This is a genomic window from Peribacillus sp. YIM B13472 (assembly GCF_042788005.1).
Lineage (GTDB): Bacteria > Bacillota > Bacilli > Bacillales > DSM-1321 > Peribacillus > Peribacillus simplex_E.
Genome location: NZ_JBHZPG010000004.1, coordinates 115,343 through 173,013 on the forward strand (window position 1 = coordinate 115,343; position 57,671 = coordinate 173,013).

At 40.2% G+C, this 57,671-nt stretch carries 51 protein-coding genes, 4 pseudogenes and 3 riboswitches (2 of these 58 running past the window's edge); of the genes and pseudogenes, 16 read left to right on the forward strand and 39 right to left on the reverse strand.

What is annotated here, in order from left to right; all coding sequences use genetic code 11:
- The 10 genes in view from ACFX4I_RS04980 to ACFX4I_RS05025 are tightly spaced (at most 18 nt apart) and all read right to left on the reverse strand, a layout consistent with a single transcriptional unit that may run on beyond the window.
- A protein-coding gene (locus ACFX4I_RS04980; protein WP_230303212.1) for a cobalt-precorrin 5A hydrolase crosses the window boundary here: on the reverse strand, positions 1-534 show its start. 591 nt of this gene lie to the left of the window's left edge; the window shows 534 of its 1,125 coding nt (coding positions 1-534); its start codon is at positions 532-534; the stop codon falls past the left edge of the window.
- Positions 531-1,307, reverse strand: a complete 777-nt coding sequence (gene cobM, locus ACFX4I_RS04985) for a precorrin-4 C(11)-methyltransferase (RefSeq protein ID WP_230303213.1) — start codon at positions 1,305-1,307, stop codon at positions 531-533. The genes ACFX4I_RS04980 and cobM overlap by 4 nt, the downstream gene beginning before the upstream one ends.
- Entirely contained in the window at positions 1,304-2,011 is a 708-nt protein-coding gene (gene cobI, locus ACFX4I_RS04990; protein ID WP_098371853.1) for a precorrin-2 C(20)-methyltransferase, read from the reverse strand. The genes cobM and cobI overlap by 4 nt, the downstream gene beginning before the upstream one ends.
- Complete coding sequence (gene cbiE, locus ACFX4I_RS04995) at positions 2,004-3,218, reverse strand: precorrin-6y C5,15-methyltransferase (decarboxylating) subunit CbiE (RefSeq protein ID WP_230303214.1); 1,215 nt, start codon at positions 3,216-3,218, stop codon at positions 2,004-2,006. Before cbiE ends, cobI begins: the two co-directional genes overlap by 8 nt.
- Positions 3,202-4,314, reverse strand: a complete 1,113-nt coding sequence (locus ACFX4I_RS05000; protein ID WP_230303215.1) for a cobalt-precorrin-5B (C(1))-methyltransferase — start codon at positions 4,312-4,314, stop codon at positions 3,202-3,204. The genes cbiE and ACFX4I_RS05000 overlap by 17 nt, the downstream gene beginning before the upstream one ends.
- 5 nt (positions 4,315-4,319) lie before the next feature.
- Positions 4,320-4,967, reverse strand: a complete 648-nt coding sequence (locus ACFX4I_RS05005; protein WP_034312499.1) for a precorrin-8X methylmutase — start codon at positions 4,965-4,967, stop codon at positions 4,320-4,322.
- A 12-nt stretch (positions 4,968-4,979) separates the two neighbouring features.
- Entirely contained in the window at positions 4,980-5,750 is a 771-nt protein-coding gene (cobK, locus tag ACFX4I_RS05010) for a precorrin-6A reductase (RefSeq protein ID WP_230303216.1), read from the reverse strand.
- Entirely contained in the window at positions 5,747-6,679 is a 933-nt protein-coding gene (locus ACFX4I_RS05015) for a sirohydrochlorin chelatase (protein ID WP_377419456.1), read from the reverse strand. The genes cobK and ACFX4I_RS05015 overlap by 4 nt, the downstream gene beginning before the upstream one ends.
- An 18-nt stretch (positions 6,680-6,697) precedes the next feature.
- Positions 6,698-8,353, reverse strand: a complete 1,656-nt coding sequence (gene cobJ, locus ACFX4I_RS05020) for a precorrin-3B C(17)-methyltransferase (protein ID WP_377419458.1) — start codon at positions 8,351-8,353, stop codon at positions 6,698-6,700.
- A 14-nt stretch (positions 8,354-8,367) separates the two neighbouring features.
- Positions 8,368-8,736, reverse strand: a complete 369-nt coding sequence (locus tag ACFX4I_RS05025) for a (2Fe-2S) ferredoxin domain-containing protein (RefSeq protein ID WP_096338589.1) — start codon at positions 8,734-8,736, stop codon at positions 8,368-8,370.
- A gap of 150 nt (positions 8,737-8,886) precedes the next feature.
- A riboswitch (cobalamin riboswitch) is annotated at positions 8,887-9,077 on the reverse strand.
- Positions 9,078-9,282: 205 nt separating this feature from the next.
- A riboswitch (cobalamin riboswitch) is annotated at positions 9,283-9,477 on the forward strand.
- On the opposite strand from ACFX4I_RS05025, the gene ACFX4I_RS05030 reads away from it, so the two are divergent.
- From ACFX4I_RS05030 to ACFX4I_RS05050, 5 genes are all read left to right on the forward strand, one after another.
- Positions 9,461-9,619 carry a hypothetical protein gene (locus ACFX4I_RS05030; protein WP_230303219.1) on the forward strand — a complete coding sequence of 53 codons (159 nt, stop codon included), beginning with the start codon at positions 9,461-9,463 and terminating at the stop codon, positions 9,617-9,619. Its footprint overlaps the riboswitch before it by 17 nt.
- A 33-nt stretch (positions 9,620-9,652) precedes the next feature.
- Positions 9,653-10,396, forward strand: a complete 744-nt coding sequence (locus ACFX4I_RS05035) for an energy-coupling factor ABC transporter permease (protein ID WP_230303220.1) — start codon at positions 9,653-9,655, stop codon at positions 10,394-10,396.
- A 1-nt stretch (position 10,397) separates the two neighbouring features.
- Positions 10,398-10,709 carry an energy-coupling factor ABC transporter substrate-binding protein gene (locus tag ACFX4I_RS05040; RefSeq protein WP_076371496.1) on the forward strand — a complete coding sequence of 104 codons (312 nt, stop codon included), beginning with the start codon at positions 10,398-10,400 and terminating at the stop codon, positions 10,707-10,709.
- Positions 10,696-11,472 carry a cobalt ECF transporter T component CbiQ gene (gene cbiQ / locus ACFX4I_RS05045; RefSeq protein ID WP_377419461.1) on the forward strand — a complete coding sequence of 259 codons (777 nt, stop codon included), beginning with the start codon at positions 10,696-10,698 and terminating at the stop codon, positions 11,470-11,472. Before ACFX4I_RS05040 ends, cbiQ begins: the two co-directional genes overlap by 14 nt.
- Positions 11,473-11,490: 18 nt before the next feature.
- Complete coding sequence (locus tag ACFX4I_RS05050; RefSeq protein WP_230303221.1) at positions 11,491-12,336, forward strand: energy-coupling factor ABC transporter ATP-binding protein; 846 nt, start codon at positions 11,491-11,493, stop codon at positions 12,334-12,336.
- Between the two features lie 109 nt (positions 12,337-12,445).
- Here the strand turns inward: ACFX4I_RS05050 and ACFX4I_RS05055 are convergent, their stop codons facing one another.
- The 9 genes from ACFX4I_RS05055 to ACFX4I_RS05095 all read right to left on the reverse strand — a co-directional run bounded on the left by ACFX4I_RS05055 (position 12,446) and on the right by ACFX4I_RS05095 (position 21,890).
- Entirely contained in the window at positions 12,446-12,670 is a 225-nt protein-coding gene (locus tag ACFX4I_RS05055) for a YozQ family protein (RefSeq protein WP_283932945.1), read from the reverse strand.
- Between the two features lie 182 nt (positions 12,671-12,852).
- Complete coding sequence (locus tag ACFX4I_RS05060; protein ID WP_230303223.1) at positions 12,853-14,280, reverse strand: alanine/glycine:cation symporter family protein; 1,428 nt, start codon at positions 14,278-14,280, stop codon at positions 12,853-12,855.
- A gap of 449 nt (positions 14,281-14,729) precedes the next feature.
- Positions 14,730-16,304 (reverse strand): class I adenylate-forming enzyme family protein, encoded by a 1,575-nt coding sequence (locus ACFX4I_RS05065; protein ID WP_283932943.1) that lies wholly within the window; start codon positions 16,302-16,304, stop codon positions 14,730-14,732.
- 27 nt (positions 16,305-16,331) lie between these two features.
- Positions 16,332-17,504 (reverse strand): acyl-CoA dehydrogenase family protein, encoded by a 1,173-nt coding sequence (locus tag ACFX4I_RS05070; protein WP_283932942.1) that lies wholly within the window; start codon positions 17,502-17,504, stop codon positions 16,332-16,334.
- A 169-nt stretch (positions 17,505-17,673) separates the two neighbouring features.
- Positions 17,674-18,579 carry a LysR family transcriptional regulator gene (locus tag ACFX4I_RS05075; RefSeq protein ID WP_230302495.1) on the reverse strand — a complete coding sequence of 302 codons (906 nt, stop codon included), beginning with the start codon at positions 18,577-18,579 and terminating at the stop codon, positions 17,674-17,676.
- Positions 18,580-18,697: 118 nt separating this feature from the next.
- Positions 18,698-19,936: an MFS transporter gene (locus ACFX4I_RS05080; protein ID WP_230302494.1), complete on the reverse strand. Its 1,239-nt coding sequence runs from the start codon at positions 19,934-19,936 to the stop codon at positions 18,698-18,700.
- A gap of 286 nt (positions 19,937-20,222) precedes the next feature.
- Entirely contained in the window at positions 20,223-20,489 is a 267-nt protein-coding gene (locus tag ACFX4I_RS05085) for an alkyl sulfatase C-terminal domain-containing protein (RefSeq protein ID WP_377419465.1), read from the reverse strand.
- Positions 20,486-20,620 carry a hypothetical protein gene (locus ACFX4I_RS05090; protein WP_377419467.1) on the reverse strand — a complete coding sequence of 45 codons (135 nt, stop codon included), beginning with the start codon at positions 20,618-20,620 and terminating at the stop codon, positions 20,486-20,488. Before ACFX4I_RS05090 ends, ACFX4I_RS05085 begins: the two co-directional genes overlap by 4 nt.
- 391 nt (positions 20,621-21,011) lie before the next feature.
- Positions 21,012-21,890 carry a LysR family transcriptional regulator gene (locus ACFX4I_RS05095; RefSeq protein ID WP_377419469.1) on the reverse strand — a complete coding sequence of 293 codons (879 nt, stop codon included), beginning with the start codon at positions 21,888-21,890 and terminating at the stop codon, positions 21,012-21,014.
- 255 nt (positions 21,891-22,145) lie between these two features.
- On the opposite strand from ACFX4I_RS05095, the gene ACFX4I_RS05100 reads away from it, so the two are divergent.
- Both ACFX4I_RS05100 and ACFX4I_RS05105 read left to right on the forward strand, forming a co-directional pair.
- The gene (locus ACFX4I_RS05100) at positions 22,146-22,775 is read left to right on the forward strand and encodes a chromate transporter (protein WP_230302490.1); all 630 of its coding nucleotides are present in this window, start codon (positions 22,146-22,148) and stop codon (positions 22,773-22,775) included.
- A 48-nt stretch (positions 22,776-22,823) separates the two neighbouring features.
- The gene (locus ACFX4I_RS05105) at positions 22,824-23,369 is read left to right on the forward strand and encodes a chromate transporter (RefSeq protein WP_377419471.1); all 546 of its coding nucleotides are present in this window, start codon (positions 22,824-22,826) and stop codon (positions 23,367-23,369) included.
- A gap of 267 nt (positions 23,370-23,636) precedes the next feature.
- On the opposite strand, the gene ACFX4I_RS05110 is transcribed toward ACFX4I_RS05105, so the two are convergent.
- From ACFX4I_RS05110 to hutG, 4 genes are all read right to left on the reverse strand, one after another.
- A complete protein-coding gene (locus ACFX4I_RS05110) occupies positions 23,637-24,953 on the reverse strand; it encodes a Na+/H+ antiporter NhaC family protein (protein WP_230302488.1) in 1,317 nt (438 codons plus the stop codon).
- 190 nt (positions 24,954-25,143) lie between these two features.
- Positions 25,144-25,251: riboswitch (SAM riboswitch) on the reverse strand.
- A gap of 263 nt (positions 25,252-25,514) precedes the next feature.
- Positions 25,515-26,186 (reverse strand): SOS response-associated peptidase, encoded by a 672-nt coding sequence (locus ACFX4I_RS05115; protein ID WP_377419473.1) that lies wholly within the window; start codon positions 26,184-26,186, stop codon positions 25,515-25,517.
- 60 nt (positions 26,187-26,246) lie between these two features.
- Positions 26,247-26,402, reverse strand: coding sequence for a hypothetical protein (locus ACFX4I_RS05120; protein WP_153246094.1), 156 nt, complete (start codon positions 26,400-26,402; stop codon positions 26,247-26,249).
- 357 nt (positions 26,403-26,759) lie between these two features.
- Positions 26,760-27,716, reverse strand: a complete 957-nt coding sequence (gene hutG / locus ACFX4I_RS05125; protein WP_377419475.1) for a formimidoylglutamase — start codon at positions 27,714-27,716, stop codon at positions 26,760-26,762.
- 123 nt (positions 27,717-27,839) lie between these two features.
- On the opposite strand from hutG, the gene ACFX4I_RS05130 reads away from it, so the two are divergent.
- Positions 27,840-28,742 carry a LysR family transcriptional regulator gene (locus tag ACFX4I_RS05130; protein ID WP_377419477.1) on the forward strand — a complete coding sequence of 301 codons (903 nt, stop codon included), beginning with the start codon at positions 27,840-27,842 and terminating at the stop codon, positions 28,740-28,742.
- A 147-nt stretch (positions 28,743-28,889) separates the two neighbouring features.
- On the opposite strand, the gene ggt is transcribed toward ACFX4I_RS05130, so the two are convergent.
- From ggt to ACFX4I_RS05150, 4 genes are all read right to left on the reverse strand, one after another.
- The gene (gene ggt / locus ACFX4I_RS05135; RefSeq protein ID WP_230302484.1) at positions 28,890-30,965 is read right to left on the reverse strand and encodes a gamma-glutamyltransferase; all 2,076 of its coding nucleotides are present in this window, start codon (positions 30,963-30,965) and stop codon (positions 28,890-28,892) included.
- 194 nt (positions 30,966-31,159) lie between these two features.
- Positions 31,160-33,163 (reverse strand): TRAP transporter permease, encoded by a 2,004-nt coding sequence (locus tag ACFX4I_RS05140; RefSeq protein ID WP_230302483.1) that lies wholly within the window; start codon positions 33,161-33,163, stop codon positions 31,160-31,162.
- Positions 33,156-33,662, reverse strand: coding sequence for a DUF1850 domain-containing protein (locus tag ACFX4I_RS05145; RefSeq protein WP_377419479.1), 507 nt, complete (start codon positions 33,660-33,662; stop codon positions 33,156-33,158). Before ACFX4I_RS05145 ends, ACFX4I_RS05140 begins: the two co-directional genes overlap by 8 nt.
- A gap of 85 nt (positions 33,663-33,747) precedes the next feature.
- Complete coding sequence (locus ACFX4I_RS05150; protein WP_283932940.1) at positions 33,748-34,722, reverse strand: TAXI family TRAP transporter solute-binding subunit; 975 nt, start codon at positions 34,720-34,722, stop codon at positions 33,748-33,750.
- 452 nt (positions 34,723-35,174) lie between these two features.
- Between ACFX4I_RS05150 and ACFX4I_RS05155 the strand changes: the two genes are divergently transcribed.
- Positions 35,175-36,086, forward strand: coding sequence for a LysR family transcriptional regulator (locus ACFX4I_RS05155; protein WP_230302480.1), 912 nt, complete (start codon positions 35,175-35,177; stop codon positions 36,084-36,086).
- Between the two features lie 233 nt (positions 36,087-36,319).
- On the opposite strand, the gene ACFX4I_RS05160 is transcribed toward ACFX4I_RS05155, so the two are convergent.
- On the reverse strand, positions 36,320-38,362 hold the full coding sequence (locus ACFX4I_RS05160; protein WP_377419481.1) for a sigma-54 interaction domain-containing protein: 2,043 nt from the start codon (positions 38,360-38,362) through the stop codon (positions 36,320-36,322).
- Between the two features lie 200 nt (positions 38,363-38,562).
- Between ACFX4I_RS05160 and ACFX4I_RS05165 the strand changes: the two genes are divergently transcribed.
- Together ACFX4I_RS05165 and iadA are read left to right on the forward strand one after the other, a co-directional pair.
- Entirely contained in the window at positions 38,563-39,987 is a 1,425-nt protein-coding gene (locus tag ACFX4I_RS05165) for a YfcC family protein (RefSeq protein ID WP_377419483.1), read from the forward strand.
- Positions 39,988-40,026: 39 nt separating this feature from the next.
- Positions 40,027-41,199: a beta-aspartyl-peptidase gene (gene iadA / locus ACFX4I_RS05170; RefSeq protein ID WP_230302477.1), complete on the forward strand. Its 1,173-nt coding sequence runs from the start codon at positions 40,027-40,029 to the stop codon at positions 41,197-41,199.
- 376 nt (positions 41,200-41,575) lie between these two features.
- Here iadA and ACFX4I_RS05175 read toward each other — a convergent pair whose 3' ends face one another.
- The 5 genes from ACFX4I_RS05175 to ACFX4I_RS05195 form a co-directional block, all read right to left on the reverse strand.
- Complete coding sequence (locus tag ACFX4I_RS05175) at positions 41,576-42,568, reverse strand: NAD(P)/FAD-dependent oxidoreductase (protein ID WP_377419485.1); 993 nt, start codon at positions 42,566-42,568, stop codon at positions 41,576-41,578.
- 243 nt (positions 42,569-42,811) lie between these two features.
- Positions 42,812-43,060, reverse strand: a complete 249-nt coding sequence (locus ACFX4I_RS05180; protein ID WP_230302475.1) for a ferredoxin — start codon at positions 43,058-43,060, stop codon at positions 42,812-42,814.
- Between the two features lie 74 nt (positions 43,061-43,134).
- Entirely contained in the window at positions 43,135-43,929 is a 795-nt protein-coding gene (locus ACFX4I_RS05185; RefSeq protein ID WP_377419487.1) for an alpha/beta fold hydrolase, read from the reverse strand.
- A gap of 245 nt (positions 43,930-44,174) precedes the next feature.
- Positions 44,175-44,963: an SDR family NAD(P)-dependent oxidoreductase gene (locus tag ACFX4I_RS05190; RefSeq protein ID WP_377419489.1), complete on the reverse strand. Its 789-nt coding sequence runs from the start codon at positions 44,961-44,963 to the stop codon at positions 44,175-44,177.
- A 362-nt stretch (positions 44,964-45,325) separates the two neighbouring features.
- Positions 45,326-46,606, reverse strand: a complete 1,281-nt coding sequence (locus ACFX4I_RS05195) for an MFS transporter (protein ID WP_230302472.1) — start codon at positions 46,604-46,606, stop codon at positions 45,326-45,328.
- Between the two features lie 705 nt (positions 46,607-47,311).
- Between ACFX4I_RS05195 and ACFX4I_RS05200 the strand changes: the two genes are divergently transcribed.
- Positions 47,312-48,334, forward strand: a complete 1,023-nt coding sequence (locus tag ACFX4I_RS05200; protein WP_230302471.1) for an NAD(P)H-dependent amine dehydrogenase family protein — start codon at positions 47,312-47,314, stop codon at positions 48,332-48,334.
- Between the two features lie 118 nt (positions 48,335-48,452).
- Here ACFX4I_RS05200 and ltrA read toward each other — a convergent pair.
- Positions 48,453-49,713: pseudogene (gene ltrA, locus ACFX4I_RS05205) on the reverse strand (group II intron reverse transcriptase/maturase); the annotation flags it as partial.
- 638 nt (positions 49,714-50,351) lie between these two features.
- Positions 50,352-50,606, reverse strand: a complete 255-nt coding sequence (locus tag ACFX4I_RS05210; protein WP_377419491.1) for a hypothetical protein — start codon at positions 50,604-50,606, stop codon at positions 50,352-50,354.
- A gap of 319 nt (positions 50,607-50,925) precedes the next feature.
- On the opposite strand from ACFX4I_RS05210, the gene ACFX4I_RS05215 reads away from it, so the two are divergent.
- Positions 50,926-51,120, forward strand: a complete 195-nt coding sequence (locus ACFX4I_RS05215) for an IDEAL domain-containing protein (protein WP_230302468.1) — start codon at positions 50,926-50,928, stop codon at positions 51,118-51,120.
- Positions 51,121-51,282: 162 nt separating this feature from the next.
- On the opposite strand, the gene ACFX4I_RS05220 is transcribed toward ACFX4I_RS05215, so the two are convergent.
- Both ACFX4I_RS05220 and ACFX4I_RS05225 read right to left on the reverse strand, forming a co-directional pair.
- Positions 51,283-51,702 (reverse strand): hypothetical protein, encoded by a 420-nt coding sequence (locus ACFX4I_RS05220; protein ID WP_377419493.1) that lies wholly within the window; start codon positions 51,700-51,702, stop codon positions 51,283-51,285.
- Entirely contained in the window at positions 51,689-53,191 is a 1,503-nt protein-coding gene (locus ACFX4I_RS05225; protein WP_377419495.1) for an FTR1 family iron permease, read from the reverse strand. Before ACFX4I_RS05225 ends, ACFX4I_RS05220 begins: the two co-directional genes overlap by 14 nt.
- A gap of 390 nt (positions 53,192-53,581) precedes the next feature.
- Here ACFX4I_RS05225 and brnQ point away from each other — a divergent pair.
- The 3 genes and pseudogenes from brnQ to ACFX4I_RS05240 form a co-directional block, all read left to right on the forward strand.
- Positions 53,582-54,730: pseudogene (gene brnQ, locus ACFX4I_RS05230) on the forward strand (branched-chain amino acid transport system II carrier protein); the annotation flags it as partial.
- 112 nt (positions 54,731-54,842) lie between these two features.
- Positions 54,843-55,100, forward strand: coding sequence for a hypothetical protein (locus ACFX4I_RS05235; protein WP_377419497.1), 258 nt, complete (start codon positions 54,843-54,845; stop codon positions 55,098-55,100).
- A gap of 194 nt (positions 55,101-55,294) precedes the next feature.
- A pseudogene (locus tag ACFX4I_RS05240) lies at positions 55,295-55,749 on the forward strand (transposase); the annotation flags it as partial.
- A 691-nt stretch (positions 55,750-56,440) separates the two neighbouring features.
- Here the strand turns inward: ACFX4I_RS05240 and ACFX4I_RS26390 are convergent.
- Both ACFX4I_RS26390 and ACFX4I_RS05245 read right to left on the reverse strand, forming a co-directional pair.
- A pseudogene (locus ACFX4I_RS26390) lies at positions 56,441-56,574 on the reverse strand (DUF4279 domain-containing protein); the annotation flags it as partial.
- Positions 56,575-57,148: 574 nt separating this feature from the next.
- Positions 57,149-57,671 carry the 3' portion of an IclR family transcriptional regulator gene (locus ACFX4I_RS05245; RefSeq protein WP_377419499.1) on the reverse strand. 260 nt of this gene lie beyond the right edge of the window, so the window shows 523 of its 783 coding nt (coding positions 261-783); its start codon lies beyond the right edge, outside the window; the stop codon is at positions 57,149-57,151.

Here is a 57,671-nt window from a genome sequence, read left to right on the forward strand (position 1 = left end):
ACTTACTGGCGTCAATTTTTCTGCAGAATCCCAAATCCAGCCGAAGCGCTGGCCGAATAAGTCGACAGGAATCGTTTTTTGTACATCTGAAGCGGTGGTGATTATAGCTCTTGCGTCAAGGGCTGCAGCAACTTCCTTAGTCAGTTCATTCGCTCCTCCCAGATGCCCGGACAGTACACTGATAACATTTTCCCCTTTGTCATCAATGACAACGACACCCGGATCCGTTTTCTTATCCTTCAAAATGGGAGCAATCATCCGGACGACTGCCCCGAGTGAAATAATTAATATGATTCCTTTATATTCCTTGAATAAAGCTGGTAAAAGCATACGGACGCTTCCCGAAAAAAGCTGGATCTGTTTATGCTCTTCGTCCCCTTTTTCAAACTTGCTCATGTAATATAGATCGGAATTCGAAAAAACGGTATGTAATTTTCGTGCCAGCTCGACACCATGCTTTGTAATCGCCACGATCGCATAAGCATGAGACCGTTTAATGGGAGCAAGTTCCGCTTCCTTCAATTCAATGATCATGGCTTAACACCTTTTCTGAAACCGTGGGTAAAACTCGCATCATATAGTTTGGAACGGTATTCATCTTTATCATGGATAGTAGGGTCTAACGCCCATCCAGCCAAAATCATTGCATGCTTGCGGATACCATTTTTACGCATATCATCATCTAAATTAACTAACGTGGTACGAACGATTTTTTGGTCCGGCCATGTTGCCCTTTGAATGACTGCTACCGGAGTATCATCCTTCCAACCGGCCTCCTGGAGTTCTTTAACGATTTTTTTGGTCAAGGTCGCACTCAAGAAGAGGGCAATCGTACAGTGGTGACTTGCTAAATCACGTAACTTCTCAAATTCCGGAACAGGCGTACGTCCTTCAGCCCTCGTCAATATGAGTGTCTGAGTTAAATCAGGGATAGTCAGCTCTGCTCCTATTGCCGCTGCTGAGGCGAATACCGAACTTACGCCAGGAATCACCTCATAACCAATACCCTCTTTCTTCAAAAGGACAATTTGTTCCATGATTGCACCATACATGGCAGGATCCCCTGTGTGGATTCTAGCAACCATCTTTCCTTCTTTAACACGCTCAACCATGATTCCAACAATTTCCTCCAAATGCATTCCAGCCGTTTTTAGCACCTCGGCATCGGGTTTTGCCTTAGCAATCAATTCTTCATTCACTAATGAATCCGTATATAAAATAACATCAGCCGTTTGGAGAATGTTCAATCCTTTTACTGTAATCAAATCCGGGTCACCTGGGCCAGCACCTACAATATATATCTTCATTTTCTCACCACCATCAATGTTAAGTATTCTAGTTCAAGTCCTTCCAATTCACTCACTTTCCAAATCACTTCTTCATCGGAAGTGACTTTGGTTACGACCGAGGCCTTTTCAAGTAAGTCCAAATCTTTTAAAACGGTAATCATTAAATCGATGACCTTTGCCACTTTGATGAACACAACGGCATCATGATCTTCGATCGCCTTCTTCATCGCTTCATAGTCATCCCTTGCAGGAACTATCGCAACATGATCATCACCATCAGCCAAAGCGATGCCCAGCCTTGACGCTGACCCATTAAATGAAGAAATGCCCGGAACTGTCTTGATTTCGACTTCGGGATGCAACTCCTGCATCAATTTCATCATATGTATGAACGTACTATATAAAAGCGGATCGCCTTCCGTAACGAAAGCAACATCTTTACCTTCATTTAATTTTTGCCAAACTTTTTCTACCGTTCCGTTCCATTCCCGATCCAAAATCGCTTGATCTTTCGTCATCGGAAAAACTAGTCCCAGCATATCCTTCTCTTCAGGACGAATGTAAACTTCAACAATGCGATGGGCGTAGCTTTTACTCCCTTTTCTTTTTTTTGGATACGCAATGACCGGAGATTCCTGAATCACGCGAAATGCCTTTACTGTAATAAGCTCTGGATCGCCAGGGCCCACGCCAAGGCCATATAATGTACCAAGATTACTCATTCATGTCTTCCTTTCGTTGTGCAGTAATGATATACACCGGATTAAGCGGAACAAATCTGTTCATTCCCAATATCGGCTTACTTCTGGAGATTTGGGCATGCATGATGGAAGTGTGAAAACCAGCTTCAGCAAATGCCTCATTAGCCCGGTAAAGATTCTCAATCGTCGCAGCATTTAGAACGATCCTGCCGCCTTCTTTTAGCCGTTTGCAGCATGTATTGATTAGATCTGCCATTTCGCCGCCAGTCCCGCCAATGAAGATTGCATCAGGATCCGGAAAAGTTTCCAGTCCCTGCGGAGCTTTTCCATGAATAGCAGTTATATCAGTACGGAATTTACGCTGGTTTTGATAACAGTTATCTAAATCAGGCTCATTTTTTTCAATTGCGAAAATTTGGCCTTCGGATGCAAGCTTGGCCGCTTCAATTGCCATTGATCCCGTACACGTCCCAACATCCCAAACGGTGCTGTTTTTCCTGAGTTTCAACGCATGCAGGCTTAATACCCGAATTTCCTTTTTGGTTATGAGGCCTTTGTCGGGTTTACGCTGCGAAAATTCTTCATCTTCTATCCCCAGGGACCAGCTTGGACCTTCTGATTTTCTTTTCAATATGACGACATTCAGCGGGGAGAATTCCCGCTCCATCATTTCTTCAAGTTCATACCAGCCAGAGTCTTCGGTTTCTCCTTGAAGATTTTCAGCCACAAATGCCTGGTATTCAGTCATTCCGAATGAAAGGAGATATTTAGCAAGTTGATTGGGACTATTTTCGATGTCAGTAAGCAAAGCTACTTTCGCTTTCCCATCAATCCTTTGGGCCAGCCCTTTCATACTGCGGCCATGAACACTAACTAAGAAGGCATCTTGCCAGCTTTCACCCATTTTTGCAAAAGCAAGCTGAATTGAACTGAAATATGGGTAAACCTCTATATTGATTTTGCTTGAGAGATAGCCTCCCATTCCATAGAACAATGGGTCACCGGAAGCTAAGACAACCGTTGGACGAGTTTCATCCTGCAGTTGTTCCACCACCTTTTTCAACCCGCCCTTTATGACAATCTTCTTGCCAGAATAGTTCGGGAAAAACGATAAGACCCGTTCACCTCCGACCAGCACTTCACTTTCTTCTATCCATTGGGCATATTGGGGCAGCAAGCTTTCCTGACCGTTATCCCCTATCCCGATTAATTTAATCGATTGACTCAATTCCAACAGCCCTTCCCAGTAATTGTCCTTTCAACGAATAAATCGCCGTTTCCATTTCAATTCCGCCCTTCACTTGCTTTATGGCAGAGTGACAGCAGGATTCACATAGTTTATTAAAAAAATCAAAATTATTTATCGCTGACATCATGTCCCCGACTTGTGACGCTGTGTTTGCATTCTTGATTTCAAGAACAAGATCATCTTCAGCTCCGACGCTTTGGGCTATTTCCGATAGAAAACCGAAGTCGACCGGGGCACTTTTTGAATGCACCATCATCACACCTTGGGCCACTTTGGAGAATTTCCCCATCATGCCGACCAATGATACCTTTTTAATTCCCTGCCTCTTACATTGCTTAAGTGAGAAGCCCACAAAGTCACCCATTTCAATAAATGCTTCCTCAGGTAAATCCTGGAGAAGGCCCATCGCATACTTTTCACTGCGCCCGCCAGTAGTTAAGACAAGATGCTCGCACCCACTCGCTTTGGCGACACTGATAGCCTGGACGATGCTTGCCATATAGGCTGAACTGGAAAAAGGGACGACAGTGCCCCTTGTTCCTAAAATGGAAATGCCCCCCACAATCCCCAAGCGGCCATTTAATGTTTTTTTCGCTATTTCTTCACCTGCAGGCACGGAGATGACGACTTTCACTCCTCTATTGATCTTAAATTCCTCCAATGTTTGTTGCACAGTGGTTAAAATCATTTTGCGCGGTACAGGATTAATGGCCGCTTCTCCTACAGGAACAGGAAGCCCGGGTTTGGTCACACGACCCACACCTATCCCTCCATCCAGGATAATCCCAGGTGCATCAGACCAGCTGACAGTAGAGATAATATGTGCCAGATGGGTGGCATCGGGATCATCTCCGGCATCTTTGATCGTTTCAGCACTAACCGCATTTTCCGATATATCATATTTCTCAATAGTGAAAGTGGCATCTCGCCCGATGGGCAAAGAAATCGTCGCTTCCTCAAGTGCATCCCCCGTGATCAATGCAGTCAATGCCGCTTTAGTCACGGCAGTCGAACATGCTCCTGTCGTATACCCATGACGCATTTGTGAGGGGTCTTTTTTTACTTTCTTTTCCATGATTTTTAACTATCAGCTAAAAGGGAAATCGCGTTCAATGCTGCAACAGTGACAGTACTTCCACCTTTTCGGCCAATATTCGTAATGAATGGAACTTCCGTAATCTTAGCGAGTTCCTCTTTAGATTCTGCTGCAGAAACAAACCCAACAGGCATTCCAATGATTAAGTCCGGTTTTGCAATTCCTTCTTTAATAAGGCGAATGAGCTCAAGTAAAGCTGTAGGTGCATTGCCAATGGCATAAATGCCCCCTTCATTTTCCTTTACGGCTTTTTGCATCGAAATGATCGCCCTTGTCGTATTCAAACGTTTTGCCTCGACCATCACATCCGGATCTGAAATATAGCAATGAACGTCCCCGCCGTGTTTTTGAAATCTTTTTTTGCCTGTACCGCTCTCGATCATTTGCACATCCGCAATGACATGTCTACCTTTGCGAATGGCTTCCACACCAGCTTGAATGGCATTTGGATGGATGATGACACTTCTTCCCAATTCAAAATCCGCTGAAGCATGAATGACCCGGCGGACGATCTTCCATTCATCTTCAGAAAAATCATGATTGCCCATTTCTTCAGCTATGATAGAGAAGCTATAATCATATATTTTGTCTGGGTCTACCGTTAGTGGTTTAAAATCCGTTTTAAAATCCATCTTGCATTCCTCCTATTTTTCATTTAGCTGTTTATTCAACTCGGCGATGACATGATCAAAACTGGAATGAACATTTTGATAGTCAACATCCGGTCGCGATATCATGATCGTCTCTATTCCACATTCCAACGCGGCTTCCAATTTCTCATCAACCGCACCGACCTTGCCACTTTCTTTCGTTATCATCAATGTGACGCCATACTGTTCATATAGAGCTTTATTTAATTCTTTGGAAAATGGACCTTGAATCGCAACGATATTTTTTTGTTCAATGCCCAGCTGCGCACATTTCTCCATATTGTCCATGCGTGGCAGCATTCTCGCTATGACTCTGGTATTCTCGAGCCCTACCAATTCTTTTGCGAACACGGCTAGGGTTTTACTTCCGGTCGTGAGCATGATGACTCCCCGTTTCGCAGCGGCAAGCTTGGCAGCTTCCTCATAATCACGGACAACTATCAATTTATCATTCTGAAACCGTTGACTTTCACGCTCATAACGAATATAAGGGACATTTGCTGCCTTTGCTCCGTTAAGGGCGTTTTTGGATGCTTCTTCGGCAAATGGGTGACTTGCATCAACTACAGCCTGAAAACCTTTTTCAGAGATTAAAGATGTCATATCCTCTGCAGTTAATCGGCCAATCCGGGTGGATATTCCTGCATCTTGCAAACTTTTAGCCGCCGACCCGGTTACAACAGTTGCCAAAACCTTGAATCCCACCTGCTGCATCTCAATCGCTAATTCCCTTGCATCACTTGTACCCGCCAAAAACAAAATCATTTTGACGTCCCCACCACTTGTCCATCGTGATCGTGGTGATGGTCGTGGTCGTGATGGTGATCATGATCGTGATCGTGGTCGTGGTCGTGGTCGTGATCATGATGGTGATGATGGTGGGCATGTCCATGTTCCTCGACATGTTTACGATAGTTTTCCAAATCACGTGCCCCGCTTGATCTGCCTTCACTAGCTTCAATGACACGTTCTTGCAGAATGTTCTGTAATGTTGGATGATATCCAAAATACTTCGCCAAAATGAATTCTTGATCTTGATATAGCTCTTGATAGCCTTTCAGCATATCCTCCATTCTTTCCATCAACACCCCTGTGAAGAGGAAATATGGCAGCATCACTACTTTTTTTGCCCCTAAGCGGATGCATCGTTCAATACCTTCGTCAACGTGCGGGTCCGTTACACCCATGAAAGCTGTTTCGACCCATTTTACGTTTAATTTTTCCCATAATAATCGTGAAATTTTATATATATCACTATTTGCATCAGCATCACTGCCACCTCGGCCAATTAGCAATATGGCTGTCTCAGCCTGTTCAGAGGTTGTATCGAATCCCGCTTCCTCAAGACGGTCTGTCAGGATTGTCAATACATCATGGTGGACACCGATCGTTTGGCCATATGTGAATTTCACTTCTGGATACTTGGTTTTCCCATCCTCTATTTCAGCTGGGATATGTAATTTCGAATGTCCTGCATGCAACAAAATGATCGGTATGACGATAACTTCAGTAGCCCCTCGTTTTACACAATTATCAATGCCTTTGGATATATTCGGTGCCGCAAATTCCAAGAAGCACGTTTCTACAAGGAAGCGCTCATCCAATGCCGGAATCATATTTTCAATAAAATGAAGGACTTCTTCGTTTCCCGAAGCCAAGCGGCTTCCGTGTCCTACGAACAAAACTGCTTTCATTTACTTTCCCCCTCTTGATTAGTCTTCACAAGGCGCAGGCTCTATGTTTATTTTTGGAGCGATGTCCTGATAAGAAAAATTCTGTATCTTTTTCGAACGTTTGAAGTATTTAAAAAGCCGCTCATTCGGATGGGCATTTTGCTTATACTCCGCGACAATGTCCGTAATCAGTTCAACAAGCTGTTCCGGTTCAATGCCTTCCGCAACAGGCTGGCCTGGATGGGCTGTTCTTCCAACCGGTTTAGCTCCAAGAAATAAGTCGAACTTCCCTTTTCGGAAGACAATCCCGATATCATCCATCACAGCACTATAACAAGCCATCCCACACCCATTAAAACCGATGTTAAGTTCCTTGGGCATTTTCATTCCGCCAAGCACCCGATGTATTTCATCCGCATAAGGAATGGATTCCGTTTTTTCACCATCACAGAAATCACAGGCTTTTAATGTCAGTACATCTCCAATCGGCGATAATAGAAAGTTTGCTGATTGCAATTTCCCCGTAATGACTTCCGGATCCGTTGTCGGAATCTTTAATACGATTTTATGATTTGGCGTGTATTCCATCGTGCCCTTTTCCCCGACAACTTCCGCAAGTGTCATCATTTGTTTGGGAGTGAATTGTTTATTCGCCACACCTGGACTAACGGCAAGTTCGAATACCGACTCCAATTTTTGCTGAACAATTGGCTCAATGGATTGCTGAACGGATTGACCCTTGACTCTTGACAGTGCTTCCATTGCCATTTCAAAGGAAGCTGGCTTCTTTTCTGGTGCTTTTGTAAGTAATCCAACTCCTCCAGCGGATTCGGTAAAGGCTTCATGCACGGAATCGGCTTCTTGATCTAATGCCCACGGTTCCGCTTCTTTTTGCAGACGCTGATGCGGCTTCAATGGTTGCTTTTCCGAATTCAAAGTATATTTCCTCTGATAGCCTCTTGGTGTGATGATTTTGTCATCATATAAAAAGGTGGATGAATTACCAATAATGACGGTGGTCAACATTCCAATATCGTGATTCAACATTTCTTTCAAATTGGTTATGACAATATCCTGCCTATCGCGATATGCACTTTTCACCAACCCGACAGGCGTATCTGGCGAACGGTAGCGAAGGAGAATTTTCTGTGTTTCAACAATTTGCCTGGTCCGCCTGCCGCTGCGCGGATTATACAGGGCAATGACAAAGTCTGCCATTGCAGCTGCTTCAACCCTTTTAGCGATCAGTTCCCAAGGAGTTAAATGATCACTGAGACTGATCGTACACGAATCGTGCATGACTGGTGCCCCAAGTAAAGATGCACAAGAGTTGATTGCAGAAATGCCAGGAATGACTTCAATGCCCACTCCAGTTTCTTCTTTCCAGCCTTTTTCAATCAATACTTCATAAACCAACCCAGCCATCCCGTAAACTCCGGCATCCCCGCTGGAAATAACCGCAACTTTCTTACCCAGCTCAGCTTGTTTCACTGCTTCCTGTGCACGTGATACCTCTTCAGTCATCCCCGTACTAATAATCGTTTGATCTGTAAGCAGTCCCTGAATGAGTTCAACATAAGTTTTATAACCAATGATGTAGTCACTTTCTTGAAGGGCTTCGACAGCACGTTTGGTAATGTGTTCAAAATTCCCTGGCCCAAAGCCCACGACGAATAATTTACCGTTTGTACTCATTAAGACATCTCCTTTTACGCTTTGTTCTTTGAAATACCCGTATGAGCAGGAAAATCTGGATTAGGTGTCATTTTTCCATCATTGAATTGGTAGATCATTTGTGGCACAAACTCCCCATCATCGATATGGCTGACAATCTGGCGACCGAAATCAGGCGTTTCCACTCGATACCAGTTTCCTTGAGGATAGGCAATCACAACGCAGGCATCCTTACATCTTCCGTTACACCGTGTCCTGGTTGTATGGATTTTCAAGTCCAGTCCTTTGGAAGTAATTTCATCGCGAATCGCTTGGGTTACTTCTTCCCCGCCCTTTTTCATACAGCTGCTCCCATTACAAATCAACAGATGTGTATTTGTACCCATTAAGTTCCAAGTAGTCATCTTCTTCCTCCTGCGTTCAAGGAAAAGGCAAAATAAAAAACCTTAACATAAGAGTCAAGGTTTAAAAAAACTATATGAATGAGGAGCCCCAGGCAAGAATGCCCAATCTCCCAAAATCGTCATAGTCCTTCTACCTTTCCCTCCGAAAAGTATCATGCAATTTTAAAAGCAGGTTTCCTGGCTTACGCTTCATTTTACTTTGTCCCTTCCCGGCAACAATGCCAGTGGCTATAGACAATTTCATCAGCGTTTACAGTAGCGGGGGCTGCATCGGACTTTCACCGATTTCCCTATTATCCCTTGATTATTTACACAAGAGCACTTTTAAAATGAAATATTTGGTTTTATTATACATTTCTAACTAACTTTATCTATCATATAACAACTTTATCAAAATTCAATAGTTTATTCCGACTGTTTAGAAAAGTTTAATAGTGTATATCCTGCCCACAAGCCTTTCCTTACAACAAACTTAGTCAAAAAAAAAAAAAAGATTGTGTAGCTGGAATTATTTCTTTATGGTACACTATACGAGAATTTTCTAAATAATTACATAAGTTTTATGGTGTTGAATTTTCGGAATTCAGCTTAAAAGGGAAGCCGGTGAAAATCCGGAGCGGTCCCGCCACTGTAAAGGGAAGTCCTATTACTTTAACTATAATCCACTGTCAAATGAGATGGGAAGGATGTAATGGGATGATGAACCAAAGCCAGGAGACCTGCCATGAAGCGTGAAACTGTTTCAACCTACGAGGATGGGTGTGCGGATCAGGCAGAAAGGCCCATGGTTGGTTTATGCTGCAAAATTCCTGTTCATTACGCACTTCTTTCCTTTGAGAGAAGTGCTTTTTATGTTGGGCGCGCCTTTCTTCTCAGAGATTGATCAGAAAAATTAAAAGTGTTGAAAGGAGAAAGAATGAAAAGAACCAATTGGAAAACCATTTATTTTGTCATTTTACTGCTTTTTGTCCCAAAACGGGCAATGGCCATGCATATCATGGAGGGCTTTTTACCCATTGAATGGGCTATATTCTGGTGGGCCGTGACGCTTCCATTTTTAATCTTGGGTTACCGGTCCATTAGATCCAAAGTAAGGGAAAACCCAGAAACAAAAATGATGCTTGGCCTATCGGGTGCATTTGTATTCATTTTATCGGCCCTAAAGATTCCTTCCGTTACGGGAAGTTCTTCACACCCTACCGGAGTTGGTTTGGGTTCCATATTATTCGGACCATTGGCCATGAGTGTGGTTGGCTCCATCGTTCTGTTATTTCAAGCTGTTTTACTGGCTCACGGAGGATTGACGACATTAGGAGCCAATGCATTTTCCATGGCCGTTTGCGGACCGTTCATTGCTTACTTCGTCTTCAAGGGCGCAACTAAATTGGGGTGGTCTTTTTCACTTGCCGTATTCTTGGCAGCTGCTTTTGGAGATTTGGGAACCTATGTGGTAACTTCCGTTCAACTTGCTCTTGCTTTTCCATCCGAGGTAGGAGGATTCATGGCCTCTTTCAGTAAATTTGCAGGAATTTTTGCCCTGACCCAAATTCCCTTGGCAATCAGTGAGGGGTTATTGACAGTCGTCGTGATGAATTTCTTGAAAAAATACAATCTAGGCGAATTGAAATTGCTGCGAGTTTTATCTAAGGAGGCCCGTTAACATGAAAAAAAGTTTACTGCTGCTTTTCCTGGTCGTCATTCTAGCTACCATCCCGTTAATCACACAACAAGGAACGGAATTTGGCGGTGCAGATGGGGAGGCTGAAGAAGCCATCACTAAAATCCAGCCGGAATACAAGCCATGGTTCAACAGTATTTGGGAGCCGCCAGGTGCAGAAACCGAAAGCTTATTATTTGCGCTGCAAGCTGCAATCGGAGCTGGTTTCATTGGTTATTTCATAGGTGTAACGAGACAAAGGAATAAGCAAACCAAACAAGAAATTCCCGAAAAATCGAAGCATGTTACTCATTGATAAATATGCCTATTTCAATGGGCTAAAGGATGTACATCCGTTGGAAAAGATGGTTTTTGCACTCTCCCTTTTGCTATTTTCGTTAACGGTAAGGGATATGACCGTTTCGCTCATCACTTTTACGGTGATGAGCGCTTTAATCATTTTTGCGGCAAAAATCCCGTTTTCTTATTATCTTAAATTACTTCTATTACCAGGATTTTTTATACTATCAGGAACAATTACCATCCTTTTTTCTTTTACAAGTAAATTAACTTCGATTTCGAATATATGGTGGTCCTGGAATGTCGGGAACTGGCAAATATTCATCAGCGATGACAGCGTAGGTACAGTGATCAATTTGATCACTGTCGTATTCGGCAGCATCAGCTGTTTATATTTCCTTACCTTGACTACACCCATTACCGTCATCCTATCGGTGATGCGAAAACTTAAAGTGCCTTCCTTATTGGTCGATTTAATAGAGCTGACCTATCGCTTCATCTTTATTTTTTTAGATACAGCTTTGGCCATTCACCAATCACAAGGTTCACGGTTGGGGTATGGTTCGTTAAGGAAAGGCATTCGATCTCTCGGATTACTAATCTCATCATTATTTTTAGGAGTATTGCAGCGCTCTGGACATTTGACGATGGCCATGAACGCAAGAGGCTATCAGGAGAACCTTTCCTATATCGAGGATACTTACACCTATTCCTCACGCAATTGGCTGATCACGATTGTAATACTAGGAAGCTTAATCTTTATTAATGGATTTTTGTAAATTGGAGGCAAACCAAGAATGGACGAGCATATTTTTCATATAGAAGGCCTCACCCATCAATTCGCAGATGGAACGTTCGCTTTAAACAATCTTTCGCTAACGATCCAACATGGTAAAAAGGTAGCATTATTAGGCAATAATGGTGCCGGCAAATCGACTTTATTCCTGCATTTAAATGGTCTTTTACAACCTACAGCAGGAAAGATCAGATTTAAGGGCAAGAAAATGAAATATGACCGTAAAGCATTATTATCATTACGAAAGCAAGTCGGGATCGTTTTTCAAGATCCCGACTTGCAGCTCTTTTCCGCTAATGTACAACAGGATATATCTTTTGGACCGATGAATTTAGGATGGGATAGAAATACAGTCCAGGAGAAAGTAAATTGGGCAATGGCTGAAACGGAAGTAACCGAACTGAAAGACAAACCCACTCATTTTTTGAGCCTAGGGCAAAAAAAACGTGTCGCCATTGCAGGGGTACTCGCCATGGAACCCGATGTCTGGCTCTTGGATGAGCCTACCGCTGGATTGGATCCTTATTTCTCAAGACAGATCATGGCTCTGCTGGACAGTATCCATCACCCTGACAAAACGATAATCCTATCAACTCATGATGTTAATTTAGCTTATCAATGGGCTGATGAAGTCGTGGTCATGAACGATGGTAAGGTGATATACCAAGGGGACCCTGTTTCCGTTTTCCATGATGAAGACGTTTTGCTGCAGGCACATCTGGAGAAGCCATGGGTTTTTGAAATGTTTCAAGCCCTTCTTCAATCAAGGAAACCTGCAGAAAGGGACCTTTTCCCAAGAACGAAGGAAGAATTGATTCAAATGTTGGAGACTGAAAGGATTTATTAATTAAGCATCCCCTAGCTCTTGTTCCATCTTTCCAAAAGCTAGGGGATCATACCGACAAATCTTTAAAATATCAGGCGATAATTTTTGTTCCTAAAAAGCAAAAATCCTATTATTTATTACTTTTCTTTCTCAGTTCTTTCTTTTGCAACTCAATATCTCTTCCGTTTACATCATCAACGACTGCTTTTATTTCGCCTTCCGCATAAGTATCCGAGACTTGTTCATGGGTTGTAGCCAGTCCAGAAGATAAAGAATCTTCCCGTTTATAATCACTGACATCATATATTCTTCCAGCGATTTCTGAAGATTCATTTTTTGATTGCTTGCTATCCATTTTTTTCACTCCTAGTTTTTAAATTGTCCAATCATCGATTGACAGCAGTATTAAGACAAAGGTATTTTGTGTAAAAAATGAAGCAATATACAATAATGATAAAAAAAGGAGGGAAAAGGCAAAAAAAAATCTTACAAGTAAAGTCCCCTTTCAAGGACTTTACTTGTAAGTTTAATGAGAGCTTAGCCCTCCTTCTTCACATCCACATAATCGGATGGGTCACCCCAACATTCCACATTCTTCAAACCTTTAATATTGTTCACATGGAAGACAGGATTTTTCCCACTTTTCTTTTGCATTTGATAATCCGCCAGTGCAGCAAATGCAATCTTCCCTAGTAATGCTATGGCGATCAGGTTGATAATGGCCATAAGGGCCATCAGTAAGTCAGCCAGTCCCCAAACAAAATCCAATGAGGCAAGAGAACCGAATATCACCATCCCTACGACTGCGATACGATAGATGTTTAACCAAACCTTATTTTCATTTATGAAGCCAATGTTCGACTCTCCATAATAATAGTTGCCCACAATGGAGCTAAAGGCGAATAACAGTACAATAATGGCAAGGAAAATACCCGCCCAAGATCCCAATGCCGTTCCAAGGGCATTTTGGGTAAGGACGATTCCATCCGTTTCCTTCGAGGTATAAAGACCTGAAAACAAAATGATGAAGGCAGTCGAACTGCAAATGATGAGCGTATCGACAAAAACACCTAGTGACTGAATGAGCCCTTGTTTAACGGGATGACTGACATCTGCCGTCGCGCCTGCATTAGGTGCACTACCCATCCCGGCTTCATTTGAAAATAGGCCGCGCTTGATTCCCTGCATCATGGCTGCTCCCAGTACCCCGCCAGCCACTTCTTTTATTCCATTAAATGCACTTTCAAAGATCAGAACGAAAACACCCGGTAACTCGGTAATATTCATGATGATGATAATCAACGCCACTATCACATAGGCTCCTGCCATGATCGGAACGATGACTTCAGAGACTTTTGCAACCAATTTGATCCCGCCAAAAATGATGACAGCCGTGACTATAGCCAAGATGATTGCCGTAACCCACTTTTCAATCCCAAACGATTCGTTGAATGCGCTTGTAATCGTATTAGCTTGTACCGAGTTGAATGCTAGTCCAAATGTAAGCGAAATCAACACAGCGAAAGTGATGCCCATCCAGCGGGCATTCAATGCTTTTTCCATATAATAGGCAGGACCGCCGCGGAATGCATCCCCATCCTTGACCTTATAGATTTGAGCAAGTGTACTTTCAATGAAAGCCGAAGCAGATCCGATCAGTGCTATTAACCACATCCAGAAAACGGCTCCAGGTCCGCCCATAGTGATCGCTATGGCAACACCTGCAAGGTTACCCGTTCCTACCCGGGAAGCCGTACTAATACAAAATGCCTGAAAGGATGTCACACCTTTTTTATCCGCTGTGGCCCCTTCGCCCAATAGCCGGAACATTTCCCCTACCATTCTGAATTGAACAAACTTCGTGCGTACGGAAAAATAAAGTCCCAACCCAATCAACATGATGATTAAAACGGATGACCACAACACATCATTTGTCTCACTAATAAAATTTTCTAATATCTCCATTAAAACAAACCCCTCTACTTCACTCTAATTATTATTATAAAAACATATACAACTATAATTTATTTCCCGATTCATTAGGAAGATAAACTAAACAAATGAACCCCACAAAAAAAGGAAATTCCAGAATGAATCTCCATTACAATAATATATTATATCCTAACACACAATTTTTTTCATTCATGAATTGGTGTAATCAATCGAAAAATATAATATTTCAGTATCATTTCCTTTAGATAATAATCTTTCTTCCTCACTTCATTTAACATTCACTGTAACGTTAATAAAATTCCTAATCAAAACAACCTAGATATAGAAAAGCCTCACACGTCCTGATTCCAGATTAACGTGCGAGGCTTATTTTGCATTCATCTGCACTATCTTATATTCTGGATTGCTGTAGGTCTCAAGGTTGAAATTAGCTCTTTAATGATATCCTTGTTCTGCCTCTCCTAGATGGTTAGAATACCTTGTGCAAACATCTTTCTTAATTCTTTCTTATCAATTTTACCAATCGGAGTTAATGGAAACTTATCTAGAAAATAGACAACTTTAGGAACCATATACTTTGAGGTTCTTTGTTTGCAGAAATCAATTAATTCCTCACTAGTACAGTTCAACCCTTCTTGCATTGATGCAACGACACACACTACTTCTCCCCAATCTGGATGGGGAACACCTATGCAAGCACTTAATGCAACAGAAGGGTGCAGGTTCACCACCCGCTCAACTTCTGAAGAATATACGTTCATCCCGCCTGAAATGATCATATCTTTTTTTCGATCTACGATATAAAGGTAACCGCTTTCATCCCATTTACCAATATCACCAGTGTAGAACCAGCCATCACGGATGTATTCCTGGGTAAGATCAGGTCGTTGATAATAGCCTGCCATCATCGCTGGCGATTTTACGATAATTTCGCCAAGCTCTAATGGTTTTACATCATTTCCTTCATCATCAATCAGTCGAACTTCGGTAAGAATGCACGGTTTTCCACAGCTTTTCAAAATTTCCGATTTGTTATGATAAGCCCATACATGAGCGCTTTTCGATAGTCTTGTAATGACAATATTACATTCTGTCATTCCGTATTGCTGGCGCATAATGGGCCCGAATACTTCAAAAGCTTCTTTAAGGCGCTTTTGTGAAATTGGTGACGCGCCGTAGAAAATATTGCGCATAGAGCTCATATCATATTCCATCTTCTTTGTCTGATCAAGTAGTCTGTATAACATGGTCGGTACCATGAAAGTCGTCGTAATTTCATGTTCCTTTATCGCCCGTATGAATTCTGCAGCGTCGAATGATCCCATCACATAGACATGTACGCCCGAAACAAGGGATCTCCAAAGTAATGAACCGGCTGAATGCACAATAGGCGTACTTAGCAATACTCGGTCTCGGTCGTCAAGCGGGTCTTCGATAGCGGCAGAAAGTATGGCGGCGCCGAGTCCTTTCTGGGAATGCATGACGCCTTTCGGTGTACCCGTTGTCCCGCCTGTATATGAAAGAAGGGCAATGTCTTCTACTTCAGCTAATGGCAAGTCTAAATTATTTATTTCACTGGGCCATTGAAACCGTTCAAACTCCTCTGGATAATTAATATTAAAGCCAGGAAGCCCAATGACATGGACATCTTCCTTCTTCATTTCTTCCAAATACTCAAAGAAGGTGTCAAAGTGTGTCTTTGTAGCTATTATGACCACTTCTGGTTTTGCTTCCTTTAGGATGAATTGTATTTCTCGTTTCCCCAGTTTTTCACTTAATGGCACTAAGGTAGCTCCACATTGCTGGATGGCCAAACCAAACATCACACTTTCCAAACTGTTTGGAATGATGGTCGCTATGCGGACACCCCTTCCTGCACCTAAGCGAAGTAAATAAGAAGAAATAAGTTCTGTTTTCTTCCATAACTCGTCGTAGGTTATCGTTTCCCCGCTTGGCAACAAGGTAATTGCTGGCAGTTCGCCGAATCGTTTCATTCCTTTATTCAACAGTGACTGAAATGTCAACTTATGCAGCATGTATTTTTTCCTCCCTCGAAAAAGGTTTTACCCTTTTAATAATGCTTTAGCAATTGTATTTTTTTGAATTTCCGAGGTTCCGCTCAGAATCCGATACATCCGTGCACTCCTGTACATTTTTTCTACAGGATGACCTTTTACCAAGCCTTTGGAGCCAAAGATTTGGATGGCCTTGTCAGCCACACGGCTATTTACTTCTGAAGCAAACAGCTTAGCCATGGACGTGCCTGCACGATCCTCTTTTCCTTGATCAATTTTTTCAACCACATCATAGACCATGCACTTTGCTGCATAGATTTCCGTCGCCATATCTGCGAGCATATGCTGAATTGCCTGGAAGTCACCGATGGGCCGGCCATACTGGACTCGCGTTTTGGCATGTTCAATAGATAAATCGAGAAGGTGTTGAGCCATTCCGATAAAGCCGGCGGCATGGGAAGCGCGATTTGTGTTTATTCTTTTCAATCCGAGCAGCAACCCTTTTCCTGGTTCTCCGATTATATTGGCGGCAGGCACTCGACATTGATTGAAATTCAATTCGGCATGTATGCGTTCTCCTGATAGGGGAACTTGAATGTCTCCTAGTTCAAACCCTGGATGTTGTGGTGTTTTTTTATCAACTAGGAAAGCAGTGATCCTTTCTTTTTCTCCTTTCCGGGATTCTTTCGCTATGACAATGGCGAAATCAGCATAGGGGGCCGCACTGATAAAATGTTTCTTTCCGCTTAATATATAATCATTTCCGTCTTTAACGGCTGTTGTTTCGATAGCGAATGCATCCGAACCGGCATTTGGTTCTGTAAGGGCAAAGCAGCAACTCACTTCTCCCGTCACAACGGGCATCACATATTTTTCTATTTGCTCCGGTGTAAAACTTTCCAACATCTGACCAATTCTTAGCGGCCCGCCAATCTCCCCTATAACCTGCCCCCATAAAACCGCTCCGGAACGTGCCAATTCTTCCTTGAACATGCATAATCCTTTTAAGCTTACTTCTTGTCCGCCATATTTTTCAGGGAGGTTAATTCCGTAAAAGCCCAATTCCCTGGATCTTTTCCTTGCCCATTTTATGGCTTCCATCGGAATATCCTCTTCAGCGTTCAAGCCATGCTCCTGTTCATATGGAAGCAATTCATTTTGGATGAAATCCTGCAACTTTGTTTGAAGTACCTCTAATTTCTCTTCCTGCGTCGTTACCATAAGTTTCCCCTTTCACATTTTTGATTTATTCGTTGAACTATTTAAATATTTAAAATGTTATAAAATTAATTTTAAATGTAAATAATATTTAAGTAAAATAAGGATATATGATGTAAATATAAAAAATATTGATGTAAAAAAAATATTAGTTCCCCTTCAGCATGGGAAACTAATATTTAAGAGAAGTGTAGAATTCGAGACATTTAATAAACTCCCTGGCAGCTTTTGAAAAATTCTGCTTCTTAGAGCGAACGTAACCGAATTCCATTGTATTATTTTCTAGCTCCACCAAAGGAATGGCCACAAGTTCCCCGCTTAGGAAATAGGGGTCGCTGTTAACTCCAATATCATAGGAAAAGGCAATGGCTAACCCCTCAGCGACGGTTTTTTTGATGATTTCTGTATTATTTGTGAAAAACAAAATATTCATCTCACCGTAATGATCAAAAAAAACTTTGATGAACGCCTTCATTCTTGGTCCATTGTAAACGACCAAATTTTGGTCCATTAGCTCTTGTGGGGTTATGCTTTTACGGTTGGCTAAAGGGGAATTCTTACTGACCGACACAATCACTTTTGCTTCCATTATAGGTTGAAATTCCAACTCATTTTCTTTTGGTTTAACCTTTGGAATATTCAAGAGCCCGATGTCTATCTTATCATTCAGTACTTCTTCGGTTATCTCTTGTCCCCCTTTTTCTTCAATCACGATTTTCACCTCGGGATACTTCTTCTTAAATAATGCCAAGGATTTAGGCAAAACCGTAAGAAATAAACCTTGTGTAGAGGATAGGCGTAACTCTTTTTCCATCGTATCTGAATGTATTTGCGCACTGTCTCTTATTTCTTCCAATTTGCTTAATACTTCAAGAGCTTTCTGGATGATTTCCTTTCCGTCTTCTGTAGGTATCGTTCCTAACCGTGACCGCTTGAAGATTTTTATACCTAATTCCTTCTCCAGACTGGTAATGGCCATGCTGATTCCAGATTGAGAGATATGGAGGCTCTCTGAAGCCGTGGAAATCGAGTTTACCTCGGCCACCTTTATGATATATTCCAATTGTTCAATATTCATGGTTCATTCTCCTTCTAGCCTATTACCAATATCATACCTCGAACATAAAGCCCTTTCAATTTTAGAGAAGAAGAATCAGGACATCTCGAACTCCCTCCTCAAAAACAGAGTGCCAGTTTTATACAATGGTAGTTGTTTTTTCGTATTCTTTAGCGGGTTGTGCCCGATTATTTTTAATAGAAACGGCAACAACCGTTCCCAATAACGCTATTATTACCAAAAACAAGAAAGCTGCATTATAGGAGTCATTGAACCAACTGATAATCAAACCGAGGGCTAAAGGAGAAACCGCACCTGCAATTTGACCAGCAAAAGTTACGAGTCCGGAGGCAGAACCGGTAAGTTCCTTTGGTGAGTATTTTATGATAATCGTATATAGAACGGTTCCAAAGAAAGACAGCGCTACGGAGTTGAGAGTGAGATAAGTGATGATAAGTGCTATGGACGTGGCGTTAGACATTAAAAAGAGAAAAATTGCCGATAATATTGCGCCAGCAGCGGCAAGATACTTCTCCCGGTTAGCCATATGCTTATCCAGAAGCCATCCGCTTACATTAAACATCAAGAAACCAAAAACATAAGGGATTGCCAATAACCCCCCGGCGGCTATTAAATCAACCCCTTTTTCCTTAACCAAATATATAGGCATCCAAGTGATCAGACCATAGTTGATAATATTTGAGATAAACTTGAAAGTTATGAGTTTCCAAATGTTTTCGATTTTAAATAATAGTTTCAGGGCTACCTTTTTTTGTTTCGGATTGTCTTTTCTAACCTCTTGAGTTCCTTGAGGCTTTAGAATGAACCAAATACCGAAAGAAATTAATATCCCTATAATTCCGGCAATGGTAAACATGCCCCGCCAACCGAAAGCTACAACCATCGAAGCGGCAAGTGCAGTACCTAATATCCCGCCAATATTCTGGGCGGACAGGAAAAACGAATTTGCCCGGCCCCGTTCTTCTTCCGGGAAGTTATTTCTTATAGTGGACATACTGGCAGGATAGAAAGGCCCTTCACCTAACCCGAACAGAAAACGAATGAATAATAAAGACATAAATGACCAAGCAAACCCAGACATTACAGTGAATAAAGACCAACTAAACAAAGAAACTGTAACCATGACCCTTGCTCCATATTTATCGGTCATCCATCCGCCAAGCGGTTGCATGAGTGAGTAACTAACAAAAAATATACTAATTAAAAAACCTGTTTGAGAAGTATTGAGATGAAACTCATCTGCAATTGGAATTATCCCGACATTTATGGCAACGCGATCAAAAAAGCTTAAAATCATTCCAACAAATAAAAGGCCGCTAATCACTAATTTTCGTTTCTTACTTGCATACAGCTGCATTCCTCATCACTCCATTTTTTAGATTTTCACAAAACTTTTGAATATATAAGGGAAGCGCTTACAATTCCTTTTAAAATGCCCAAGACTGAAAATTCACTTTTCACTTTTTGATTTTTGTTCTGTGACTATTAGGAGCGTTTTCTTTAAAAGACAATAATGATTTAAAAAAACGAAACTGGGATGCCTACAAGATTATTTGATACATTCAAACCCACGAGACTAATAAGTAGACTCGCGGGTAGAAACATCGGTCACTTGATCCATCATGCTATAAAGTAATTGATTATCATGGAGTAACGATATTGACCTTTGGTTGAAATTGATCAAGCAAAGACAGGAAATCTTCAAACTGTTCTTTATCACCGGAAATGGAAACTTTACCGGCCGCTTCCATTTTGGATAAATCTTCACGTCCTAGAGCAATTTGATAAAAGGTCATTCTATCTAATGTTAATGTTGCATCAGGGTTGGACGCCATTTTCCCTTTCTTGAAATTCAATACAGAATTATCTAGATCAATCATGTAATTGGTTTTCGAATCTGTAAATGTCATATTGCTGAAATAGTTGCCTTTGTTGCCGGCATTGGCTCATCTGACGCAGCATTTGTAACGGAAGACCCTGCTAGTAAAACAAAAACAATGGGAACGGAGGCAATTCCTTTAATAAAAGATACTTTGGACATTTCATACCCCTTTCTCGTTTGAATAAGCAGATATCATGTCTATATTCCGTATGTTGTAGAAGTAAACTTTCTCTTCTCATAGAAATTTTTAGAATAATATGAATTTATTTTATAATTAATTAGCCATTAAGTATATTTCCTATTACTAATAGTAACTTCAATTTTATTTATATATAAACTGCTTGTTTACATACGTTTGTTCGGCTAACCTTAATCTGAACATCCAAATACAAAAAGCCCCTCCCGATAGAGAAGAGCTTTTATGAATAATCATGCGGTATATTCAATTTGCTATGACTTTTTCAAGGTAAGGGGACCGGGGGCACATCGTTAACCATGAAACGGAAAACGCTGCCAAATTGTATTAGTAAACCAAAGTGGCTTTCCTTCCTTATTGAATAAAATCAACAAATTTAGACACCCCTATTTTATTAAAACGCTTGTTTTTCCTGACTAGCCATAGATTTCTTGTTATATCTATTCTGGAAATACCCACTTCCCGCAAAAAGCCTTGCTCCAATTCCCTGGCCACTGTCAACCTTGGCAAAATGCTGATTCCAAGTCCAGCTTCAACCGCACTTTTTATCGCTTGTGTGCTACCAATCTCCATGTAGTTTTCTATTTTTTCTAAAACCCCATGCTTCCTTAACATGTTTTCTACTATAAGCCGTGTTCCTGAAATGGATTCACGCCAAATCATCCTTTCATTCCCCAATTCCTCAAGCTGAATTTCTTTCCTGCCTTTCCATGGGTGGTCGGACGGACAGACCAATATCAATTCGTCCTCGGCAAACTTTTCTACAATAAAATCGGCGTTTTCCACAAGTCCTTCCACCAAGGCCAAATCAATGACATCGTTTGAAAGATCCTCCAGAACCCGGGGGGTATTTTTTATCGTTAATGTCACTTTTATTTCAGGCTGTTGTTTTTTAAATCTCCCTAGCAAGCTCGGCAACAAATACTCACCGATAGTCAAGGATGCCCCTACTATGAGGTTTGCATTGTACTTGCCCGTTGATTGCTGAATCACTTCTTTTGAATGGTTGAAGTCATTTACAATAGCTTTTGCAAAAGGGTATAACAATTTTCCTGCTTCTGTAACTCTCAGCCTTCCTTCCTCACGGTCGAATAGCAAAGTGTTATAATAATTTTCCAGTTGATGGATTTGTCTTGTTACAGCGGGTTGAGAGAGGAAACTTAACCTCGCTGCCTGGCTTATACTTCCTTCATCTACCACTAAACAAAACATTTTCAAATTTTCCAATTTCAAGAAAACGACCTCCATATTTTTAGATAGTTTATTAAAATGATAGCATCATTAAAGGTAAATGGTGAAATGAAAAAAGAGTGCTACATCCCTGAATAAGTGAGGCTATTAAATTATTGGCGACATTCTTTATAAAGCGGATAAATCTTCTGGGTATAACGTTTTGTTATACCCGATGATTTTGTTGCAATTTACCCATTCCTTTTTCTTTGATATGGTAGTAATAAGATTTAAACTTAACGGCAAAGGAAGTGACTGATGTCAATGAAAGGACAATGGAAAACTCTATTCCATTTATTTTGGACCTTTTTTAAAATAGCACCTGTCACATTCGGAGGCGGGTTTGCGATGATCCCTTTAATCGAAAAAGAAGTGGTCGAAAAGAGGAAATGGATGAAAAGCGAAGAAGTTACGGATGTTTTTGCCTTATCCCAGTCCGTACCGGGAGCTGTCGCCATTAACTCCGCCACCTTTATCGGCCATCGAATTGCCGGAATGAAGGGGGCAATGGCCGCCATGATCGGTGTTTCATTACCTACCTTTTTAATTGTTCTGCTCCTCGGCTTTTTGTATTTTTTCATTCAGGATAATCCGAAGATAGAATCCGCATTCATATCGATCAGAGCTTCCATTGTAGCCATCATCGCCTATGCGGCTATCAAGATAGGAAAAACGGCTGTTGTAGATAAATCAACTTTCTGTATTTTAATAGTAGGAATTCCAGTCCTCTTCTTTATTCATCCTGTGATAGTTATAGTAGCAGGAGCTGTAGCGGGTATTGTGACAATCTCCATTAAGAGAAAATTAGGTTACGATGTCAAGATGGACAGAAAAGATATAAGAAAAGAAGAAAATGATTTCGAACCTTTCATGGGTGCTGGCATATAGGTAAATCAAAAAAGGGGCTAACTAATTTTCAAGAAAGCGTGTGATGAAATGATGGAATTGTGGGAGTTGTTTAGTACCTTCTTTATTATCGGCTTTGTATCGTTCGGAGGCGGATACGCCATGATTCCCCTAATAGAATCGGAAGTCTCACAGCATGGATGGATGACGACGCAACAATTTACCGATATAATCGCCATTTCCGGAATGTCTCCAGGACCTGTCACAGCCAATAGTGCCATTCTCGTTGGCTATTCGACTGCTGGATTAGCAGGAGCCATATCATCTGCTCTCGGAATCTTGCTACCTGCTATTATATTCGTCACCGTCATAGCCACCTTCTTCAGCAAATTGAATCATTATCCAGTTATTCAATCCATGTTTTATGGTTTAAGACCCATTGTCACTAGTTTAATCCTCTTTGCAGCAATCAGTTTAGCACTTTCCAATCATATGATAGTCCAGAACTTTTCATGGCATACGATAAGCTTATTACTCGTTTTTGGATTATCATTATTTGCCCTAATGAAATTACGCTGGCACCCAGCCTATGTAATTATTCTTTCTGGTTTAGTTGGTGTTGTCCTCTATTCATGACAAATGTCGCACACACAACCATTATGCGTCGCGTTTTCAATATGGACGGGAATTACGCAGTTATTTTGGTGATGGAAAAAAAGTTTGTTACCATACATTTAAAAATACAAGGAAATGAAATGAAGACTGCCTTGATTACATTTTGAACACTGATACTGACATAAGTGCGAAGATCACTTTTGAATTGCTTATGTTTTAGTATTTCACCCATACAGAAAACACCCTGCATCCAATGATTCAGGGTGTTTTTTCATTATTATTCTCTTTTTAAGAAGTATGTTTCTTCGTTTCATCATTTCCCTGCTGAAACCGTGGAAAACCAATCAAGATGGCAACGACACCACAAAGTCCAATTAGTATTGGATAATATGAATACGGCAAGATGCTCATCGGAGAAATTTTTGCTACCCCTGCTGCAACAAGCAGTTGTGCTCCATATGGAATCAACCCTTGGATACAACAGGCAAAAACGTCAAGTAAGCTCGCCGATTTACGCGGATCAATCCCATACTTATCAGCGATATTTTTGGCAAGTGGCCCGGCAATGATAATCGAAATCGTGTTATTTGCCGTCGAAAGGTTCGTCAAACCAACAAGCCCGGCAATGCTGAATTCCGCCCCTTTTTTTGATTTGCTATTTCGGGTCACGAGGTGGAGTAGATAATCGATGCCACCATTATGTTTGATTACAGCTACCATACCTGCTATTAAAATGGCAAGGAAGGATATTTCATACATTCCCGCCATTCCTTCACCAACTTTTTGAATGACACCCAACGGTTGATAACTTCCATCAGCCAAGCCGATAATTCCGGCAAATACGATTCCGATGGAAAGGACCAGGAACACATTGACTCCTGCCAATGCAGTGATCAATACGCAAAGATATGGAAGAATCTTCACCCAATTATAAGACTGTTGGGAGATGTCGGCTTGTTCGCCCATGGTTAAAATTCCTAGGATGACACATGTGATGATGGCAGCAGGTAAAACGATGAAAAAATTCACTTTAAACTTATCCTTCATTTTCGTTCCTTGAGTTCGAACTGCAGCGATTGTCGTATCTGAAATGAAGGAAAGGTTATCTCCAAACATCGCACCACCAATAACGGCCGCCATTGATAGGGCAAGCGAAATATCGGTTTGCTCACTAATTCCCACCCCGATAGGCGCTAGTGCTACAATCGTTCCCATGCTCGTCCCCATAGATAGAGAAATAAAACAAGCGATAATGAAAATCCCTACCATTAATAGATTTTGCGGAAAAACAGCTAAGGCAAGATTCACAGTTGATTCAACTGCCCCCATGCCATTGGCAACTTCGGCAAAAGCGCCAGCTAAAAGGAAAATGATAACCATTAACATAATATTGGCGTCACCGGCACCTTTACAGAAGATATCAACCTTTTCATTGAATGTCTCTTTCCGATTCATCGCCAATGCAGCTGCCGATGCAATTGAAATCGCTACAATCACCGGAAATGAATAAAAATCTTTAGTGATGATTCCGGACCCTATAAATAAAATTAAAAATACGACAAACGGGATCAATGCCCATGGATTTCCTTTATTGTTTGCACTCATGATGTACACCTCTTTTTATTTTTCCCGCGACATTTGTCACAGCTCTTATTCTATTAACAGTTTTCGCAAATAACTCCAATTTGAACCTACCTGATTATCCAGTCATGGAGCTATAGCAAAAAAACTGGCATAAAAAAGACCCCTTCTATTTAACAACAAGAAGAGGTCTTTTAATTTATAAAAAACACCCTCCTTATCTTTCAGGCGAAAATCAGCCTGCTGGATTTGGCACAGCACTCCATTTAAGTCCGCTGCCGAGACATCTTCGGGCCAGTCCCTCCGTCTCTCTTGATAAGAAGATTACATTATATAATTTATCAAAAATTACGATGCCTGCCAGAAAAGTACCACGCTGGAAACTTGCCTAAGTTCGTGACATCGAAAGTCGTTTTGAAAAGCAAATATAACAGTACAGCATTTTGTCTATTTTCGCAAGGGTTAATTTTAAATTATTTTACATGCACTCCTTACTGATTATAAAGAGATCTTGACATGTGCAGTTAATCAGTTATTTTCATTTATCGGGACGGAATTCATATAAAAAAGAGGTCTAATGACCTCTCAGCAAATTTGTTGTATTAGGTTAGATGAATTATTTTTGGTCGAGTTCACATCAGTCGATACCTCAAAGGCTTCCATCTGTTCCGAATCGAATGACTTTAAATACTGCTGCAGATATGCAGGATCATTATTGGTTGGATTCAACCAATCCTTTTCATCTTCCGGTTTTAGGATGACAGGCATACGATCATGAATGCTGGTCATCAGCTCATTAGGAACGGTTGTTATAACGGAGCACGTGTAGATGCTGAGGCCTTCAGGGGATTTCCAGGATTCCCATATACCGGCCATTCCAAATGGAGCATGATTCTTCAGTTTTATTCGCATCGGTATTTTTCTTTCTGGTGTCTTCTTCCACTCATAAAATGAGTCAGCGATTATCAAGCATCTCTTCTTCTTATACGCATTCTTGAAGCTTGCTTTCTCGGCAATGGTTTCCGCTCTGGCATTGATCATTTTATAGCCCACTTTTTCGTCTTTTGCCCAGAAAGGAATGAGTCCCCACCGAAGATATCCAAGTCGGTTCATTGCCCCGTCATTAATGACGGATAGCACGGATTGGGAGGGAGCAATATTGTAGCTGAATTGGTATTCCTCATCAAATGATCCTTGAATATCAAACCGATCTTTTATTTCTTCAATGTCAGTGAAAAGGGTGAAACGTCCACACATAATATCGCCTACCGTATTAAGATTTATTACAGTGTAACAAATGGAACGGGAAGGCACAAATCAGCGTTCTAAAATCCTGATGTCGGTAAATGGTTGATTAAATAATTCGCTGGAAATCAAAAGAGTGCCAAGGACTTCTCTTTCATCTTCAGCTTTAATGATTTCCGACAAAATTAAGGTACTGCCATTCCTAACCGTCACTTTATATTCATTCATGGAATCCCCCCTCAAAAGGCTAGATGGTTGTTATTATAAACTAAAAACCCACAAGTATCAGTATTGAACTCTGGCAGAGTTATGGTTAATCATCTAATGAAGAGGCCGTTTGGAGGTTCCTTTACACTTTAAAGGGTTAGTCGAACAATGCCCGGGACCATAAATCCTTGATAGGCGGCAAAAAAAGACTGTCCATGAATGATTCATGGACAGTCAGGATCTGTCAAAGGTTTATCGCTTCAATACTGATAATTGATTATGGAGATGGCATTGAGGAAAGCCCCAACAGCAGGTGTGAAAAGGAACGCTCTTCTAAAAGGACCAAATTGGAGTTGCCCCCTTTTCCATGTCCATTCATTATTTAAAATGCAGTAAAACCTCATTTATTAAATGTGCTGCCAATGTAACGGTTTTATTATTTTCGTCCAAAGAAGGATTCACTTCCGAGATATCAAAGGAGAGGATCTTTTCATTCGATACGATATGCCTAATAATGGAACGGACCAATTTCGGATTCAGTCCAAACGGCGATGGAGCACTTACCCCAGGTGCGTAGGCTGAATCAATAACGTCCGTACATAATGTAAGAATAATGTAGTCATTTTCCTTAGCGAATTCATTTATCCGCCGCTTAGTTTCATCCATTTCGTTCAATGACAAATCTTCTTCCAATATGTAGTCGACCTTACTTCTATCGGCTGTTTCAAACAGTGCCTTCGTATTCCCCTGCTTCTGAATTCCAACACATAAATAGCCACAACTTTGATCTTCGTCCAAAATCTGCTTAAACATCGTTCCTGATGAACTTTCTTTTTCATAAGGCCTCATATCAAAGTGAGCGTCAATATTAATAATCCCCAATCTAGCTTTTGGTCCAATGGATTTCCTAATCCCAAGATAATGGCCATACAGGGTTTCGTGCCCTCCCCCAAGTATGATAGGAATCGCTTTACTCTCCAATATTCGGGTAACAGCCGATCCAAGTTGGGATTGGGCGGCCTCCATCTCTGTACCTTCACATATTACATCGCCAGCATCCACCAGCTCGGTTTGGGAAGGCAAATGACAGGGTAATTTTGCCAAAGACTGCCTAATATGATCAGGCCCCTCTGAAGCACCAATCCTGCCTTTATTCCTTTTGACGCCTTCATCACATTTGAAGCCAATCAATCCAAAGGTCCTTGACGCATTGGAAGAAATGGCTAATTCCGAAATCGGTGCCAAACGTACTCTTTGGTGGTATCTGAAGCTGTCCATGTCAGATTGGGAATCAATTCTTCCATTCCAATATTTTAAAGTCGGATTAGTATACATAATTTCTCCTTTATTTAAAAAATTCCGAAATATCTTTTTTTAAAATTATAAATGAGATAATATATAATTACCAATACAAAAATTCAATATATCAATAGTTTAAAGCTATAGAAAGGAGAATATATGGATCTTCGTCAACTTCGTTATTTCACTACCATTGTCCGGGAAAAGAATTTCTCTAAAGCGGCAAAACTTCTCCATATATCACAACCTTCCCTAAGTAATGCCATAATGAAATTAGAAAATGAAGTTAGTTTTCAGCTTTTGGAACGGAATACAAGAGGGCTTGAGCTTACGGAAGCAGGGGGGATTTTTTATACGAGATCTGTTGATTTGCTAAGAAGATTCGATAATATGCAAGTGGAGCTTAAGGAAATGAAGGATGTTGGTAGCGGAACAGTATCTATAGGTTCCATAGAATCATTCAAATTTTGGTTCCCGAAGATTATCAGGAATTTTAAAATCAATTATCCTAATATTCATATAAAAGTCAGGGAAATATTAGGGGAAGAGAAGGTTTTCGATTCGTTAAATCGGTATAATGTTCATTTCACCATCACGAACCAGCCCATCAATAACGATGAAATTCTGTCCACTCCCCTTTATAATGAAAAATTCATGCTTTTGATCCATAAAGATGACGAGTTAAACGAAAAAGAGTCCATCACTTTCCAAGACATTGCAAAGAAAGAATTGATTATCAGTACAACTGGATTTCAAACAAGAGATGATATCTTAAGAGCTTTTAAGGGTGAAAATGTAATTCCCAATATTCTATACGAAATAGAAAGGCTTGAAACGGCTTGCAGTTTGGTGGAAGCAGGGCTAGGGGTTACAATTTTACCGGAAAACTATATAAGATCCGCTGCAACCCCCAATACTGTAATTCGTGCGATCGATTCGAATTATTTGGAAAGGACTGTTTACCTGGCTTATTTGAAAGATCGATATCTGTCTCCTGCGGTATGTAGGTTAGTCGCGGACATACATAGCTTTTTTAAGAGTGATGCTAGGAACGGTGACTAAAAAAAATCCAACGGTAATGACACAAAAACATTCCCCTTATGCACATTGCACAAGGGGAATGTTTGATTTAATTGCTCTGACCATTTTCCTCGATTTCCTTATTAACATCTTGCTAGAGGAATTTCTGTCTATATCGTCAGGGTAAAATTAATTCGTGACACTGCCATCATCGTCTGGATCTTCAATATCTGCCGGATCTTTTTCCAATAGTGCTTCTTTGTCTTTTTCGTTCCATTTTGCTTTATATCCTAATGATTTCGCTACTCTTAACACCGGTAGATACGATTTTTTATCTGGTTTAAACGTTTCTAAGTCCCCTGTTCCAATTGCACCCAAACCAAGTAACAATTTGTCTGATTGGATATAGGGTTTTTCATCTATCAGTTTCATTTGTTCAGCTGTATAAGGATAAACGGCTCCATTCACTTTTAAAGTAAACGGTCCCTTTTTTTCTTCTTTTATTTCTTTTGGCTTTTTCGATTTATGGGAAACATTATACACTCCTTGAACAGTTCCTTCTCTCGTATTATCGGCTCCTCCATACATTTTCCCCTTTTCATAATCATAAATAACAGCTTGCACATTTCCGATATGCTGGGGTTTTTCTTCATATACATGGCCTTTTGCCATTAACTCCAACCTGGTATTTTGTTCAATTCCCGGTTCCCATCTAACTGTCGGATATCCAGCGGAATAAATACGTGGCGCATATATCGCATCTTGAATACTCATTTGATGATCAAGCACATTCATAATCGTTTCAGATACCGATGCGATTATCGTCGCCCCGCCTGGTGAACCAATGGCCATGAAGGGATTACCATCTTTTAATACAAAGGTCGGGGACATACTGCTTCTTGGTCTTTTTCCTGGTTCCACCTGGTTAACTCCACCAGGTGTGGCATCAAAATCCGTCATTTCATTATTTAGCATGAACCCATAATCTGGTACCATGATACCAGATCCGAATACTTGCTCGATTGTAGTCGTATAAGCAACCATATTTCCCCACTTATCCATTACAGAAAAGTGAGTCGTTTGTCCGATTGGGGTTTTCTCTTCTTTTACCATCTTCATTGCAGTGGGTTCTTTGCCCTCATACTTCCATGGATCGCCTGCTTTGACATCAGCTGTTGATCTATTTGGATTGATGAGTTTTCTTCTTTCTTTAATATAATCTTCATCTAATAGTCCTTCTGATGGTACATCATAAAAATCTTCATCCGCCATATAGGCAGCGCGATCGGCAAAAGCAAGATGCATGGCTTCCGTGAGATAATGAAGATACTCAGGTGTGTTCGCCCCCATCTTTTGTACATCGAATCCTTCCATAAGCTCCAGGATTTGTAGAACGGTCAAACTGCCTGAGCTTGGTGAAGCTGCCCCTACCACTTCAAATCCCCTATATTCCGATTTAATCGGCTCTCTTTCTTTCACTTCATAGTTTTCCAAATCCTCAGTTGTCATCGTTCCTTCACGCTTTTGAACTTCTTTGGTAAGGGCTTCCCCGATTTCACCTTGATAAAAAGCCTTGGAACCCTGTTTTTTTATTAACTTAAGAGTCTTTGCCAGATCTGGCTGAACGAGGGTGTCTCCCTCTTCCAATGGCTTTCCGTCTGGTACAAAAACTTTTGCAGCCGCTTGGTTATTTTTGAGCTTTGTTACATTTTCATCGATATATTGTGCTGTTGCCCAATTGACTTTTACCCCTTGTTCAGCCTGTTTAATGGCCGGGCCTACGACTTGTGATAATTTCAATGTTCCATATTTCTCAAGAGAAGTCTCCACCCCCATCAGAGTCCCAGGAACAGCAACCGCTTTACCGGATGTGTGCCGCTTACTAAAAGGAATAGGTTTTCCCTTTTCATCTAAAAAAAGTTCAGGCGTAACATTTTGAGGTGCCATTTCGCGATTTTCGATCATCGTTATTTTATTTTCCTTTTTATTATAAATCATGATAAAACCACCGCCGCCGATTCCAGACATCATTGGTTCAACCACATTTAACGATAATTGAATGGCTGCCGCTGCATCGACTGCATTTCCGCCTTGTTTTAGTATCTCTATACCCGCTTCAGCTGCTAACGGATGAGAAACTGATACGATTCCATTTGTAAAACCCTTTCCCATTGACCCATCCACTCCAGGAACACTTGCAAAAGCTGGTGTGATCATACAAAAGAAACTGAAAGTAACTAAAATAAAACTTTTTAAAAATTTCATGAATTAGTCTCCTTTCAAAATAAAACAAATTGGGTTTTATCATAAGCCAACTGGATATACGAGCAAATGACTCTGCTCTTGCAAGTAGGGATATGCTGGTCGATCTCTATAATAGCTGTCTGCACATTCCCTGCTCACTTCGATGTTTCACTTCAAAAAATCACCCCCCCGAATGGTTCAGCTCTACCCTTTACTTACGGATCGATACTTTTCTCTAAGCTTTGGTTATTTCCCAAGATTTTGGAGCTGTCGTGATTGTCACTCTTCCAAAAATATTGTAAAGCCAATAACACGATAAAAGCGGATACCCCAATGATGTCCGATATCGTTTCAGGATAGATTAATAGTAAACCTACGATTATAGCGAGGACTCTTTCCAACCAGTGCATCCCCCTCATCCAATAACCTATAACACCCGCACCAATTGCAATCATGCCTGACATTGCTGTAAGTACGACCCAGGCAACCTCCACCCAAGTTGTATCGATCATCAGCATTTGTGGGGAAAGAACAAAAATATATGGAATGATAAATGCAGCGATAGCAAGTTTTGATGACTCAATTCCCGTTTTTATCGGTTCACCGCCTGCCACCCCTGCCGCTGCAAATGCCGCTAAAGCAACTGGAGGAGTTATATCTGCTATAATGCCAAAATAGAAAACGAATAAATGTGCAGATAAATCAGGAACACCAAGCAAAATGATCGCAGGTGCTGCAATCGTCGATGTGATGACATAATTGGCGGTCGTAGGTGAACCCATTCCTAATATAAGTGCCGCTACCATCGTTAGCATCAGTGTTGGAATCAAATATCCACCAGACAAATCTATCAAACCATTAGCCAGCTTAAGCCCTAATCCAGTTTTCGTAACGACTCCTACAATAATGCCTGCTGCTGCGGTTGCAGCTGCAACCGCAAGTGCCGTTCGGGCTCCATCCACCAATGCATAAATGATATCGATGAATTTCATGCGGACATCCTTGTTTATGAAACCTACAAGAACCGAGATGGCAATGGAATACAGTGCTGCATGTGTAACCGTGATATTCAGCATGAGCAAAAAGATAATGGCAAGGATCGGTATTAGTAAATAAAATTTGCCGAACACTTCCTTTTTACTTGGCATCTCTTCTTTCGTTAACCCACGAAGCCCAAGTCGTTTTGCTTCAAAATGGGTCATGATCCAAATCCCTGAAAAGTAAAGGATAGCTGGAATCGTAGCCGCCTTTGCTATATCCCAATACGTTATTCCATTCCCAATGAACTCAACCATTAAGAATGCAGCTGCCCCCATTACCGGAGGCATCAATTGACCGCCTGTCGAAGCGGCTGCCTCCACTGCCCCAGCGAATTCCTTCTTATATCCAAGATTTTTCATCATCGGTATCGTAAATGCTCCTGAAGTGACAACATTAGCTACAGAGCTTCCGCTAATCGTTCCTTGAAGTGCACTGGAAAAAATCGCAACCTTTGCAGGTCCCCCAATCCTTCTGCCGGCAATGGCGGTTGAGAGATCATTGAAGTATTGACCGACACCTGTTCGGACTAGAAAGGATCCAAACAGTAAAAATAGGAAGATGAATGTCGATGACACCGCTAACGGGGTACCTAAAATGCCCTCTGTCGAAAAGAACATCGTTTGCACCAAACGTTCCAAAGTTAAACCGCGATGAGCGAGGAACCCTGGCATATACTGTCCAAAAATTCCATAGAAAACGAATAATACAGCAATGACCATAATGGGAAGTCCCACTGCACGCCTAGTTGCCTCTAAAACTAGCAGAATGGCCATTAAACCTACCGCAAAATCCAATGCGCCCAAACGTCCTACATTCATGACGATATCCTCGAAAAATAAGGGCCAATATGCACCTACGCCTATACTGAGGATTGCTAAAATGATATCGTACCAGGCAACTTGAAATTTCCCTTTTTGACGCTTCTTCCGGTTTGCAGGAAATAGTAAAAAAATCAGGGAGAGTGCAAACCCTAAATGAATCGTCCGTTGGATTTGTGCTGTAAAAACACCAAAAATAGCAGTATATAATTGGAATAACGAAAAAGCTAAAAGTCCAAAAAACGCAATGTGGCCCAAGACACCAGTTAATTTCCTAGTCCCGGCTTCAGGATCATATTTTTCCAATAACTCCTGTTGCTCTGCTTCGGTTAAATATTTCGCTTTTTCTTTATCAGCCACTAATCTTCACTCCCTTCAACTGTTCCCATAATGAAATGCTTTCCGATGAAATCCTGACCCATGTCCCTGGTTTAATAAAGTCTGCCAATGTATATGTTTTTTCATCATATACCAATCTATGGTTAGCCCTGACTTGTCCTACTCGTAAATCTATATAGGGGAAATTGCGTTTCATATTTTTTATAAAGTAGGTACCGCCTTTCTCTTCGAATACTTCCTCCCCCTCTGCATTGGAAGGCATACCGACTGCAAAATCATGATAAGCAAGTTCGGTTTGTATGATTTGTTTATCCGAAAAACGATATGATTCCAGTACATCCGAAAGGTGGATGGAGTGGGTATACTTAATCTGGAAATTTTTTTCGCTTTTCAATGGTAAGTATGCGACTAATTCCCCTTGGTCCTGGTAGGAAAATGCAATGACATGTTTATACGGAAAAAATAATAGAAATGTGATGATCAGAGGTATACCAAACGCCATGAATATCTTGAATTTCATAGGTACCTCCTTTCAAAAACCGAAATCCCATTCAGAAAAAACAAAGCCGATAGGCCACAAAAAGCGAGCTACCGACCCAATTTCATTACTTGGAAACACCTTTTTCTTTAAAGTATTTTGCTGCTCCAGGATGAACTTCCATATCCCCTAACCCTTCAAGTGCAGTCTCTGCTGTAATGAACTTGCCTTTTGCATGTGTAATTTTATCTGTGTTGTCATAAACGGCTTTAGTCATTTCATAAACTAAATCTTCATCAAGATCCTTTGTAACCACTAACATCGCTTTAACAGCAACTGTTTTCACCTCGGATTTGATTTTGTACGTACCACTTGGTATTACATCTTCAGCATAGTATGGATACTTTTTAACCAAAGCTTGAATCTTGTCCTCTGCAATAGGCAGGATCATGATATCATTTTGTACGGACAGCGCCTCAACTGCACCAGTTGGTGTTCCTGCCGTAATGAAGGCTGCATCAATATTTCCTGCTTGGATTCCTTCCGCCGACTCATCGAAAGATAGATTTTGTCCTTTAATATCTTTCTCTGACAACCCATGAATCTCAAGGATTTGCATGGCATTGATGTATGCACCTGAACCCGGTGCACCTATTGAAACCTTTTTACCCTTTAAATCCTCAATTGATTTAATGCCACTTTTTGCTGTCGTTACAATTTGAACCGTTTCAGGATATAGAGAACTGATTGCTTGTATATTGTCTATGGGTTTCCCGGCGAACATTTCTTTTCCTTCAAGTGCATATGCGGCGATATCCGTTTGCGAAAAAGCGATTTCAGCTTCCCCAACTCTTAAAGTTTCCATGTTTTCTGCCGAGGCACCGGATGTCTGAGGTGTTATATTCGCTTTTGTTTTATCGGAAATGATTTTTCCAATTTGTCCTCCGAGTGGATAGTATGTACCTCCGGTTCCACCAGTCAACAGACTCAAGTTTTGGTTACCGCCGCCTGAGACACCTTCATTACTGTCTTTGCAAGCCGTAATAATACCGGTGACCGTCAAAATCATCACTAATAAAAAGCACTTATGAAATTTTTTCACTAAACTCCCCCCTCATGTGTTTTCATCATCTGCAAAAGATGATAGTGTTATTATTCTACCGACCACCTCACTTTCCCTTTTTTTACAAAATTAGACACACCCTCTAAAAGTACTAATAATCGATTAATAACTTTGTAAGGAAATCAAATCAAAAAGCAAAAATGTATAAAAATAACTATTAAAAACAAGGGAAATCCGCTAACCAATAGTATTATTTTGCCTCTTATTACCTATTTTTCCTTTATTTAAGGATAATATTGACTCTTCCATTTTAGAAATATATTATTGTTATAAACTTATAAGTCTACGTTATAAAATGATTTCACTAGTATCTTTCTAGCCTTTAATGGTTATATCCAGCTTTGTTTGAGAGGGAATATTAGAAGTCAACCCTTTCTTATACCAGCCATTTTAGCCTTTTATTTTCAAATCCAAATGAAGTGGGTGATCGTTTGAATTTCCTATCCCTCCGCTATTTCATAGAGGTTTCTAACCATCTTAGTTTCAGTGAGGCTTCCAAAACCCTGCATATATCCCAGCCCGGACTTAGCCAACAGATTTTATCCCTCGAAAAACAATTAGGCTTTAAATTATTGAATCGAACGACAAGAAAAATAACATTGACGGAAGAAGGAGAGTACATCTATAAAAAACTAGCTCCTTCCTTTGAAGATATTGAGAAAACAGTGAATTACATAGTTGAAAATAAAACCATTCCCAAGCCTAAACTGAAGATTGCTACCGTTCCCTCTGCAGCTAGCATATTTATCCCGAAGCTATTGAAAAAGATTGTGGGGGAATACCCGGAAACAGAATTTTACGTTCATGAAACAACATCCTCAAGAGCTGTAAAACTCGTAAACCAACAAAACTATCACATCGGTTTCATCCGAACGCCCATTCACAGTAACATCATCGACAACGAAGGATTAAGCATGATTGAATTCATGAGGTTTCCATTACAATTAGTCGTTTCCATTGATCATCCACTAGCCCAAAAGGATGCTATACATTTATACGAAGCAAAAGACGAACCTTTTATCCATTATGATGCCGTTCAAGCACACTCCCTTCAATTCCTTTTGGAAAAGGCTTGTCTGACTGCTGGATTTTCACCTAAAGAATTATGTAAAGGCTCTGAATTACTGACGATCGCCAATCTAATTTCCAATAACTTAGGCGTAGCACTCATGCCGGAAGATATGGTGAGTTTGTTAGGAAAAAGCCAAGTTAAAGCCTTGAACATCGATAACTCGGAATTATCCAGTTCCATATCGGCAGTTTGGAAAAACACGAATGCATCCATTATGACTAAGCATATTTTGAAAACGTTAGAGAATGATCATGATTTTAGCGACATATGAAATTCTTGATTGAAAAAATACGCTAAACGACTCGGAATGAAAAGGGTCAATTATAACAAGAACTATACTAATCGGTATTAAAAAAGCCCCATTTCTCTTGTGACATAGAGAAATGGGGCTTTTAATATAATTTCACCTCTTAAATTTCTTATTGGCGATGGGACGGGACCACTTCCATAATTTACTAAAACATTAAATTAGCAAACTCTCCTTATTGGTAATGACTAATTATATCAATGCATAGCATGCTTTGACTTAAGAAAATATAAATACTCCATACCCTCAGCGGTGATCTTAGTGCCGGCCCTTCCTCTGCCTTTGACGACAAATCCTTCGATTTCTAAAATATCTAAGCGGCGACGGATTTGCTGAGGGGACAAGACAAATTCCGATTCTTGACTCTGACTAGAAATCAGTTCTCTGCTTGCCGCTTTTCCTTTATCGTTGTATTGCTTGATTACTTCCAAGATGAAAGTGCGCTCCTGAATTTCCAGCATACTTTCACAGACGGGATAATCTGCCGTAACACTTTCTTCCGCATGCCCGTGCATGAACGGAAGATCCCTCTTCGTCACGACATTCCCCTCACAAACCGTCAGCATGTAATCGATCGTGCTTTTAAGTTCCCTTATGTTGCCGGGCCATTCATATTGCATGAAAAACTCCATAACGTCTTGCTCTACTTTTACCCACTTCCCGCTTTTTGTGATGAGATGCTTTATCAAAAGTGGAATATCCGCTCTTCTCTCATTTAGTGACGGTATGTAAAGATTGAGTACATTCAGACGGTAAAACAAGTCTGTTCTGAATGAACCGTCCCGCATCTTATCATGAAGATTTTTATTCGTCGCGGTGATCACCCTAACATTTATAGGAATGATTCTCTTGCCGCCAATTCTGCGGATTTCCCCCTCCTGAAGAACTCGAAGCAGATGGGATTGAACTGTGAGACTTATGTCACCAATTTCATCCAAAAAGATAGTCCCGTTATCCGCCATTTCAAACAGTCCTTTCCTGCCTCCCCTTTGTGCTCCTGTAAATGCCCCTTCTTCGTAACCAAACAATTCACTTTCAAGTAAAGTTTCTGTTAAAGCGCTACAGTTGACCGCTAGAAACGGCCCGTTCTTTCGCAATGAATGCTCATGAATCGCATGAGCAAACAGCTCTTTTCCTGTTCCTGTCTCTCCCTGAATCAAAATCGGATGCTCAGACAAGGCAAGCTTCTTGGCAATCTGCTTTCGCTCTTTCATTACTTCATTTTCGCCGATAATATCTTCAAAGCGGTATTTTGAATAAAAGCCTTGATTTCGCATTTCTCTTTGTGCAGTCTTTTCTATTTCAAAAGCTTGATGTACGCTTTTGAAGGTTGCGACGATTGTATTTTCTTTCATCATTTGCAATCGAAAAATTACGACATCCACTCCGTCTATGTTGAAGAACTTGCTTTCGTCATTACTTCCCATGATGAAATCTACAATATCCCGGCGATTCAATACATGCTCCAGATACTTATTAACCACATCTTTTGCATCAACATGGAATAATGCCGCAAGCTGGTTATTGAATACCGTTATCAGCCCTTCCTCGTTAACGACCAGTATTCCGTCATCGACAGTCCCCAACACATTCTGGATGTGTTCGCTCATCTGCTTGGCATCCCGCTCTGCATACAAAAGCTTACGTTGTAATTCGATGATATTGCTAATATACCTTTCAGATATCTTTGAAGATATATCCTTGTGCAAACCGCAGCATTCCACTACTTTCAGAATTGTGGTCATGTCAAATAGACGCACGCCTATATCGATTACTTCTTTTATGTATGAGGGGCATAGGTGAGTTTCTCCTGGTGAAATGGCAATTTGGACATCCTCATAAAACAATACCCCCTTCCGAAAAGGGATAAATTGAACATGATCGACACCTAGCTGATATAAGGATTCAATAAGACTTTTTGTGGCATCATCATCATCATTCACCACCAGGACTGTTGAACCTTCAGGTATTCTTAAAAGTTTGTCAATGTATTCATGATTAACTGTTCTCTTTCCCACAATTATTTTCTCTGCATTTACGCTACACATACCATTTGTACTTTCAAAAGCGGTATCTGATGAATACAAGATAATTCTATCTTCCAGAGACTTCGGTATTCCTTCATCGGAAGCATGGCTTTTGACATGAACATAGTCTCCAAGTAATTGTTCCAGCTGTTCCTGCAAGGCTTGCTTTGTTTTTGCGCTTCCCGCTATGAGTGAAAGTGAGGATTTTGACATAAAGGCACCCGCCTATCATTAAATTGGTTCTATTATATCACCAAAAAGAACCAATAAAGACCTTAAACTCCAATCCAACCATAAAGATTTCATAAAAATCTATATTTACATATTGGCATGGATTTTGCTTGTTACCTGTATAAAGGAGGAAAAGCGTTTTAATTCTATGCATGGATTTTAAAGACAAAGGAGAGACACTTATGAGCCAAATAGAAGAGAAGGTTGTTTCGCTTGGAACATCATCAGGAAAAAAAGAGAGAAAAATCAATGTGTTTGTATTGCTGCTCTGTATTCTTGCAATAGCAACTCTATTCACTTACATTTTGCCTGCAGGGGAATATGTACGGATTGAAGCGGATGGACGGACAACTGTTGACGCCAATTCTTTCAAATGGATAGAATCCGCACCGGTCGGATTTTTCGATATGATGAAAGCTATTCACACAGGCATGGTAGAAGCCGGAAATATTATCTTTTTCTTATTGATCATCGGAGGGTTTTTCGGTGTTTTAAGAGCAACAGGTACGGTCGATGTACTGATCGCCACAATGGCTCGGAAGTTGGCGACGCGTGAAAAGTTATTGATTCCTGTCGTGATGCTGTTTTTCGCTGTAGGCGGCTCCTTAATGGGGATGGCGGAAGAAACACTTGCTTATCTTCCTCTTATCATTCCACTGGCATTGGCTCTAGGATTTGACACTATTACAGGAACCGCCATTGTCATAGTAGGAGTAATGTCAGGGTTTACAACTGCCGTCATGAATCCATTCACAGTTGGGCTTGCCCAAGGAATCGCAGAATTGCCGATGTTCTCAGGCATAGGCTTCCGCCTTATTTTATTTGTTATCGTCTACCTGGTTTCCGTTCTTTATATCTATCGTTACGCAATGAAGGTAAAGAAAAATCCTTCTAAAGGAATCTACGGAAAATATACAAAAGAAGAATCGAAAAAACTGCTGCAATCAAGTGCGAAGTTAACAACGGGACATAAGTTCATCTTAGGTGCTTTTTTAATTAACTATATCGTCTTGGCGTTTGGAGTCATCAAGTTTCAGTGGTACATGACAGAAATCGCTGCCTTATTCATCGTATTGACGACCGTAATTGGAATCATCGGAAAATTGTCAGCAGATCACATCGTCAACTCCTTTATCAATGGATCTGCAGCCTTGCTCGGCGGTGCTTTGATAATCGGCGTATCACGTGCCATTTTAGTCGTATTGAATGAGGGACATATCGTCGACCCTATGCTTCATCAAGTATCTGAATATATCCAGCATATTCCGGCCTATTTAAGCGTTGCCGGCATGTACAGTTTCCAAACTCTTATTCATTTCATTTTAGCGTCCGGCACCGGCCATGCGATGCTGACCATGCCAATTATGGTGCCGCTCGCAGACATATTGGAAATTACACGCCAAACCGCAGTGTTGTCTTTCTCTTTTGCGGACGGAATCGGAAATATGATTTTCCCGACCGCTACCACCTTGATGGCGGGCTTGGCAATCGCAGGCATTCCTTGGACAAAGTGGGCGAAGTGGATTCTCCCGCTGGTGCTCATTCAATATCTCATCGGATTGATAGCAGTCATCACAGCTCACTTCATCGGATATGGTCCATTCTGATTTTATAGTTTACTAATTATACATAGGAGGAGAAAGGCATTGCTTACTTTAATCAAAAATGGCGAGATATACTCACCCAATTACTTAGGACGGAAAGACATATTGATTACAAATGATAAAATCGCATTCATAGATGACAGAATCGAGATTCCTGACAACTTTGCTCCTATTCAAATCATTGATGCGACTAATCTTTTGGTAGTTCCAGGTTTTATAGATTCACATGTTCATATAATCGGCGGGGGCGGCGAGGGCGGATTCAAAACCCGCACCCCCGAGCTAAAGCTCACTGATATTACAACTTCAGGAATTACAACACTGGTCGGCTTACTTGGCACGGACGGAACTACGCGTAGAATGGAGAGTCTTCTTGCCAAGGCGCGTGCGCTTGAAGAAGAGGGTATTTCCTGTTTCATTCATACTGGCTCCTATCAAGTGCCAGTAAAAACATTGACAGGTAAAATCGAAGACGACATTATTTTAATCGACAAAATTATCGGTGTCGGGGAGATTGCCATCTCAGACCATAGATCATCAGAACCCACATTTGAAGAATTAACTAAAATAGCCGCAGCGGCTCGCAACGGCGGTATTCTGTCAGGAAAGGCCGGTATTATAGAAGTACATGTTGGGGACGGGTATGGAGTGCTCTCATTGTTACATGAAATTGCTGATAAAACCAACATTCCGATTCGGCAGCTCCACCCAACACATATCAATCGAAATGAAGGATTATTCAGGGCGGGAATTGATTACGCTAAGAAAGGCGGATACGTTGACTTTACTACAAGTACCATTCCTCAGTTTTTAGAGGAAGGCGAAGTGAAGTGCAGCATGGCCTTGCGCATGATGCTTGAAGAGGGGGTTCCAGTCGGTCACATCACCTTCTCTTCAGACGGGCAAGCAAGCCTTCCATTTTTCAACTCCCATGGGGAGTATGCCGGCCTTCAAGTAGGAAAAGTATCTTCGCTATATCACGAAGTGCGTGATTCTGTTTTAGAAGAAGGAATCCCCCTTGAAACGGCACTGAAGGTCATCACCACGAATCCCGCACAAGTGCTGAAGCTTTCAAACAAGGGCAGTATCCAAACCGGGAAGGATGCTGATATCGTATTATTGCAAAAGGAAACTTTGGCAATCGCCACTGTAGTGGCAAGAGGACAAGTTATGGTAGAAAAGGGCATTCCGTTGGTAAAAGGAACATTTGAATAATTTAGACAGAATAGCCGTTATCGAAAAATTTTTACGTCTCGGGTTGTTTAAGATTCCGTATTAGGGCTCACCTGGAATTAATATTGTAAAGAATTGCTATAGAGGCGTTACTTAAAACAAACTAAAAAGTCGAATTCCTAGCTGCAAAGGATTTCGACTTTTATTTTTTTGCAGTCATATCAGCCTGTCCCCTTTGTTGAACTATCAACCTATTGCTTCACTAGGGAACAAAACCTGTTAAGCCTCGAAATACTTTATTTTTCATTTCCATTAAAATCAGGATAATCGAGACCCCCTATCTCTCACAATTTACATTGGGGTCTCGCCTATGTACTTTTTAATTCATTTCTTCAGAAGAGTCTTGTTGCCAAATATATCAACCAAATAAGGAAGTACTATGCAATGGCTGAACTTTCGCCATAGGATCAATATAGGCTTTGGCATTATTAACTGCCGTAGGACCTTCACCAAATCCGGAAGCAATTAATTTAACCTTTCCTTCATACGTACAAATATCCCCGGCCGCGTAAATGCCTGAAATGTTTGTTTCTTGTTTGGAATTAACGATAATTGCATTTTTATTGATGTTTAGACCCCATTCTTTAATCGCTCCAAGAGAAGAGACAAAGCCGTAATTAATAATCAAATCATCTACGTCAACCACTTCTTTTTGTTGAGTCTTTGTATGTTCTAAAACAATTTGAGTAATTTGATCCGCTCCAACCAGTTCGGAGGGAATATAAGGTGTTTTGACCTCAACAGAGGAATTCACTAATTTTTCTACACTATGTTCATGGGCACGGAATTTATCTCTTCTGTGTATCAATGTTACCTTTTCTGCAATCGGCTCTAACATAAGGGCCCAATCAACAGCAGAATCTCCACCGCCTAGAATCGCCACTTTTCTTCCTTTAAACCGGTACATATCATTCACGAAATAATGCAAATTCTTATTTTCGAACTGTGTTGTATCTTCCAATTCCAGTTTACGGGGTTGAAAGGCTCCATTTCCAGCAGTAATGATAACTGATTTAGAAAAATGAGTATCGAGGTTTGTGGTGATCTTAAATGTTCCGTCTTCTTGCTTTTCCATCTGTTCAACTGCTTCTTCAAGACAAATTGTTGGTTCGAATACTTTCATTTGTTCTTTTAGATTCTCTATCAATTCCTGCGCCCTTACTTTTGGAAATCCAGCTATATCATAAATGAATTTTTCGGGATAAAGAGCCGAAAGCTGTCCTCCCAATTGAGGAAGACTTTCAAGGATTTTTACCCTTGCTTGCCTCATTCCGCCATAGAACGCCGTAAACAGGCCAACTGGTCCGCCTCCAATAATTGTTATGTCATAGACCGTCTTTTCTTCTTTCAATGTAATCACTCCTTGTTTTTCTAGGTTGGTTGTTCATACTGAACGTGATTTACAGGTTGTAAGGGATTGACTTGTAATGTTTCTACAAGTAGTTCTTCCTTTTCCCCCTTCTAATAATGATGGATTAGATCGGTTAAATATCCACCCTTTCAAAAGACAAACTAGTGACGTCGATTTCCCTAGTTTTAAAATCTATAAATCTATAATCAGTACAAACGCCCTCATTGATTATATCTATAAATATTATTCAAATTTATTAGGGTTACCATCAAAGGATACTTGAGCCACTTTTATAGAATCGGTTGGACATCCTTCTGAAGCATCTATCATATCTTCCTCGAGTTCTTCAGGTATAATCGCTGCCCCAACATTATTATCCAATATAACAAACGCAATACCTTCTTCATCGTAATCAAAAATATCCGGAGCTGAAGCACCACAAGCTCCGCAAGCAATACAAGTTTCTTTATCCACGATTGTATAATTAGCCATTTTTACTATCCATTCCTCTCTATAATCTAAGCCCTGTTTTTTACTAAGGCATTTATAGAAGCCTTAAGCACACCTTACTCAATATCGTTCAAAAATTCCAAAATGCTTGAATTAAACTTTTCAGGATTTTCCTGGTAACACAGATGACCGCCTTCTGGAATTATCACTAGTTGGGAGTTTATTAACTCTTCATGAATTGCTTCCGACTCCTTTATAGGAGTTACAGTATCCAACTCACCACAAATTACAAGAACAGGAACATCTATATGAGATAACGATTTCATTTGATTTAGATGATAAAGTGAATATGCTACCGAACGATATCCTGCTGGTCTTATCTGTGTCATAATCTCTTTTACTCGTGTATGGACTTTTTCTGAAGCATGGGGGGATAGCAGTGCTTGTATCCTCTTTTCCGCTATCTCCTCAGTAGAAAGGTTTTCAATTGAAAATAATCGATTTTTCAATTTCGTCTCGTTCTCTTCTGGGGATAGAGCAGCAGCCCCTCTTGTCGAATCGGCTAATATTAGTTTATTAATCTTATCAGGGTACAGGCTACAGTATTCTATCGCAATTGCCGCTCCCATTGAATGGCCGAGCAGATGGATTTTTTCCAAATTTAGCTGATCCATCATGCCGTTCAGAATACGTGCAAACTCTTTAAAATTTCTAAATTCTCCTGCTGGATCTGAACTTTTCCCATAACCCGGAGCATCCCATGCAATTACTGTAAAATGCTCCTTTAATTCCTGGATTTGTTCCTTCCATGACTGTGAATTATTGCTCATACCATGTAATAATACTAAAGGTTCTCCATTACCTTCTATTTCATAATGTATACTTAAATCTTCTACTTTTACGTATGGCATAATATCGGTCCCCCTTATTTTTTTGGGCATAACTTTGAACACTACAGTTTAGGAAAGCTGTAATAACTTGAAATATATTTTCTTAAAATAGCAATTGATTTACTAAATTAATATTTCGCATGGAAATAGCTTTCGTTTTGATCTGATAAAGAAAGTGCTTCCTTTTTCTTGAAGATAAGCAGGAAAATCGACTTCCGTTCCCGTCTTACAACTTAACTAAAACAGTACTCAAAAACTGTGCCAGCTTAGCCAAGTCCTCGCACTGACAATCCGCCGTCGCTGGAAATGATTTCACCGGTGATCGCGCGTGATTCGTCAGAAGCTAACAGTACATACGCCGCAACGTGATCTTCCGGCATCTGAGCAAGTTGAAGAATATTCCGTTTCTTAATGCTGCTTGCTTTCGTATCATTATCGACGATTGTCACAAATGGACGCAGCGGTGGTATCACCGTGAGTGCTGTCAATGTCCCCCCGGGGGCTACTGCATTTACCCGGATGGAAGGAGATAGTTCGAACGCAAGCTGGCGCATCAATCCAATTTGGGCGTGTTTGCTCGCTGTGTACCAAACACCGCCGCCATCTGGATAAAAACTTGCACCGGACACGGTAAAAATAATATTGCCATTTGTTTTTTTCAGTTCTTCAAGAGCGGCTTTAGCCCCGAAAAAAGAGCCTTTTACGTTAATATTGAGAAGAAAATCATACGCTTCCGAAAGCGCCTCAGGAGTCACATCGGCAAATTTGGCAAATCCATCGAACACGCCGGCATTCGCAACGAAAACATCTAACTTTCCGAATTGCTCAACAGTAGCTTGGACCGCTTGCTCATTGTCCTCGTATTTGCTTACATCTCCCTGATAAGTAAGGATATTTTCACCAAATTCTTCTTTCATTTTCGCTAACGTGTCTATAGAACGGCCGATAATGCTCACTTTTGCTCCTTCTTGTATAAAACGGCGTGTGACAGCTTCTCCTATTCCAGAAGCTCCCCCTGTAATCAATACGACTTTATCTTTTAAGGCCATGTCCATTGTCTCCACCCCTTCTGTTATCTTTCAACCGTAATGAACGGTTATCCAAAGATCCATTCAAATATACGGTCTTGTAAGCGAGCACGTAATTTTTCATAATGATCACATCTCGTTTTGTATACAAAACAATGTTTTTATATATAAACAATTCTAAAATGTAATCGCTTTATTGTCAATGTTGAAAAACTGAAGCCATCGTACGGGAAAACGTTACTTGTTCTCTATCAATCTGTGGTTATGCTTACTCCTATGTACTCGTCAATGAGTATTCATGATTTCATTGTGGTTTCTCAGTAAGAATCTAGCGCCCCTTCTAACTGAGAAACCCTTCTAAAAAACGTATTATATTAACTTTTTGCTCTCTATAAAGTTAGTTTGTTTCCTGTCGTATTACTTAGGTGATATTCGGCTACTTCTTGTTTATTCATAAACAAGTACGCCACAAACCCGAGAGTGGCTGCTACGATCAGCATGGCAATCGAGGGACCAAAATCACCGCCGGACAAATCGCGGCTCCACCCCATAATATAGCTTGAAAATCCCCCCATAATATTTGTGAATCCCATTAAACCGGCTGCGCGGCCCGCTGTTTCAGGTGCTGAAAATTTGATGATGAAGAAATTGGTTAGATGAAACATTCCACCCTGAGTTCCCATTGCGAGCCCCATGGAAACGCCGGCAAAAATAGGATTTGGTGCAATGACAGCGATTGTCAAAAATACAGCTGTTAGTATGAACAGAATCGTCGCAAGCAAACTCGGGCGCTTCGTTTTGTCCGCCAGAAATCCGCCAGCCAGGACAAATCCAAGCGCGAATAGCCACGATAATGAAGTAATACCAGTCATTGCTTCCCTTTCAAAGCCTTTGGCCTCAACGAGATATGTAGGCAGCCAAATACTGATTCCAAAGAAAAGAAAGGACGACATCAAATTGCCGAACCAAACAATCCAATATCGATAATTTTTTGCGAAGAATTGCTTCGACTGAACATCATCCGCTTCGTCTTTTTGGCGAATATAGGAGACTTCTTCTTTACTCATGCGTGGATGCTCTTCTGGCGTATTACGAGTCAAGAACAGGAACATTGGAATATTTATAAACAAGTTAAAGGCGGCGAGAGCAAAGAACGCGGCCTGCCAATGAAACGTTGAAATAATTAGAATGAGCATAACGGTACCCACTGCCGGGCCAAGATAGTTTCCAGTAATCCAGAATGACTGTGCCCTTCCAAGCTCTCGTTTATTAAACCAATTCGAAATGAATTTACCCGATATCGGGATCATCATGCCTTCCCCAATTCCGAGGATGACTCTACTAATTAAAAACATTTCGTATGAAGTGGACAGCCCTCCCATGACCATTGTCGCTGTCCATACCAGTAAACCTAAAACTGCTGTTTTCCGTGCACCTAACTTGTCGATAATAACTCCCCAAAAAATGTTGGAACAGGAGTATGAAATCATGAATATAAAGGAGATCAAGCCAATTTTTGCATTTTTATCCGGGCCAGTTAAACCAAGATCACTTAAAAATCCCGGATCGGTTTGGATAACAGAGATACCTACTTTATCAATCTGGCCGAAAAACCAGAAGAAAAAAATAGGAATCGCAATGTACAACCATCTTTTTTGACCTTGTAACATGTTATTTCCCCCTTATAATAGGCTCATTTGAATGCGCTTTCATGATTTTCAATAAAGAAAATGACTATCATTCTATCAAACTTCACCAACTCCCTCTTTCAAAAATAGCAGCAACTCTTGTTTCACATAAAAAACAATGTTACCGATATTTAATGTTATATTGAATTTTCATAATAGTCAATAATATTCAGATTAATATTTTCCCACAGAAAAAGCAGTTTTATATACAAAACTAAATGAGGTGTTGTTTCGATGAAAACAACCCGAAACAACACCTTAACCATGTATCACATAAAACCGGATAACGTTTCTGCAAATTCGCGGGCCTTAGGTAATGCAACTCAATAATTTTTTTTGAAACTTCATTAACCGAAGCGAGAAAATGTCCATCATGCCCAAAATCCGGGGATGTTGCGGACTGAAGATCTACTTAGTCTAGGGTCCGTTCAAGTAAAAGGTTTTAACCTGGAACAGTATGGCGGTTTCTCCAAAAGAGTAAAGCATATGATTCGTCAACCGCAATTCCACAACCCCTGTGATGGGTAACCTCAAAGTTGAAGTATGATTCTCCACTATATCCCCTCATTCATTGCCGTATTTCCTTTTATAACGATTCTTTATAAATATATAAAAATTAACTATTTTTATTATTTATCACTCAATGTTAACATTTTGTTATAAGTTATTTGAAAGGATGAGAGATAAATGACTATGCAATTTTCTGAATTCGCAGTATTCGGGCTGGGTCCCATCGGAATTGAAATTCTACGCAGTGCTTATCAAACGAATCCTCAATCGATTATCGGTGTTGTCGATATTGATCCCGATAAGGCAGGAAAGGATATTGGCTTACTAATCCATGAAAAGGAAACGAACAAGTATGTAGTCTCCCATATACAGGAAGTAAATACTGAAGCAGACCACCCTATCGCCCTACATGCAACCGGTTCTAACGCACAACAAGTATGGCCCCAAATCAAAGAGCTTCTAGATCACGGCTTTTCAGTGGTTTCCACCTGTGAACAGCTTTCCTTCCCTTGGCATCGCTACCCTCTACTTTCAAAGGAAATAGATGATTATGCTAAAGCAAAAGGGCTTAGTGTCATTGGGACCGGAATCAATCCAGGTTACATCATGGATACTATGGCCATTTCTTTTACAACAGTATTGACTACGGTTAACCAAATCAAGGTCAATCGTAATGTTGATGTTTCGAAAAGGCGCCTCCCGTTACAAAAAAAGGTCGGAATCGGGATGACCAGAGATGAGTTTGAATTTTTAGCTGAACGGAATAAAATTGGGCATGTAGGTCTTGAGGAGTCTGTAAGGTTAATCGCTTATGGGCTGAATTGGGAACTTTCAAGCGTTATCAATACCATTGAACCAACAATCGCAAGAGAAAATATGACCGTTCCGCTAACTACTATAAAACCAGGGGATGTTAATGGGCTTCATCAAATCTCCACGGGCAAGACCGTGGACGGAAAGGAAATTTCCTTGGATTTAACGATGTCTGCAGGTATTAAACAAGAAGATGAAATCGTTATTGATGGGAACGAAACCCAAAGGTTGATTGTTCCCAACGGAATTTTTGGAGATACCGCAACCGCTGCGATGATTATCAATACTGCTAAGCAAATTGATGCCCTCCGTAAACCAGGTTTACTTACAATGGCTGACATCGGGGTGCCGAGAAATATAAATCAATCTGACTTTGTGCATATTTAATGGCTAACCAACAATCTTGCGTATAAGTCTTACTATATTAATCGAGTAGGAGGAGGCGCCTAGCCTCCGACCTCTCACACCACCGTACGTACCGTTCGGTATACGGCGGTTCAGTTTTAGTCTGACGTAGTTTTGTATATCGTTCATATAGATTTACTAACCCATGATGGAGCCAATAAATATTATTAAGGGTTTTGTCTAGAATAGGACTATGCGCTATGCGCCAATAACCCTTTCTGCTATTTCCCCATTCATATGCTTTTCCAAATGGGACGCCTAATCCTTTGAGTTTCCTCACCCTCGTTCTTGGCAATTTCCATTGCTTCCATAGGCACATCCTGAGTCTTCTTCGAATCCATGAATCTAAATTCTTCAATACGTTCGGAGTATCAATGAGGGCGAAATACCCCATCCAACCTTCTTAGGTATTGCTTTAACTTATTTATTCGGAGTTTCATGGGTATCGATAATTTTCTCGAGGTCATTTCCCTGATTCGTTTCTTTACTCTCTTCACCGTTTGTTTAGCCAGTAAGACCTTCGGGTTCTTCTTTGATTTCGTGAAACTAAAACCGAGAAACGTTCTGTTCCAAGGGCGATCATACTTCGACTTCTCGAAGTTGACCTTTAGCTTCAGTTTATTTTCAATGAAGCTTGAGATATTTCCCATTGCACGTTTGGCGGCTTTTCGTGTCTTCACAAAGATAGTACTGTCATCCGCATACCTTACTAATCGAAGATTGCGTTTCTCTAGTTCTTTATCTAAATCGTCTAACATGATATTAGATAATAAAGGACTTAACGGACCTCCTTGCGGAGTTCCCTCCTCACTTTTATGAAAAAGTCCCCCTATCATAATGCCTGCTTGAAGGAATTTACGAATCAGTTTTAGAACTCGTTTATCTTCAATTTTCCGCTCTAACATTCCCATGAGCTTGTCATGATTCACTTTATCGAAGAACTTCTCCAAGTCCATATCCACTACCCATGTATAACCTTCGGTTTTATAGGACTTTGCCTTTCGAACCGCCTGGTGCCCATGTTTGTTAGGGCGAAATCCATAGCTATTCTAAGAAAAGGTTGAGTCATATATCTTGGTCAATATTTGGGCAATGGCTTGTTGAATGAAACGGTCTAGAACGGTTGGAATACCCAATAGCCGAACTCCGCCGTTTGGTTTCGGGATTTCGATACGACGGACGGGCTACGGTTGATAGGTACCCTGTAAAAGGGCAGTTTTCATGTTGTACCATTCGGTTGCGAGGTGCGGTCTCAGGTTTTGAACCGGCATTCCATCTAAACCATGGCTTCCCTTATTTCTTTCTACACGCTTCAATGCCTGTATTAAGTTTTCCCTCTCTAGTATCTGTTCCATTAACATCGTTGATATCCTTTCCCTGCGTGGATAAATGGTCTATTTGTGCCTTTATCTGCTCCACCCTTTTGAAGTTCCCCGTGTATTCACCACTTCTTCCTTCAAATAAGTTCCGTTAGGAATTGTTTGCTTCTTCGCAGATAACGAACGCCTAGTATTCATCCTCCTTAATCTGTTCGGCCCTTCCTTATCTTCTCGAGTAGACAAGTACTATGACCTCTGCTGACTTCTGATGATTCAGCCGTCCATCACTGGACAGGTTACCAAGTGTACTTGGCTGTCATCAGACCTCCCCGGGTAAGAGTGCAATCTTTCCCTCCATCTATCTGCTTCATTTACTCTGTACCACCTTCGGCAGTAAGGACTTTGTTTTGTTTCGCAAACTCATCCAATGATACCTAGCCTTATATGAAGTTCGTGTTCCTCAGACCGGAGGTTTGCCGCTTGCTTCCTTCAGATTCCACGTCACCGTGGACACCCTTGCATTAAGCTAACCACTACTACTGCCTTCATGGTTCGGGACTTTCACCCTATAGATTGCACCCATGCCGGGCGCACGAAAGAGCTGCCTAAAGCACCGTTGTTTTATGTGAATCCATTCAAATCTGTTATATAATCAAAAAATTCTTCCATTTATTTTTCTTCTATTTAATTTTAAGTAAAAATACAACTTTATCATCACTTATCATTTTCTTCACTTCATTTTCGTTTTGTAAATAGTATGTCCTTATGGAGTTTCCATTGGATTCTTTATGTGCACCTAATAAATACGTTTCTCCTAATTTTAATTCTACTTTTTCTTCCCCTATGGCATAGTCCCATCCACTAAACACACCAACAGAATGTATTTTGTCTATTTTTGTGGGGTTGTTGTTGCATTGGGTGGTTAAAGAAAACATAAACGAGTATCATTAGTATTTATTATTTCAAATCCTAAATTTCCTTCCTCCACTTTGTTAGGGCTTAACCCATAGGATAGTTTATCTATCAGTTGAGGTTCTTGTTATCCATCTTTGTAACTTTCTATCGAAACATTTACCCAAGTTTTATCTGCATTAGTTAATTTGATCAAAATCATACAGTTCCCCTAAATTTAATTTAAAAGTATTCGTATGTTCAGAATTGGAATTAACTGAAATAGGGAACTACCAAGATAAATGTTTGAATAGTCAGAAAACTTGTGGTATAATAGAAAAAAGGTCAAGGAGTTGGTTTCCTATGGAAAAGAATTTGGTTAATACACCACAAGCTGAAGTAACCGTAAAGGATTCTGAATTTGCTGAAATGGTGTTAAACAAAGCCCTTCGTAATTTCCGAAAAGAACAAATCCGAAAAGAGATTGACCAGTCATTACAGGATCGAAACAAAGAAGAATTCATACGATTAACAGGGGAATTGAAAAATATTTCTTAAAATATTGTATTATATATCGAGATGATTTTGAAATGAACTTAACATAATCATTGATTATTTACAGTCAATAACTATGATTTCCCCCTACAAAAAAAGGATAGAGCCTATAGGCTTCTATCCTTTTTTATTCTATGGTTTAACTAATATAAAATGATTTACCTGTTATTTTATATTTTGAACGTCAGATAAAACACCATCTAACTCTTTTGCCGCTTTTGTAAGTGTTGGCGCATCAAGCGGGGAAGACGTTGCACCAGCTTCTATTGTGTGAAGGGGAGTTTCGACCTTACCATATAGATCCGGGCTTTTAGCTTTTACGTCATCTTCAAATGTTTGCCAAGATTCCTCAAGCTTCGCTCCACTTTCTTTTACTTTTGTAGTCTCCATGGCTTTTAGTTGTGAATTAAGGTCAGCAATCGTTTGTTTCATATCCTTCGCGCCATCACTAATGGAAACAGATTTTGGAGAGGACTGTTCTGTTTTCTTGGTTTCATCTGCTGTCTTTTCATTATTGTTTCCGCAAGCAGTTAAGCTTAATGCAGCTACTACGAGGATAGGGACTAGTAATTTACGAGATTTCAATTTTGTTACCTCCAGTTTGTACTTTTATTTTACTATCTTTTCTTTTATTTAAAAATGCTGTAATAACAGCGATAACAAGTAAAATCACCTGAGGGATAAAACTTTCCCAGGTTGAATATACACCGAAAAAGTCAATGCTAGGGATGGGTGCTTGAGTCGCGGGTAATAACCCGGCAAGCTGCAACCCATGAATCCCCATGCCAGCAAACTTAATGCATAGGTAGAGCATCAAAATGCTTGATACGAGAAAGAATGGACGCATTGGAATTTTCAAACCTACCTTGAGTATGAGGTATGAAACAATCACAAGGATGAGCAGTCCAATGGCAATCCCTAGTAAAAGCGATGCTAACTTAATGGAAGCAGCCATCCCGATAAAGAATAGGACAGTCTCTGTTCCTTCACGGAAAACAGCCAGGAACGAAAGAATAGCTAGGGAGAACAGGCTACCGGTATCAAGTGCTTTTGTGCTTTGTGTCCGAATATATCGTTGCCATTCAGCAAGACTTGATTTACTGTGAAGCCAATAACTCATATATAGAAGCATCACTGCTGCAAATATCCCTGTCCACCCGGATATTAAGAAATTGTTACTTCCGAATGTACCTGTAGAAAATAATAGGTTTACAATTACGCCAAGTACAAGGCTTACTCCAAGTCCGGCTCCAACTCCGTACCAGATCCATTTACTTTTCGCTTCATGGCCAGCTTTTCTCAAAAATCCAAGCAAAGCCACCACTACAAGCAATGCTTCCAATCCTTCTCGAAGAAGAATGGTGGTGGCATCCAGCATGGTATAGCTTGTCTTTGCTACCAGTGGATAGAGGTAATCACGCATACCTTCAATCGTTTTTTTTGCACCTGGGACATCAGGGTGATTGGAGGATAGCATGGCGTAGCTAGCAACCATATCCCTTTCTGCATTACCATATATCTTTGAGGACTGAGTAAGGACAATTCCCTCGACATTCAACCATGATTTTCGGAATTTCTCTATGTCCCCTCTTGCTCCTTCGATATCATTATCATTAATTTTCGAAAGAGACTGATTTAGCAGTGTCACAAGTTCTGCTACATTTCCAGTGGTACCTGAATTATTACCATTTTTAGATGAAGAAGAATACTTACCCTCTATAAACTTTTGGTTGGTCTCTTTTAATCTAATAAGTGCATTCTTTAATTTCTCATGATCCACAGGCTGCTGAGCAAAAGCGAACTGAGCTTGACCCATGTTATCTTCAATATCATGATAGGCTTGCTGAGAATGGTTTTTCACTCCATCTTCAATTGAAATCCAAGTAGATGTAAAGGTTTTGTATTGCTTAAAAGCTTCCTTTGTGTCCCCCTTATCCACAGATTGGATAGTGTCTACAATTATCTCATTTGCCTTTTTCAAATCATCGGATGCAGTAGCTGCAAAACTATTTATTGGTGTAATGAAAAAAGCTGTAAGTAAAATTAAAAAAGTCGTAACTAACTTGCTTTTCATAATGGCCCCCTATGGAATGAAAAGTATCTTGTTATGTAAAAATAATTTTTATAATCAGTAATGAAAATCATTATCAATTATTTATATAGAAAATATACGTTCTTTATTAATGAATGTCAATAAATATTTTGATATGAAGTATTGCTCTCGGAATTAAGTTTTTCTATTTATGAAGCAATTTATATTCTGAAATTGTTTGTCCAGTCCATTTTTTAAATGCACGGACAAAGGAATTAAAATCCGTAACCCATAGTCCGTACTCCACTTTTATCCCTCACAATCTGTTGTATACTTTTAAGAGGAAACAGTAGTGTTACAATATACCAGCAGTTATAAAATAGTATTTTAGTTAATAATTACACATCGCTAATAGGGGGGCTAAGTAGGGAATTCACAACCATTCTTTATTTAGCCATTGGTCCTTTATTTGCTTTGCCTAGATCAGGAAACGTTTCTTTTGAAATCGGTGTAAAACCTTTTTTGTCCGAAAATTCAGGACCTCTGCCTTTACTTATTTTTACAATCATCTTTTTTAGCATTACGTGCCTTTTTTCGATCAATCCCGCGAAAGTTGTCGGAATTGTCGGGAAAATATTAACACCAATCAAGATAACGTTCATTGGAATCCTAGTAGTAGTTGCTTTTAATCACCCCATCGGAGATTTTCAAGCACCTGTAAAGAATTATTCAGTTCAACCATTTTTTAATGGGTTTAGAGAAGGTTATTTAACAATGGATACGCTTGCATCTTTTGTTTTTGGCATCATCATCATTAATGCCATTAAAGGAAAAGGTGCTAAAACAAAAAAACAAATTATGGTTGTTTGTGCAAAAGCAACTGGTATTGCTGCCTTTTTCCTGGCAACCATGTATTCAGCTCTTGCTTATATGGGTGCTTCAAGTGTAGAAAAACTTGGGCACCTGGAAAATGGAGGCACTATCTTAGCAAAAGTCTCGGATTATTATTTTGGAGCTTATGGCGGGATATTATTAGGATTAATGATTACAGTAGCTTGTTTAACAACAAGCGTAGGGCTTGTTACATCTTGTTCTTCCTTCTTCCATAAACTATTTCCGAAGGTACCTTACAAAACAATTGCCATTAGTTTATCTATTTTTAGTGCAATAGTTGCCAATATTGGGCTAACACAGTTAATTGCTGTTTCTAGTCCTCTCTTAACAGCTATTTATCCATTAGCCATTGTATTAATTTTCTTGACATTTTTTCATTCTATATTTAAAGGGAAAGCTGAAGTGTATCAAGGAAGCTTACTTTTAACATTCATAATTAGTTTATTTGATGGATTAAATCGAGCTGGTATACACTTTTCATCCATTAATAATTTTTTTAACGAAATTCTTCCTATGTACGATGTCGGACTAGGGTGGATTATTCCAGCAATTATTGGAGGATTTATAGGATTTATAGGGTTTAGCAGTAGCATAATACGAGGGAAATTTGGTCTTAATCAACCAACTAGAATAGTTAAAAGAAAAAAATTTCTTAAATATGTCAACCGTTTTTTTTTTAATAGTTGACATTTTAATAGGAAGTTTTACAAGAGTGGACATTTACAAGGGAAGTAAAAAGTTGTATAGGGGACTTTAAGGTAACAGTCACGCCTTAAAGTGTCAAAAAGGAGTGGATTATTTGTCATTATTCAGCTTTTTTGACAAAGTATTAGTGTACACAGCTCTAACCAAGGCTGATTACTTCAAAGCTGTTGAAGCATTTGAAAGTAAAGGCTTAAAGTTTAAAGTTAAAACGAGATCTAACCATAGTTCTACTCCAGGACAGCATTTTAATGCAAGAGATTTCGAGACTCCGGCATTCTATGAATTTTATGTTAAGAATGACGATCAGCATAAAGCACAGCAAATAATCTCTGAATTTAGAAAAGCAAGATAAATAGTAAAGCCTGCTCTTGATTTAGCGGGCTTTACTTCTTTCTTTGTCCGTTCGTGTTCTTCCCTACTTCACCATCACTTTTTTCTTAGTGGGGTCCCGGCACATGCCCATCAAGCGAAGTTAAAATCACACCCTCAAAATGAAAAAACGCTATGCCTATTTTAAGAAGTTTACGAGAAAGTATGGCGTTTTTGATGAATCCTATCATTTCAAATGAATTGAATCTTTTCGCACAAGAGCTACAATACTTTTTATCTCCAGTAGTCCTACAAGATATCGCCAAACAAGTTGGCTTTGTACAGCGATCTAGTAAGTATCAAGGAAATGAACTCATTGCCCTTTGCGTGTGGCTCAGTCAAGAAATCGCTAGCACATCACTTACATTGTGCAGTCAGTTAGAAGCTTCCACTGGGGTACTGATGAGCTCAGAGGGACTGAATCAACGCTTTAATCCAGCAACTGTCGCATTTCTTCGAGAAGTCTTTACTTCTCTTCTCACACAAAAACTCTGTTCAAATCAATCGCTTTCTGCACACATTATCTCTACTTTCAATCGTATCCGTATTTTAGATGCGACAGTTTTTCAACTGCCTGATCATTTCGCCACTGACTATCAAGGTTCAGGTGGAGTAGTAATACGGCAGGCATTTCTCAGCATTAAAATTGAGAAATTGGGCTTTTTTCGTTATTCAACTAAACTCCCTCAAAAAACTAAAAACAATCTCACGATTGCTCTAGAATTCTTAGGATTTCATAGTCACATCATTAACCGTTCTCTATGTAAGCTCGACATTACTCCTTTAGGATAGGTATTAATCGATAAAAGTGTATCTAAACTAGCCAATCACAGGAAAAAATTGGTTAAAACAATGTTATGATCGCACTTTAGGATATCCACATGTCTCATGGAGGTCAACCCTCCCATGTCTCACAGAGTCGATGCTCCTACATTCCTTCGTTCAACCTTTCCATGAGGTGGATGTCGGTCATGCTGCCCCACAGGATCTAAGTCCTCACGTTAGTTGCTTTGCCGACTAATCCGTGCTTCACTTTTAAATGTGGGCCGTGTAACCTTAAAATTCAATGAACTATGCGACTGTTTGATGTGCTACAAATGTTGCCATATGAGGGATATCCTTTAACATCTTGTCTTCTTGAAACGTAAATTTTTCGCAAGCTCCCAATATGGAGAACTTCTTTTTAATGGGTACCCTTCTTTCCTAATGACTAGGTTAGTGAACTTCCGGTCTTATTATCGTTAACCAAAAAAGCACCGGAATGTCCGTTTCCCGAGGTAAAGCACCTTATAGGTTGAAAAAGAAGATCGAACAATAATTTTCTTAACTAAATATATATAAATCAAAGCGGATTTCCGCTTGAATGAGGCTGGCAAAATCATAATGTTTTTCTTTAAATACATTGAAGGCATTTCGTCATTTTCCACTAGAATTATAATCATAAAAAGAAACTCTAAACTATGTGAGGTAGCATATCCTTTTCTTTAGCCCTTTTCATTTATTGCACCATTAATTTACATCTGATTGTTATTACTTCTGAAAACCTTCAAAAATTCATCAATCCCCTTAACTTTTTCTTCCAGTTTCATTTTTATCACTTGAAGCAATAATTGAGAGAAGTTGTTGGAAAATACTTTTCAAAACCTTCGTATTCACATCATCAAGGTGGTCACTCTTCATATTTTTTGGTAAAGGAATATCTGTTGTGATTCTTAAAAACAATTGTCTCCAAGTTAATGGTTTTGTTATTTTTATTCCGTGTTGAAGAGCTTTTTATGAGCCATTTTCAGTCAGTTGATCTAATGCATATAGATAAGTATCAAAATTCTGAAACGAAATCTTTGTAGTTTCACCTGAATACATTCAATACACTCCTTTATACCCAATGAACCCTACAATCTTTTTGTCAGGGTTCTTTGGATTCGTCAATTTACTCTTAATCGAAATAACTACCATCGATAAAGATTATTGAGTTGGTTTCCGTATTTTTTGAAAGATTCCGGTTTTTTTGTCCGATTTCCAACATTTTTGTCATTTGCCGACTTTTTTGTTACTCAACAAATGTGCTTGAGAACCAAGTTTCACGGAAATCGCCTTGGCGGCTTTCGTTACTTTGTCAATCAATTCAGGCAAACGATCTTCCTGAAATCTTGCTTCAATCCCAGCAACACTAATACCAGCTACTATTTGACCTTTACCATCGAGTATCGGTGCACTCACCGCTTTTGTATAATCCTCAAGTTCTGATGAAGTTATTGTGTAACCATCCAATCTCGCTTCATCCAAAGCATGACGGAGTTTAGTTTTATCCGTTATCGTTCCAATGGCAATTGGTTTTAATTGAACACTTCCCAAATAATTTTCCCGCTCTTCTTCCGGCAAATACGCTAGGATGATTCGAGAATCCCCAGCGTACAATGGCGAACGTCTTCCAATGGATGTATAAAGGCGAACAGGATGCAGGGTGTCCACCTTTTCAATATACATCGCTTCATCCTTATCCCTCACAATTAAATTCACTGCTTCTTCAACATCATCCCGAAGGTCTTTCATG

Bases quoted from the DNA above. Each gene is read 5' to 3' on its own strand.
- ACFX4I_RS05050 (WP_230303221.1), top strand. From the start codon at position 11,491: ATGGACGAGCATATTTTTCATATAGAAGGCCTCACCCATCAATTCGCA.
- ACFX4I_RS05195 (WP_230302472.1), bottom strand. From the start codon at position 46,606: ATGTTACAAGGTCAAAAAAGATGGTTGTACATTGCGATTCCTATTTTT.
- ACFX4I_RS05040 (WP_076371496.1), top strand. From the start codon at position 10,398: ATGAAAAAAAGTTTACTGCTGCTTTTCCTGGTCGTCATTCTAGCTACC.
- ACFX4I_RS05165 (WP_377419483.1), top strand. From the start codon at position 38,563: ATGAGCCAAATAGAAGAGAAGGTTGTTTCGCTTGGAACATCATCAGGA.
- cobM (WP_230303213.1), bottom strand. From the start codon at position 1,307: ATGAAGATATATATTGTAGGTGCTGGCCCAGGTGACCCGGATTTGATT.
- ACFX4I_RS05105 (WP_377419471.1), top strand. From the start codon at position 22,824: ATGATGGAATTGTGGGAGTTGTTTAGTACCTTCTTTATTATCGGCTTT.
- ACFX4I_RS05190 (WP_377419489.1), bottom strand. From the start codon at position 44,963: ATGGACATGGCCTTAAAAGATAAAGTCGTATTGATTACAGGGGGAGCT.
- ACFX4I_RS05210 (WP_377419491.1), bottom strand. From the start codon at position 50,606: ATGTTTTCTTTAACCACCCAATGCAACAACAACCCCACAAAAATAGAC.
- ACFX4I_RS05090 (WP_377419467.1), bottom strand. From the start codon at position 20,620: ATGTCCAAAGTATCTTTTATTAAAGGAATTGCCTCCGTTCCCATTGTT.
- ACFX4I_RS05100 (WP_230302490.1), top strand. From the start codon at position 22,146: ATGTCAATGAAAGGACAATGGAAAACTCTATTCCATTTATTTTGGACC.
- cobJ (WP_377419458.1), bottom strand. From the start codon at position 8,353: ATGAGTACAAACGGTAAATTATTCGTCGTGGGCTTTGGGCCAGGGAAT.
- ACFX4I_RS05145 (WP_377419479.1), bottom strand. From the start codon at position 33,662: ATGAAATTCAAGATATTCATGGCGTTTGGTATACCTCTGATCATCACA.
- ACFX4I_RS05215 (WP_230302468.1), top strand. From the start codon at position 50,926: ATGGAAAAGAATTTGGTTAATACACCACAAGCTGAAGTAACCGTAAAG.
- ACFX4I_RS05035 (WP_230303220.1), top strand. From the start codon at position 9,653: ATGAAAAGAACCAATTGGAAAACCATTTATTTTGTCATTTTACTGCTT.
- ggt (WP_230302484.1), bottom strand. From the start codon at position 30,965: ATGAAATTTTTAAAAAGTTTTATTTTAGTTACTTTCAGTTTCTTTTGT.
- ACFX4I_RS05030 (WP_230303219.1), top strand. From the start codon at position 9,461: ATGAAGCGTGAAACTGTTTCAACCTACGAGGATGGGTGTGCGGATCAG.
- ACFX4I_RS05185 (WP_377419487.1), bottom strand. From the start codon at position 43,929: ATGCCATACGTAAAAGTAGAAGATTTAAGTATACATTATGAAATAGAA.
- ACFX4I_RS05160 (WP_377419481.1), bottom strand. From the start codon at position 38,362: ATGTCAAAATCCTCACTTTCACTCATAGCGGGAAGCGCAAAAACAAAG.
- ACFX4I_RS05130 (WP_377419477.1), top strand. From the start codon at position 27,840: ATGGATCTTCGTCAACTTCGTTATTTCACTACCATTGTCCGGGAAAAG.
- ACFX4I_RS05085 (WP_377419465.1), bottom strand. From the start codon at position 20,489: ATGACATTTACAGATTCGAAAACCAATTACATGATTGATCTAGATAAT.
- cobI (WP_098371853.1), bottom strand. From the start codon at position 2,011: ATGAGTAATCTTGGTACATTATATGGCCTTGGCGTGGGCCCTGGCGAT.
- cobK (WP_230303216.1), bottom strand. From the start codon at position 5,750: ATGATTTTGTTTTTGGCGGGTACAAGTGATGCAAGGGAATTAGCGATT.
- cbiQ (WP_377419461.1), top strand. From the start codon at position 10,696: ATGTTACTCATTGATAAATATGCCTATTTCAATGGGCTAAAGGATGTA.
- ACFX4I_RS05070 (WP_283932942.1), bottom strand. From the start codon at position 17,504: ATGGTAACGACGCAGGAAGAGAAATTAGAGGTACTTCAAACAAAGTTG.
- hutG (WP_377419475.1), bottom strand. From the start codon at position 27,716: ATGTATACTAATCCGACTTTAAAATATTGGAATGGAAGAATTGATTCC.
- ACFX4I_RS05005 (WP_034312499.1), bottom strand. From the start codon at position 4,967: ATGGATTTTAAAACGGATTTTAAACCACTAACGGTAGACCCAGACAAA.
- ACFX4I_RS05015 (WP_377419456.1), bottom strand. From the start codon at position 6,679: ATGAAAGCAGTTTTGTTCGTAGGACACGGAAGCCGCTTGGCTTCGGGA.
- ACFX4I_RS05110 (WP_230302488.1), bottom strand. From the start codon at position 24,953: ATGAGTGCAAACAATAAAGGAAATCCATGGGCATTGATCCCGTTTGTC.
- ACFX4I_RS05055 (WP_283932945.1), bottom strand. From the start codon at position 12,670: ATGGATAGCAAGCAATCAAAAAATGAATCTTCAGAAATCGCTGGAAGA.
- ACFX4I_RS05200 (WP_230302471.1), top strand. From the start codon at position 47,312: ATGACTATGCAATTTTCTGAATTCGCAGTATTCGGGCTGGGTCCCATC.
- ACFX4I_RS05000 (WP_230303215.1), bottom strand. From the start codon at position 4,314: ATGGAAAAGAAAGTAAAAAAAGACCCCTCACAAATGCGTCATGGGTAT.
- ACFX4I_RS05060 (WP_230303223.1), bottom strand. From the start codon at position 14,280: ATGGAGATATTAGAAAATTTTATTAGTGAGACAAATGATGTGTTGTGG.
- ACFX4I_RS05180 (WP_230302475.1), bottom strand. From the start codon at position 43,060: ATGGCTAATTATACAATCGTGGATAAAGAAACTTGTATTGCTTGCGGA.
- ACFX4I_RS05080 (WP_230302494.1), bottom strand. From the start codon at position 19,936: ATGCAGCTGTATGCAAGTAAGAAACGAAAATTAGTGATTAGCGGCCTT.
- ACFX4I_RS05065 (WP_283932943.1), bottom strand. From the start codon at position 16,304: ATGCTGCATAAGTTGACATTTCAGTCACTGTTGAATAAAGGAATGAAA.
- ACFX4I_RS05225 (WP_377419495.1), bottom strand. From the start codon at position 53,191: ATGAAAAGCAAGTTAGTTACGACTTTTTTAATTTTACTTACAGCTTTT.
- ACFX4I_RS05025 (WP_096338589.1), bottom strand. From the start codon at position 8,736: ATGACTACTTGGAACTTAATGGGTACAAATACACATCTGTTGATTTGT.
- ACFX4I_RS05120 (WP_153246094.1), bottom strand. From the start codon at position 26,402: ATGAATGAATATAAAGTGACGGTTAGGAATGGCAGTACCTTAATTTTG.
- ACFX4I_RS05075 (WP_230302495.1), bottom strand. From the start codon at position 18,579: ATGAATATTGAACAATTGGAATATATCATAAAGGTGGCCGAGGTAAAC.
- ACFX4I_RS05115 (WP_377419473.1), bottom strand. From the start codon at position 26,186: ATGTGTGGACGTTTCACCCTTTTCACTGACATTGAAGAAATAAAAGAT.